General features: G+C 56.7%; 40 protein-coding genes and 8 pseudogenes. 13 read left to right on the top strand and 35 right to left on the bottom strand.

Annotated features, from left to right (window positions below; translation table 11 throughout):
* Together EN932_RS02195 and EN932_RS02190 are read left to right on the top strand one after the other, a co-directional pair.
* Positions 1–457: prolyl oligopeptidase family serine peptidase (locus EN932_RS02195; protein ID WP_164890419.1), on the top strand; the 457-nt coding region annotated here is incomplete at its 5' end.
* 38 nt (positions 458–495) lie between these two features.
* Positions 496–1,194, top strand: a complete 699-nt coding sequence (locus EN932_RS02190; protein ID WP_063169295.1) for an OmpW family protein — start codon at positions 496–498, stop codon at positions 1,192–1,194.
* A gap of 307 nt (positions 1,195–1,501) precedes the next feature.
* On the opposite strand, the gene EN932_RS02185 is transcribed toward EN932_RS02190, so the two are convergent.
* The 8 genes and pseudogenes from EN932_RS02185 to EN932_RS02150 form a co-directional block, all read right to left on the bottom strand.
* Positions 1,502–1,702, bottom strand: coding sequence for a hypothetical protein (locus EN932_RS02185; protein WP_244514237.1), 201 nt, complete (start codon positions 1,700–1,702; stop codon positions 1,502–1,504).
* 905 nt (positions 1,703–2,607) lie between these two features.
* A pseudogene (locus tag EN932_RS02175) lies at positions 2,608–3,263 on the bottom strand (IS630 family transposase); the annotation flags it as partial.
* A gap of 68 nt (positions 3,264–3,331) precedes the next feature.
* Positions 3,332–3,566 (bottom strand): annotated as a pseudogene (locus tag EN932_RS02170) (aldehyde dehydrogenase family protein); the annotation flags it as partial.
* A gap of 308 nt (positions 3,567–3,874) precedes the next feature.
* Positions 3,875–4,123, bottom strand: a complete 249-nt coding sequence (locus EN932_RS39455; RefSeq protein WP_063169297.1) for an aminotransferase class III-fold pyridoxal phosphate-dependent enzyme — start codon at positions 4,121–4,123, stop codon at positions 3,875–3,877.
* Complete coding sequence (locus EN932_RS39450) at positions 4,084–4,311, bottom strand: aminotransferase class III-fold pyridoxal phosphate-dependent enzyme (protein ID WP_263485461.1); 228 nt, start codon at positions 4,309–4,311, stop codon at positions 4,084–4,086. The genes EN932_RS39455 and EN932_RS39450 overlap by 40 nt, the downstream gene beginning before the upstream one ends.
* Positions 4,312–4,532: 221 nt before the next feature.
* On the bottom strand, positions 4,533–6,515 hold the full coding sequence (locus tag EN932_RS02160; protein WP_063169298.1) for an argininosuccinate synthase-related protein: 1,983 nt from the start codon (positions 6,513–6,515) through the stop codon (positions 4,533–4,535).
* A complete protein-coding gene (locus tag EN932_RS02155; protein ID WP_082826572.1) occupies positions 6,512–7,456 on the bottom strand; it encodes a DMT family transporter in 945 nt (314 codons plus the stop codon). Before EN932_RS02155 ends, EN932_RS02160 begins: the two co-directional genes overlap by 4 nt.
* A gap of 657 nt (positions 7,457–8,113) precedes the next feature.
* Complete coding sequence (locus EN932_RS02150; RefSeq protein ID WP_029354714.1) at positions 8,114–8,332, bottom strand: helix-turn-helix transcriptional regulator; 219 nt, start codon at positions 8,330–8,332, stop codon at positions 8,114–8,116.
* A 109-nt stretch (positions 8,333–8,441) separates the two neighbouring features.
* On the opposite strand from EN932_RS02150, the gene EN932_RS02145 reads away from it, so the two are divergent.
* The gene (locus EN932_RS02145) at positions 8,442–8,708 is read left to right on the top strand and encodes a DUF2285 domain-containing protein (RefSeq protein WP_063169299.1); all 267 of its coding nucleotides are present in this window, start codon (positions 8,442–8,444) and stop codon (positions 8,706–8,708) included.
* Between the two features lie 438 nt (positions 8,709–9,146).
* Here EN932_RS02145 and EN932_RS02140 read toward each other — a convergent pair whose 3' ends face one another.
* Positions 9,147–9,380: a helix-turn-helix transcriptional regulator gene (locus EN932_RS02140; protein ID WP_082826573.1), complete on the bottom strand. Its 234-nt coding sequence runs from the start codon at positions 9,378–9,380 to the stop codon at positions 9,147–9,149.
* Between the two features lie 115 nt (positions 9,381–9,495).
* Between EN932_RS02140 and EN932_RS02135 the strand changes: the two genes are divergently transcribed.
* Together EN932_RS02135 and EN932_RS02130 are read left to right on the top strand one after the other, a co-directional pair.
* The gene (locus EN932_RS02135) at positions 9,496–9,777 is read left to right on the top strand and encodes a DUF2285 domain-containing protein (RefSeq protein WP_063169301.1); all 282 of its coding nucleotides are present in this window, start codon (positions 9,496–9,498) and stop codon (positions 9,775–9,777) included.
* 438 nt (positions 9,778–10,215) lie between these two features.
* A complete protein-coding gene (locus tag EN932_RS02130; protein ID WP_063169302.1) occupies positions 10,216–11,172 on the top strand; it encodes an IS481 family transposase in 957 nt (318 codons plus the stop codon).
* Positions 11,173–11,347: 175 nt separating this feature from the next.
* On the opposite strand, the gene EN932_RS02125 is transcribed toward EN932_RS02130, so the two are convergent.
* The 10 genes and pseudogenes from EN932_RS02125 to EN932_RS02080 all read right to left on the bottom strand — a co-directional run bounded on the left by EN932_RS02125 (position 11,348) and on the right by EN932_RS02080 (position 23,900).
* The gene (locus EN932_RS02125; protein WP_082826574.1) at positions 11,348–12,085 is read right to left on the bottom strand and encodes a LuxR family transcriptional regulator; all 738 of its coding nucleotides are present in this window, start codon (positions 12,083–12,085) and stop codon (positions 11,348–11,350) included.
* Between the two features lie 870 nt (positions 12,086–12,955).
* A complete protein-coding gene (locus EN932_RS02120; RefSeq protein ID WP_063169303.1) occupies positions 12,956–14,362 on the bottom strand; it encodes an aminotransferase in 1,407 nt (468 codons plus the stop codon).
* Between the two features lie 190 nt (positions 14,363–14,552).
* A pseudogene (locus EN932_RS38685) lies at positions 14,553–14,973 on the bottom strand (transposase); the annotation flags it as partial.
* A 483-nt stretch (positions 14,974–15,456) separates the two neighbouring features.
* Complete coding sequence (locus EN932_RS02115) at positions 15,457–15,963, bottom strand: TIR domain-containing protein (protein WP_063169304.1); 507 nt, start codon at positions 15,961–15,963, stop codon at positions 15,457–15,459.
* A 9-nt stretch (positions 15,964–15,972) separates the two neighbouring features.
* Positions 15,973–16,833, bottom strand: a complete 861-nt coding sequence (locus EN932_RS02110; protein WP_063169305.1) for a DUF4231 domain-containing protein — start codon at positions 16,831–16,833, stop codon at positions 15,973–15,975.
* A gap of 1,402 nt (positions 16,834–18,235) precedes the next feature.
* Positions 18,236–18,733, bottom strand: a complete 498-nt coding sequence (locus tag EN932_RS02100) for an Lrp/AsnC family transcriptional regulator (RefSeq protein WP_063169306.1) — start codon at positions 18,731–18,733, stop codon at positions 18,236–18,238.
* 493 nt (positions 18,734–19,226) lie between these two features.
* Positions 19,227–20,750, bottom strand: a complete 1,524-nt coding sequence (locus EN932_RS02095; RefSeq protein ID WP_063169307.1) for a fumarate hydratase — start codon at positions 20,748–20,750, stop codon at positions 19,227–19,229.
* A 27-nt stretch (positions 20,751–20,777) separates the two neighbouring features.
* Entirely contained in the window at positions 20,778–22,211 is a 1,434-nt protein-coding gene (locus EN932_RS02090; RefSeq protein WP_063170369.1) for an NAD-dependent succinate-semialdehyde dehydrogenase, read from the bottom strand.
* Positions 22,212–22,404: 193 nt separating this feature from the next.
* Complete coding sequence (locus EN932_RS02085; RefSeq protein ID WP_063169308.1) at positions 22,405–23,331, bottom strand: LysR family transcriptional regulator; 927 nt, start codon at positions 23,329–23,331, stop codon at positions 22,405–22,407.
* A 167-nt stretch (positions 23,332–23,498) separates the two neighbouring features.
* The gene (locus EN932_RS02080) at positions 23,499–23,900 is read right to left on the bottom strand and encodes a hypothetical protein (RefSeq protein WP_063169309.1); all 402 of its coding nucleotides are present in this window, start codon (positions 23,898–23,900) and stop codon (positions 23,499–23,501) included.
* A 1,485-nt stretch (positions 23,901–25,385) separates the two neighbouring features.
* Between EN932_RS02080 and EN932_RS02075 the strand changes: the two genes are divergently transcribed.
* Positions 25,386–25,733, top strand: coding sequence for a transposase (locus tag EN932_RS02075; RefSeq protein WP_063169310.1), 348 nt, complete (start codon positions 25,386–25,388; stop codon positions 25,731–25,733).
* Positions 25,734–25,781: 48 nt separating this feature from the next.
* On the opposite strand, the pseudogene EN932_RS38680 reads toward EN932_RS02075, so the two are convergent.
* A pseudogene (locus EN932_RS38680) lies at positions 25,782–25,918 on the bottom strand (IS3 family transposase); the annotation flags it as partial.
* A 528-nt stretch (positions 25,919–26,446) separates the two neighbouring features.
* On the opposite strand from EN932_RS38680, the gene EN932_RS38675 reads away from it, so the two are divergent.
* The gene (locus EN932_RS38675; protein ID WP_063169311.1) at positions 26,447–26,821 is read left to right on the top strand and encodes a zinc ribbon domain-containing protein; all 375 of its coding nucleotides are present in this window, start codon (positions 26,447–26,449) and stop codon (positions 26,819–26,821) included.
* Positions 26,822–26,876: 55 nt separating this feature from the next.
* On the opposite strand, the pseudogene EN932_RS02065 reads toward EN932_RS38675, so the two are convergent.
* From EN932_RS02065 to EN932_RS02020, 10 genes and pseudogenes are all read right to left on the bottom strand, one after another.
* A pseudogene (locus EN932_RS02065) lies at positions 26,877–27,001 on the bottom strand (integrase core domain-containing protein); the annotation flags it as partial.
* A gap of 24 nt (positions 27,002–27,025) precedes the next feature.
* Positions 27,026–27,928, bottom strand: coding sequence for a CoA ester lyase (locus tag EN932_RS02060; protein WP_210326668.1), 903 nt, complete (start codon positions 27,926–27,928; stop codon positions 27,026–27,028).
* A 133-nt stretch (positions 27,929–28,061) separates the two neighbouring features.
* Positions 28,062–29,213, bottom strand: a complete 1,152-nt coding sequence (locus EN932_RS02055; protein ID WP_063169312.1) for a CaiB/BaiF CoA-transferase family protein — start codon at positions 29,211–29,213, stop codon at positions 28,062–28,064.
* A gap of 11 nt (positions 29,214–29,224) precedes the next feature.
* Positions 29,225–30,478 (bottom strand): methylaspartate ammonia-lyase, encoded by a 1,254-nt coding sequence (locus EN932_RS02050; RefSeq protein ID WP_063170371.1) that lies wholly within the window; start codon positions 30,476–30,478, stop codon positions 29,225–29,227.
* A 453-nt stretch (positions 30,479–30,931) separates the two neighbouring features.
* A complete protein-coding gene (locus EN932_RS02045; protein WP_063169313.1) occupies positions 30,932–31,927 on the bottom strand; it encodes a succinylglutamate desuccinylase/aspartoacylase family protein in 996 nt (331 codons plus the stop codon).
* Between the two features lie 319 nt (positions 31,928–32,246).
* The gene (locus tag EN932_RS02040) at positions 32,247–32,420 is read right to left on the bottom strand and encodes a hypothetical protein (protein WP_164548525.1); all 174 of its coding nucleotides are present in this window, start codon (positions 32,418–32,420) and stop codon (positions 32,247–32,249) included.
* A gap of 93 nt (positions 32,421–32,513) precedes the next feature.
* A complete protein-coding gene (locus EN932_RS02035; RefSeq protein WP_063169314.1) occupies positions 32,514–34,292 on the bottom strand; it encodes an ABC transporter permease subunit in 1,779 nt (592 codons plus the stop codon).
* Positions 34,293–34,312: 20 nt separating this feature from the next.
* Entirely contained in the window at positions 34,313–35,401 is a 1,089-nt protein-coding gene (locus tag EN932_RS02030; protein WP_224570037.1) for an ABC transporter ATP-binding protein, read from the bottom strand.
* Positions 35,402–35,591: 190 nt separating this feature from the next.
* Positions 35,592–36,698, bottom strand: a complete 1,107-nt coding sequence (locus EN932_RS02025) for an ABC transporter substrate-binding protein (protein ID WP_063169315.1) — start codon at positions 36,696–36,698, stop codon at positions 35,592–35,594.
* A gap of 62 nt (positions 36,699–36,760) precedes the next feature.
* The gene (locus EN932_RS02020; RefSeq protein WP_063169316.1) at positions 36,761–37,924 is read right to left on the bottom strand and encodes a M20 aminoacylase family protein; all 1,164 of its coding nucleotides are present in this window, start codon (positions 37,922–37,924) and stop codon (positions 36,761–36,763) included.
* A 443-nt stretch (positions 37,925–38,367) separates the two neighbouring features.
* Here EN932_RS02020 and EN932_RS37865 point away from each other — a divergent pair, with 443 nt between their 5' ends.
* Both EN932_RS37865 and EN932_RS02015 read left to right on the top strand, forming a co-directional pair.
* Entirely contained in the window at positions 38,368–38,538 is a 171-nt protein-coding gene (locus tag EN932_RS37865; RefSeq protein WP_164548526.1) for a hypothetical protein, read from the top strand.
* 85 nt (positions 38,539–38,623) lie between these two features.
* Positions 38,624–39,255: pseudogene (locus EN932_RS02015) on the top strand (IS5 family transposase).
* 2 nt (positions 39,256–39,257) lie between these two features.
* Here the strand turns inward: EN932_RS02015 and EN932_RS02010 are convergent.
* Complete coding sequence (locus EN932_RS02010) at positions 39,258–40,433, bottom strand: Xaa-Pro peptidase family protein (protein ID WP_063169317.1); 1,176 nt, start codon at positions 40,431–40,433, stop codon at positions 39,258–39,260.
* Positions 40,434–40,691: 258 nt separating this feature from the next.
* Between EN932_RS02010 and EN932_RS37860 the strand changes: the two genes are divergently transcribed.
* Positions 40,692–40,847 (top strand): hypothetical protein, encoded by a 156-nt coding sequence (locus tag EN932_RS37860; protein ID WP_164548527.1) that lies wholly within the window; start codon positions 40,692–40,694, stop codon positions 40,845–40,847.
* A 155-nt stretch (positions 40,848–41,002) separates the two neighbouring features.
* Positions 41,003–42,459 (top strand): annotated as a pseudogene (locus tag EN932_RS02000) (MFS transporter).
* Positions 42,460–43,289: 830 nt separating this feature from the next.
* On the opposite strand, the gene EN932_RS01995 reads toward EN932_RS02000, so the two are convergent.
* From EN932_RS01995 to EN932_RS01980, 4 genes are all read right to left on the bottom strand, one after another.
* Positions 43,290–45,629, bottom strand: a complete 2,340-nt coding sequence (locus EN932_RS01995) for a penicillin acylase family protein (protein ID WP_063170375.1) — start codon at positions 45,627–45,629, stop codon at positions 43,290–43,292.
* A 352-nt stretch (positions 45,630–45,981) separates the two neighbouring features.
* Complete coding sequence (locus EN932_RS01990; protein ID WP_135921822.1) at positions 45,982–46,725, bottom strand: amino acid ABC transporter ATP-binding protein; 744 nt, start codon at positions 46,723–46,725, stop codon at positions 45,982–45,984.
* A gap of 94 nt (positions 46,726–46,819) precedes the next feature.
* A complete protein-coding gene (locus EN932_RS01985; RefSeq protein ID WP_063170377.1) occupies positions 46,820–47,794 on the bottom strand; it encodes an amino acid ABC transporter permease in 975 nt (324 codons plus the stop codon).
* Between the two features lie 60 nt (positions 47,795–47,854).
* The gene (locus EN932_RS01980; RefSeq protein ID WP_063169318.1) at positions 47,855–48,697 is read right to left on the bottom strand and encodes a transporter substrate-binding domain-containing protein; all 843 of its coding nucleotides are present in this window, start codon (positions 48,695–48,697) and stop codon (positions 47,855–47,857) included.
* A gap of 458 nt (positions 48,698–49,155) precedes the next feature.
* Here EN932_RS01980 and EN932_RS01975 point away from each other — a divergent pair.
* Positions 49,156–49,533 (top strand): annotated as a pseudogene (locus EN932_RS01975) (alanine dehydrogenase); the annotation flags it as partial.
* A gap of 354 nt (positions 49,534–49,887) precedes the next feature.
* Positions 49,888–51,105 carry a serine hydrolase gene (locus tag EN932_RS01970; protein ID WP_063169320.1) on the top strand — a complete coding sequence of 406 codons (1,218 nt, stop codon included), beginning with the start codon at positions 49,888–49,890 and terminating at the stop codon, positions 51,103–51,105.
* The last annotated feature ends 595 nt before the right edge of the window (positions 51,106–51,700 follow it).

Raw genomic sequence — 51,700 nt, 5'->3', positions numbered from 1 at the left:
GTTCTGCACAGCACCGCTTATCGACATGCGTCGCTACACCAAGCTCTTGGCGGGCGCGAGCTGGATCGACGAATATGGCGATCCGGACAAGGTTCACGATTGGGCTTTCCTGAAGGAAATCTCCGCCTATCACGCCGCAGCGCCGGGACAGCCCTATCCGCCTATCCTGATCGCCACCACGAAACGCGACGACCGCGTCCATCCGGGCCATGCGCGCAAGATGGCCGCAAAACTGCAGGCTCTTGGCTATCCCGCTTACTTCTACGAGGCCAGCGCAGGCGGGCACGGCTGCGGCGAGGACAATCGGGAGCAAGCCGCATTCATCAGTCTAGGCACCAATTTTCTCCGCAGCGCAATCGGCTTCAACGATCACCCTCCGGAGACGGCGGAACGCGTTGCAACGCAAGAGGGGCATTTGAGGTCCATCAACAATTCATTCGAGCAGGAGACGAAATAGTGCAGTGCATCCTTTCTGAACATCAAGGAGTGAATCTCATGGCGAGAACGCGAATGGGCGTAGCGCGGGCAACAGCAGCGGCGGTGGCCCTGATCATGGTGGGACAGCAGGCCGTCGCCGCGGAGCCTGCGCAAGCAGAGACCGTCCTGGCGGAGACGGGAGCCTCGGTCACCGAAGCGCCAATCCCTTGGCAGGTCCGCCTGCGGGCGTTGGGCGTCGTTACGAAAGATCTGGGCTACGTTGATACGCTTCCCGGCTCCGGTCTTTCGTATTCGGACACGGTGACGCCGGAACTCGATATCTCGTATTTCTTCACCGACAACATCGCCGCCGAACTCATACTCGGTACCACTTATGCCAACATCGCGGGCCAAGGGACGATCGGAGGGTTGGGCAACATCGGCAAAGTTTGGCTGCTGCCGCCGACACTCACGTTGCAGTACCATTTTACCGATCTCGGCGCGTTCAAGCCTTATGTCGGCGCCGGCGTGAACTACACGATCTTCTACAACCAGGACACTGGCAGCGCTGATGCTCTCAAGGTGAAGAACACGTTCGGCACGGCGCTGCAGGTCGGATTCGACTACATGGTGGACCAGCACTGGGGCCTCAACTTCGACGTGAAGAAGCTTTTCCTGAAGCCGGACTTCGACGTCACGGTGACCGGCGCGAAGCTGACGGGGAAGGCGGAGCTCGATCCCTGGCTGATAGGCGCAGGTGTCACCTACCGCTTTTGAATATCAGAGTGAAGTCTGCTTCCCGACTGCCGGTTTAAATGAAGGGCGCCTCGCGCGCCCTTTTTTACGGTCGACACTGCAGCGCAAGACCTCATGAAGCTATTGTCGGGCGGGGTTCTCTTCCGGCGGACCAAGAAGATGCACTGGCCAACCGGCCTTGCGCCTGAGGTGGAGTGCTTAGAAGCGCTTTGGATCGGGACGGGCTTTGGTATTGTGGGTGGAATGCTTCAGCCAGACCATTTGCCAGCATCGTCTCCCGGACGTCATGTGTGAGCTTCTTTGTCAGCGCAAGGCGAACACGGATCTCCTAGCAGGCCGTTGAAGAAGTGTCCCGTTTGGCCTTGAGGATTGCCTCGTCGCCGTTGTGATAGAAGGTGATGTCGATGGAGCCGTCGTCGAGCAGTTCAGCATGGCCGTCGCCTGTGACCTCGTCCATTTCGTCGAATCCGACCCATGTGAAGAAGACCGTCGACGGGCCGTAGCCGAGTTCGAGGGTTAGATGAGCCAAACGCCAGTGGGGCGTCCTGGGGACGACGCGCGCGAGATTCTGGTCGTGGTGGCCAGCCCAATACGATGTGAGAAGTTGCTGCCGGTGCGGGTACCGGAGGTCGCCGATAGTGACAGCCGATGTTCGACAGCGGCAAGGACATGCTCAGCCGTCAACGCGCCGAGGGCTTGGCCGGGAATGGTGGTGATGGAACCAATCCAGAAAGCGGCGGCTGCCCAGGAGAACGCCTTCGCGGGACTTTGACTCCAGTCCGCACACCCTGCTCAGATAGTCCGAAAAAGAGGTCAGAAGCGGAGCATCCGGATTATTATCTACACTGGGAACAGAAGCATGGAAGCGTTCTGGAGCCACTCGCCGCGCGTTTACCAGTGCCGACACTGCTCCAAGCTGACTATCTGCCATGACCACCTGCCGAACGTAGTCCGTTGATGCCACCGGTACCCTTCGCGGTCTGCTCCAGCGGGAAGATCGGGTCTGATCGACCCTGCTGACCTGTGCGGCGGCCTCTCTCGCTAGGGCGTCCCCCTTCCTGTCGTCCTCCTCCGCCGCTTTCGGCTGCTTTCGGCCCGCCGCCCTCGCCAAGGCGTCGTAGTCGGTAAGCGCGTCCTCCGTCTCCTTTAGGGGCTTCATCGCGTGACTAGAGTTTAGCGCGTGTTTGTAGGCGGCGGACCGAATGGTCGTCGAAATGCCACTCAGCGCCACCGCAAGATGCCCTAGGGCTTCCGCCTCATGATCTGACAGCGGCACGTCACGATTAGAGCCGATTGCCCTGCCTTCTTCCAGTTTCACAATGTTTGTAGTCATTTCCTGCTCCATCGCGTTGACTGAGATACGATGGAGACGGAAGTGGAGAACAAATTTTTACAAGCAACTAAGATGATATTCTCGTCAACGGGACAATAGTGGACGTTGAGGGCGGCGAACAGGGTGGTGGTGCCGTTGCGCTTGTAGTCGTGCCTCATCGTACCGAGCCGCCCCTTCTTCATCGGCAGGCCGGGTGGGTGCGGTCGAGCGCCGGATCTGGCTCTTTTCATCGACCGACAGAACGATGGCATGGGCCGGCGCATCGAGATAGAGGCCGACGACGGCGCGCAACTTGTCGACGAACTTCGGATCATTGGAGAGCTTGAACCTGGCGCCAGCGGTGGGGTGCGAGACCATGCGCCTTCCAGATGCGCCTGACGGCGCTGGCGCTGATTGCGGCGGCTTGCGCCATCATGTCGGCGGTCCAGTGGGTCCTCTCGCCCGGCGGATCGGCAAGCGTCAGTGCCACGACGCGCTCGCCGACATCGGGACCGAGCGGCGGAATGCGCCACTGTCGCGTCTTGTCGCGCAGCAGCCCGTCACAGCCTTCCGCGGCAAAGCGCTCCTGCCAGCGCCAGACGTCGGTCTTCGACTTGCCGATGCGGCGCATGACCTCGCCGGTGCCGACGCCGTCGGCGGGCAAAAGCACTATCTCGGCGCGCCAGACATGCTTTTGCGGGGCGTTGCGATCCCTGATCAGCGCCGTCAGACGGACGCGATCGGCCGACGAAACGGTGAACGATCTTCCTGTGCGCATGCGCCAGACTCGCACGCGCAGGCCAGAAAGGGAATCTCTGATTGGACTCCTATGTCAGGCGGGAACCACTAGACGCCGAGACCGCCGATGCAGACATGTTTGGTGTCGAGATAATCCACGATGCCCTGGAGGCCGCCTTCCTTGCCGAGGCCCGATTCCTTGACGCCGCGGAACGGCACCTCCGGCGTGGTGATCAGGCCTTCATTGACGCCGGTACTTCAGTCCTTCCATCACGCGGAAGGCGCGACCGAGATCGCCGGTGTAGAAGTAGGCCGCGAGGCCGAACTCGGTGTCGTTGGCGAGCGGCGTGCCCGACCTGAGACATGGGTGACGTTTTGTACCGGACACGGATGAAGTGCACCCCTCGGGTGAGCGTTTGCTCGATAATATCCACTGAAGTGAAGCAGTCGGTCTTAATGCTGGAACTCATGCCACCCGACCGACCCGGGAATTCGCAGCAGCGGCGCCGTCGAGTGCAGAACGAATGCCGTCAACCAAGGGGTCGATCTCGCTTTCGGTGATTATATAGGGCGGACAGATTCCAAGCACTTCTCCCATATTGCGGATCATGACGCCGTGCTCGCGGCACCGCCGCTCGACATCGCCGATCCTCAGCTCGGGCGCGAAGACGCGACGGGCGCACGATCCTCGACGATCTGAACCCCCGCGATGAAGCCGCGGCCGCGGGCTTCACCGACAAGCGGATGGTCGCCGAGCGCGTCCGCGAGGGCTCCATGCAAGTGATCGCCGAGACGACGCGCCTGGGTCACGAAATCGATCTCGCTGTAGATCCTGATCGCCTCGGCGGCGACGGCCGCTATCACCGGATGACCGGAGTAGGTGAAACCGTGACCGAACACGCCGACCTTGTGGGCCTCGTCAGCGGCGCATTGATAAATCTTGTCGAGATAATGACGCCGCCAATGGGCAGGTGACCGGATGAAAGCCCCCCGGCGATCGAGAGCATGTCCGGTTCCATCCCAAATGTCTGGCTACCAAACCAGTTCCCGGTGCCTCCGAAGCCGCAGACCACCTCGTCGGACAGCATGAGGATAATTTCTCACTTTCTTGCGAAGATCGGGGGTGTCCACGGTCATTCGTATTACGCGAGATCCGCGAGGCCAAAAACCATCATACCAGAGAGGCGAAACTGCTATCTAGGTGTTTAGATGCAAGAAATTAATCCTGCATTGTTCCCGCACCAGGAACACCCGAGAGGATACCAAGCAGTATTGAACCTTGTTGAAAATGCTCTCGGCGCGCTGGGCGTTATAATTTCTCGAAGGCGATCACAAGGACGTCGCGATAAGCGTACGGCATTTTCAGGTTTTCGGCCACAATCGACGATACATCGTGAAAGGTTTCGCGGTCGTTGCAGATCACAAAATCATTCGGGGAGTTCATTTCGACCTCGCCGAGGAACTCCTTTGAGGCGTCGGTGATCATGCTCATGCCGCCGGTGACGTTGACCCGCCCAATCATATAGCAAGCAATGAAGTCCACCCCGTCCTGGTGAAGGCCCTCGGGTGCCGGTTTGCCATTTACACCATCGCGCGCGACAATCCGGTAGGGATGGATCTTGATATTCCAACGATCATGTCGGGCGGCTTCACATAGAATTCTGCAGAAACCTGTCAGAATCTTTTCTAAGACGGGATGGTCTATAAAGGAGTTTTCAAGGGGCTCGAAGTGGCGCTTGAAGCCGCCATTCAGATGATTGACACTTTTTGATTGTTCGTAGGGGGCGTGGGGTAGGAGCCTAAAGATTCCGTCAGTCGCGTCATATTCAAAAGCGCTATAGCGCCGGTAACGATATGTTCCGCCGTCACGCATGTATTCATCGAGAAGAAGTCGATTCCAATGGTCAGCAAAGTTCTTCCAGGCTGCATCAATTTCGATGCCAAAGCAGGCTTCGGCGCGCTCGCCTTTTGAAAACCACCATCCATTTGTCACCAGACCGTCAGTGCATTGTTGACTGAGGTTGGCCGGCGCCTGGGGTGCGTTGTTTTCCACGGGTGTCTCCCTTTTGGTGACTTGGCGAGGACGGAACGCTTTGGACAACGCTATGTGGGTTGCGGCTTGGTATTCCCAAAGGTCGCGGTCCCTAATGTATCTCGGCGTCCTGGCTCGGATCGACCGAGGTAAAAAGCGTGTGTGATCGACTATGTAGCTGACGCTCCCGCTAACGCCCTCGAGGGCGGATGCAATGGCCCGTTCGCACATCTGGTGAATAGTACTGCCCCATGCACCTGAAACCGCCTCTTGGGACCAGGCTTGCTCAAGCCCTTGCTTCAAAACGATTGATGCCACGTCAAGAGAAGCGGTTTCGAGGTGACGCAGCGCGTCGAAGATAATGGCCGCGGCAGGGGCCTCGCGGACTTCGAGAACCTTTTGGCCGGTTGTGATGTGTTCAAGCCCGACAAAGCGGCCGTGCCCGAATTTGCCGACCGTGTTATTCAGGAACGGGATTGCGTCGACCAATGCAACATCACGGTCATCAATTGACACGAGACTTCCGTCTGCAAACCCGAGTTTGATCTCTACCGGCTGCTCTGCGGGAATGTGGCGCGTCCAAGCAAATGCCTCCTCGGGGATGGAAAAGTTCTCGGGATCTTCCAAAGGCCCCGACTCGAATTCCCGACACCAGAGGTTTTCGTCCGCGCTCCACGTGCGGTCCGCCACAAAAGTCGCTCCACACTTGGACAGGTCGGAGGTCTTCTGTTGTCGGGATATCACAGAGCATTCATACGGACTGCCGAAGTTGCCGGAAAATCCTGAGCGCTTAATGCTATTGTTAAGGCGCGGAAGACTGTTTTGAGAAAGGTTTGCTGTATGAAGAACCAGCCGTGAGTTGATTGACCTAGCATGATTAACAACCAAAGATGCGATTATGGGACGGCTCAACGAACTGCTCAACGGATAGATGCCAAGGTACTTGGCGTGGGCTCGAATGGCTGATTTCACGCCTTGTTCGACAAAGGCATCCCGCCCTTCGAGGCAGACAAAGCGCGCGCCGAACATGGCTGCCGTCCGTTCCAACAAAGGCTGATCGATGCGCGTTCCGACATCCGCTGCGACAGCTTCAATGTTCGCAAAGCCAAGGCTTTGCAGCTTGTAGAGAAGATAGGTGCTGTCGAGACCGCCGCTGAACATGGTTGCAACTGGTGCGGTTCGGTCCGGAAAAGCCTCCAGATCTTCAAAACTCGAAATGCCGCCGATGGCGGGTTTGGTGGAAGCCAAGATGGGGTTCATTTGGATGTCCTGCTCTCAAACCAGATGCCAGCAAACGTCGCAGCGAGGACGAGGCCTGCGCCTATCAAGCTCGGTACTGTCAAAGGCTCATTCAGAAGAAGGTGCGCTAGAACGAAACCAAAAAAAGGTTCTGTTCCCATCAAGAAGCCAACCCGTGTCGGTGTGGATTTTCTCACTGCGGCATTTTGAATGTAGAATGCAGCGAGGGTGCAGAAGAGTGCAAGGAAGGCAACAGCGCCCCAAAACTGAAGGGTGGCCCTCACAACAAGGCCTGAAATTCCGAACTGAGCGACGGCCAAAACGAAAGTAAGTGTTGCCACCGTCGATCCTTGGATGGCCGTCAGGGCTGCAGATGAAATCTGCCGGCCGGCCAGAAGGCGTTTGGTGGAAACGACCATAACCGCTCGCAGAATCGCGGCCCCCAAGACAAGCGCGTCACCCGGGCTGAACCTGCTGATCCCGCCAGTGAGAATGCCGACACCGATGCACGCTATGGCAGCACTTGCCAAAATGCCCGTAGGTGGAAGTCGCCGTGATAGCCCATAGTCGATGCTCGGCGTGAAAATCACACAAAGCGATATGATCAAGGCCGTGTTCATTGCGCTTGTCGATGCAACGCCGTAAGTTTCAGCAATAAAGATGCAAAAAAGTATTGTTCCCAATGCGAAGCCGCGGATGAAATCGCCCCAGGAGACCAATGCGATCTCATGTCTTGCAGCCACTGCCGTAATGATCGTAGTAATCAGGAAGCGATAAAGAACAAGTATCGAAACCGGCGCGTAGAACAGTGCGCCTTTCCCGACCGGATAGCTCGCCCCCCAAACGAATGCGACTCCCAGCAAGGCTAGATCCACCGAGAAAGATGGCGTCCGTGTTTTCCTGACAGGTATTGGAGAACTTTCGAAAACGTCCACCTTCAAAGTTTCCTTTGTGTTAGCCATCCACCCCTGCTGCGAGGGTCAAACAGATCAGGTCGTTCAGCCTCTTGGGCGATCCGTGCCGCGGCGTACTTGTTTTTGGTAACGCAAGTGCCGTGCCGATTCGGAAAACCATTGCTAGACAACAACCTGGTCGCCTTGATAGTTCGGCGGTTCATGTCCATTGTTGTCAGAATGCCGACAATGACTTCAACTGCAGGGATCCTACCGGCAGGGCCTCAAGGCGAACACGCGGCTCCAAGATGCCGACACGATGGCTGGTTCAGCCATGCTTCGACAGTTGCCTGTTTTTTCAGTTCCTTTGCTGTTCGTGCGCTAACCGCAACGCTCCATACTAGTCTCGCGTGGCTGTCCCCGTGGGGTGGGCGGCAGAAAGCGATTAGGCCCGCTGAAAGAGGCGAACCGCATCCGAAGGATCGTAACCAAGAGAAGGACCTGAAGCGAGAGCGAAGGTTGCGGGAGGCCGCGGCGGGCCTAAAAGGCAATGCCGACCGCCCCAGGAAAGGCTGACAAAAACCGCAGCGGCCGACTGTCCAATAGGGTGCGCCGGGCCAGGGCGAGCCAAATGGCAGGGGCTGCCGGGGGACCCTAAGAAAAGCCTGGGTTCACGAGCACCCGGCGCGCGCCATCAGGCGGCCAGCTACTTGGAGGGCGGGTGTATCATGCCTGTTTGTCGGGCCGAACCAGATCCATGTGGCTGACGCCGAGGGCCAATGCCAGTTCATAGATCGTGATAATTGTCGGATTTCTTCGGCCTTTCTCCAAGCCGCTGATGTACTGCTGACTGAACCCGGAAATCTCCGCAAGCTGCTCCTGCGTCAGGCGCTTCCTTTGCCTGATCCTCTGCACATTCCGTCCGACCAACTTGCGCATATCCATGCACGCAAGCCAGCGGATCAGGCGGCTTGAGTTTATCAACTATAATATGTAATCCACATTTAGCAGGCACAGGGCTTCGCGGGTCCATTGGCCGGAGATAGAATTAGCGATGTTGCAGCCCAGATCGAACACGCCGTTCGCCGACGAGGTCCCCTGGTCGGACCGCATTACAGCCTACGACAAGGACCACTTTACAACCTATATGAGGCTCCTGGACGCCTCGGCCGACAACGCCACTGAAGAGGAAATGGCCAAAGTGATCCTCGGCATTGATCCGGCACGCGAACCTGAGCGCGCACGCAACGTTCTTCGCAGTCATCTCGACCGTGCAAACTGGGTGGTGACGAGCGGCTACAAGGATTTGTTCGCCAGTTGACGAAATGGGCGGTGCGGTCGCTTCGCTTCAAGCAACGAAGTCGCGCAACCGCCATGCATCGACGTATCACCACAGCGCGGATGGCCCAGCGCTTCGCTGTCTCATCATTTTGTCCTCCGCTCGCCAATGGCTGCTTCCCAGGAATGGGTGCGGCGGCGAATCATGACAGGAACGGGTCCGCCGTCTGAGCCGCACCGCATCCGAAGGGCCGGATGGACAACCTACTGAAAGCTCACAGCTGGCTAAGGGTTGCGGGACGCCGCGGCGGGCCTAGAAGGATGCGGCGCCACCTGCTGAGAAAGGCACAAAACAGAGCGAATTGCGAGAGTCTAACGACGCGCTAGGAGGCGCAGCGGAATGGTCGAGACGCCAGAGCCAAGAAAATCGGGGCTCGACCCACCGGCACACGGCACGCGCGGTGATGGGCGCGGGCGCCCACTACGTGCGCAGGCTCAACAGAATCTCACACGGATCAGCATCGAGGGCCGCAGTTACGTCGAGAAACTCAATGACATCGAGACGCCGTTCGCCACCCTCATATTTCGCCACGAAAGATTGCGGACGACCAAGCTTCTCAGCCACCTGCGCCTGCGTCAGCCCTTTGACATTGCGCAGTGAGATCAACTGGGCCAGAAACCGCTGGTGGCGGGGAGATCGAAGAGATTTGGGCATTTAGGTGAACCGGCAGGTAGAGACCGGCTCAGCGACTAATCCCCGTTTCGGATTATCCCATTTTGGGATATTCTGCCTTGGATCCAGCGATCAACATGCGAGGTTCGCGGCAGACATGAATCAATCAACGGGAACAGATAGGACTCAAAGCTCAACACTGCTCGACGAAGTCCCTTGGTCTGACCGTCTTACCGCCTACGACAGGGCGCACTTTACCATCTATATGAGGCTCCTGGACGCCTCAGCCGATGAGGCGCCCGAAGAGGAAATGGCCCAACTGATCCTCGGCATTGATCCGGCACTTGAACCGGAGCGCGCCAGGAAGGCGCTTCGTAGTCATCTCGACCGTGCGAACTGGATGGTGACGAGCGGCTACAAGGAATTGTTCGCCAGCTGACAAATTCGCAGTGCTCGGTCATAGAAGCGTTCCTGTGCCATTGGTCAGGCTGATCGGGGCCTGCACCACAGACGCGCCGGCAAAATGGACCCGGTGGCGAGCACAATTCAGTTCCCAGGAAATCGGGGTTTGGCAACTGTCCGAGCGTCTGACGTGATAGAAGGTTCCGCTCTGTCTGGATGGGTATTAGCCCGGAGCAGCACTCCATATCGTACCGGCGCTCGACGAAGGGTCCACCTCTTCGCTTTCAAGCCGCATAACCGATAGCCATCGCCCTAAGTCAAGGGTTAGAGATTACCGGCAGGCAGGTATGCAAGCGGGCCATCCTCGGAAACTATATAACCGCACGACTAGCTGTGAGCTTTCGGGAGGTTGTCCATTCGGACCGGACCGGGGAGACTGGAGTTACCAAGCTTCAGCACTCACCGGAGGGTCCGAATGAACATCCATAAGAATGCCCGTCTCACACCGCTGCGTCGAGAGGAGATGGCGCTGTCGGTGATAGAAGGCGCTTTCTCCAAAGCCCATGCGGCGCGTGTCTACGGCGTGTCGGCCAAGATCGTGGCGCGCTGGGTCGAGCGCTACAAGTCCGAAGGGCGGGCCGGCATGATCGACCGTTCCTCGCGGCCCGCCAATATGCCGCAGGCCACCGCTGCGTTGATCGCCGAGCGCATCATGGCGCTGCGGCGGCAACGTTGGACCGGCAAGCACATCGCCCATGAGGTCGGCGTCTCGCCCGCCACCGTTAGCCGGGTTCTCAAGCGTGCCGGACTGTCGCGGTTGCGGGATATCGAACCGGCCGAGCCGATCCGACGCTACGAGCGCGAGCATCCTGGCGAGATGATCCATATCGATATCAAGAAGCTCGGTCGTTTCGAGCGCATCGGTCATCGCATTACCGGCAAGCGCACCGGCAATGCCAGCTCGCGCGGCAGCAGTTGGGAGTTCGTCCATGTCTGCATCGACGACGCCTCCCGCATCGCCTTCTCGCAGATCCTGCCCGACGAGAAAAAAGAAAGCGCCATCGCCTTCCTCAAGGCGGCGGTGGCCTACTACGCCAGCCTCGGCGTCACGATAGCCCGCGTCATGACCGACAACGGCTCCTGCTACAGATCAAAGGCCTTCGCCAAGGCCTGCCGCGATCTCGGCCTCAAGCACGTCAGGACAAGACCCTATACACCCAAGACCAATGGCAAGGCCGAGCGCTTCATCCAGACAGCACTGCGCGAATGGGCTTATGCCATCGCTTATCCGACTTCAGATCACCGCGCCGCAGAGTTGCCGGTCTGGCTGCACAGATACAATTGGCACCGTCCCCACGGGAGCCTAAAGTCCAAAACACCTATCAGTCGCCTCGCTCTAACCGAGGACAACCTGTTGAGGCTCCACAACTAGCTCGTCAGCGACGACACACCCGCTCGAGCACCCATAGACTATGATCACCGGCGCGGACTGGAAGAATACGGCTGCATCGCCCGAGCCGGCGGAACAGAAGATCTCGGCATCCAGTCAACGCTCGATACAAAGCGCGCGATCGAATGGCCCGAGCACAAGGGGATCAAAAAGCTTCTCAGACAATTGAGGACCCTTCGGACCCCAAAAGGGCTATAGCCTGATTTTGGGTTCGCACGCCTAGCTTCTTCTTGGCATTGTCCAAATGAAAAGCGATCGTGCGTGGCTTGATACCCAAGATGCGGCCGGTCACCCAGGCTGAATTACCCCGCGCTGCCCACCTCAGGCACTCATATTCGCGGGATGTCAGCGAAACCCCATCCACTGTTCGATCGCTCGGCAATTTGCGGCGAACGCAACGATGAAAGCAGGCCGCCATCAGTTGAAGAGCTTGTTCGTACCGCTCAGCGACCCGAAGAAATACTGGACGAGGCTCATCGGCGGCAAAAGTAACCGCAGCGATGCGGCCGCGGAGATCGACAATTGGGATCGTCAAACCGCAGCAGATGCTGAATTGAGCCGCCTCATCGAATAGCTGCTGTTGAGCCGGCGACATTTTATCGCCTCCCAAATTCGATCCCCAGTGAAACGGGCAGCCGCCATTTCGAGCACGCAAGACCACAGGATCGAGTTTCTCATACTGATTTTCCAGATACTGTCTGGTCCAGCGGGGTGGATAGTTTGAAATTAACCTCGGTTTGCCGGAAGGCCGTGCTGGCAAGGAGAGGTAGGCAAAGAAGATTAGGTCAAGTCGTCCGGCCGCCTCAGCCATGGCATCCCGGAAATCTGCCTCATCGATACTCTGTGACAGTCTTTCAAGGAATGTCTCGAAAACAAGTGGCATGTGCCTCGTCATCGTCGCGCTCGATTCTTCCTCTTTCTGCACGCCTTCCGGCTGCGTCGTGTATGTCCCGACAAACGTGATTGAATTCGCGGGCGTCGCTGGGCTGACCGGGCTCCAGAATGCTGCCACACTTTCGATCTTCGTCGGTCATCCCAATCATGCTGGGCTCACCCGATGGGCGTCTGGCAGACGCCTCATGATCTCAACAGCTCAATCAGAGAATCTCCATGCATTAAATCATGACCGCCCCTGCACCGACCAAATCAGGAGAAATCATCCTGCGCTGACCAAAAGCCATCATTGACCCCAGCTTTTGCAGGAATTTGGGTCGGCATTAGCATAACAATTCGGATAGCCGCTCATCCCCCACCCGGGGCGCCGTGATCCGCAAAGAAGTGTTGCGATGCTTTCTTTTCTTTGATAGGCAAATCGTCTCAACAATATTAAAATGCCTTTCCTTGTGAACGGGGTGGCGTGTGAGTATCGTCCTTCTATATACCTGACGTGATAAAATTCACCGCAATGATTATGGCCCGCTGCAATGATGTAAAGGGCACGTCTAAGCTCAATCTGCATCGGAACGTGCAGATGACCTTTACCAGACCCTCGATCCCGCACGGGCCATAATGATACTGATTACGTGGGTCAAAAAGGGCGCCCTGCCGGCGGGGAGGTACACCCGCAGGGCGCGCCGCACAGAGGTCCTGGTCGTTGGGCAACAGGACAGCGGCGGCAGAACTGATTCGGTTACAAATCGTGACTGAAATAGCCCGGAGCATGCTCAAGATCAGATATCTGGAATTCAACAGTTTTGGGTCTGCTCGGCGCAGTAGCGCGCAGGGACATGCCTGCCTCCGGACTCGCTCCTTCGCGATCGCAAAATCATACGGCACCCTCGGCCTTCAGCGCGCGATAGGTGGTATCGACCGACTTTACCGTCGCGTCGACAATGATGTCGATCTCTTTTCGGGTAATGATCAGGGGGGGGGCATAACCGAGGATGTCGCCATGCGGCATGGCCCGTCCGATGACACCATTCTCAAACAGAGCAGCTGCAGTGCGCACCCCGACCTGAAGGTCGGGTTCGAATGGTATCCTTTGTTTTGGGTCCCGCATCATCTCTACGGCCGACAGGATACCCACTCCGCGAACTTCACCAACGATGGGATGTCCCGCCAGCTCGGCCTTCATCCGGTCTTGCCAATACGGTCCAACATCGCGGACATGCTCCAGAATATTTTTTTCTTTAAGCAGTCGAATATTGGCGAGCGCGGCTGCGGCACAAAGCGTGTGCCCCGAATATGTCCAGCCGTGGCCGAGTGCGCCGTGCTTCTCAGTTCCTTGTTCCAAAACCGACCAGACACGGTCGCCAATGATTGACCCGGAGATGGGGAGGTAGGCGGAACTCAAACCCTTTGCGATGGTCACGAAATCCGGACGCATGTTATACAGGTGGGAACCGAACTTCTCGCCGGTTCGCGCGAAGCCACAGACCACTTCATCCGCGATTAGAAGGATATCGTATTTGTCGAGCACCGCTTGAATGGACGTCCAGTACCCTTTGGGGGGCGGCACAATACCTCCTGTCCCAAGTACCGGCTCTCCGATAAAAGCTGCAACCGTTTCCGGTCCTTCGGCCAGGATCAAGGCTTCAAGCTCATCGGCACAGCGCCGGGAGAACGCTTCCTCGCTCTCCTCGACACGCGCCTGGCGGTAATAGTGCGGCGTGGTTGTATGGCGCACCAAATCCAGAGGCAGGTCGAAGAAATTGTGAAAGAAGGGAAGGCCAGTTAGGCTACCCGTGACCAATCCAGACCCGTGATAGCCGCGATTTCGCGAGATGATCTTTTTCTTTTCGGGCCGGCCAAGAATGTTATTATAGTACCAGACCAGCTTGATGTTGGTTTCGTTGGCATCGGAACCGGAGAGGCCGAAATAGACCCTTCGCATGTTCTGACCGAAATACTCGACCACGGCCTCTGCCAACAGGGCGACCGGCTCCGTACCTTGGCTGGCATAGACGTGCGCGAACGGCAATTCGTGTGCTTGCCTGGCAATGGCCTCGGCGATCTCCGTGCATCCATATCCCATGTTGACGCAGTAGAGTCCTCCGAAACCGTCGAGGCTCCTTCGGCCTTCGGTGTCCCAGATATAGACGCCTTCCGCACCGGCCATAATCCTATTTGGCGTTTCGCCTCGGCTGTGCTTGGCCAGATGCGTAGAAGGATGGAAGACGAAGCTTCTATCCTTCTCCCGGAGTTGCTCGGTTCCCAGATTGCTCAAGCGCATGTCCCTCTCCTCGCGATAAATTGGCGGAGGGCACTCGGCCAGCCACCTGTTTAGCAAATAGCATACCGGAAACGTCCCTTGAGTTTCTCGGGAATGCAGGTTATTCGCCGTGAAATTCGCGGGATCGGCCCGAATTGCCGTGAAAACTAAGGCGTCACCTTCGCCTTAGCCGAGGGTCGGGGGCGCGTCCTGCAAACACGAACAGCTTACGACGCGCATGCGCCCAGCATAGTGCCCGATTAGCGGGCGATATTGACGGATGAATAGCGCTCGGGACGCTGTTCCCGCCGGCCGCGCGAGGCACGATAGAGCGCCGGCGGCCATGTTCCGCCGAACTGCCGGTCATCCCTTACATTCTGACGGTCCGGATCGGTCTTGCCCTTCCCAAGGGTGGTAATGAGGTGATCAGGGGCAAAGCACATTCGCCTCGATCAGCAGGCAGCGGGTTCCGTGCCGCGGCACAGGCTCCAACCTGGTTGGCCAGCGCTGAGAGGCTGAGGTCGTGCCCTCGCGCATATTGATAGCTTTGGCGGTGCGGCGGCTGGTGCTCGGCAGACTTCTCGAAGGAGCATAGCCAGAAGGTTCGGCCCGGCAAAGACGCGCGGCGAGAGCTCCTTGCCATTGACATCTTGATTCGCAGCCGACCAGCGCCGCCAAGTTCTATCGTCAGCGTGTTGCCTTTCTTGCGATCGCAAATTCGTGGTTGCTGCGCAGGGCGAGCCGAGCTGCGGCTCGCAGGAGGGGGCGAGCCGACAGAATTGCGCGGCCTGAAAAGCTGCCTCCATCAATGCTGGCCGCTCGTGCAGTCTCGAAACGCTGGATCAAGCCTCAAACATCGAACAGCCGCTCCTTTTCCTCGCGAAACCAGCGCCCTCGCGCGACATGATCTTGTCTGACGATCCGACGCTTCGAGCGGGGCTCCTCTAATAGGTTGCACATGACCTGCAGCTTTCAGCCAAACTCAGCAAATCGGACGTCGTGCTCTTCTTATCATCGCTCGGCAAGCTCGGAACACGCTGGCGGACGTTGCTAAGGCTAGTCGCCGCCAGCGGATGGCGAGGATGTTTGGGCGGCTAAGTGCTTTTAGGTGGCGATTATAAGCCGAGATCGCGATAGGTGCTTTCGCCATAGCTCCTGGCGCCATCGCCACGCTGAGCGTTTGAAAGCCGATGAAATTCGCTCGGCCAATTGGCTAGCGCGTGCTTGATGGCCTTCATCTTGAACGGCACGTGCACAACACATTTGTCCCTGATGATAGGCGGACAGCTCACATCTTGTTGCCGCGAGCCGTTAAGGTTTGCTGCGATTATCGGCAGACCTAGATCAAGAGCCAATTCCATTTCCCAGCGCACGAAGCGAAAAAGGTTTTTCGTCTTCTCACCGATCAGGACAAGTACCTGGCTCGATCCATTCATTCTGTTGCGAAGATTGCGTTTAACATAATCTTCGTCCTGTGCTCGGCTCGTCATATTGTCCAGATCGTGAGCGTTCGCGAATTCAAAACTCACATTCTCGCTGGCGTTCCACCCTTTCATAAAGCGGTATGCCCAAGCGTCTTCATCGCCGTCAAATATTACATAGGTCGGATCGCTGTATGCCATTGTTGTCTCTTAGTTGTTTTGACGAGCAACCCACTGGGTGTGCTCCCGTGAGAAAGCCAGTTCGGCTTCGTTCACCGCGGCGGAGAATGCCTCATCCGAGTTGGCGTCCGTAATAAGGTCGGCAGTCAAGCCGATCTCGTGAGCTGTCAACGTGTAAGCCGATGCCAATTCGTTAAATTTCTTGATCTGGGTCCACCCAATAAGGGAGGCGGCGATGACAATTAGCGGCTCGGTCGGCCAGCCTGGCATCGCGGGGTCAGCGATGCGTACTACGATGAACGAGAATCCCAGAGCGTATGCAAAAATACCAAGGCCCATCCAGACTTTCGCGGACCTCTTGTTCGAGCGCGCCTTCTTCTCGTACCACTTCCGTTGGTCGCAGATTCGTCTCTGCAGATATAGGTCTTTTCTTTCTTTTAGCGGGGAGTCCCTTATCGACATCATCTGGTCGGTTGTTTGGGGGGATGCTGAATCGGTGCCGCTCAACGCGCTACCAAGGTGACGATTGCTATCAAGGATACCTTCCATGAGCTTTCGAAAATCAGCTCTGGCGTCAGCGGCGCGCGCGTCATCGAACGGCTGTGCTCGCATCGCGAAGCGCCAAGTCAATGTCTTCACCGACTCTGCCAGAGCTCGAGCCTGATACCAGACCTGCTCGGGCTTTGTGACCGACCGGAAAATGAGGACTCCCATTGAGCAAAGAAATACCGCAGCATAGACACCGAAATAGGCTTTTGATGGCGACAAGTCCAAAGAGAGCACCGACGCTAAAAAAAGAAGAACGTACTCTGCCCGGATCAGGCGCAGAAACGTCGCCTGCTGCTCGTTGGATGCCACGTCGGCGCTATTATAGAGTCCAGGATATTTCATTTTTGAAGCACACCAGTCTATTTTGTGGCGGTAAATTCTTTAAGCCAGGATTTGGCAAACGTGAGGTTAGCAGTCGAGCTTACAGAGCCTATTCTTGAGCGAGGCGCGGTCCCTCTGTTCATAAACAGGAATGCAGGTCCTGTCCCATCAATGTAAGGGTATAGGCCCAAAAATTCTTGCCCGGAGAATGTTTCCGAAGAATTTTTTGCCACGGGCAGAACCGCTACCGCGGTCCGAAACCCATCGAAAAAGCCAAGCTCCCAAGGCATCCATCTGGATCCTGGAGAATTGTTTGAATGCACATAGATTAGCGTCTTTGACTGCCTCATACGGGTCCGCAGCAACTCGGCGGTGGCCGAGGAGACTTTTGTGCGGTCCAGTTGTGAATCTTCGACCCAATCTACGTAAGCAGTGAACCCAAGCTCCTCGAAAATTCGCTTCACACCGAGAACGATCTCTGCGTCCTTGAAAGAATGTGACAGAAAAACGTCGAATGACGATCTGGCTGTAGCTGCGGCCGTCTCTTCCTTTAGAACGATCGATGCGGCTCTATGTCCTCGACTGGCATTCGCAACTCTTTTCAGCTCTGCCTCGGTCAGTAGCACTATTCAAATCCCCCCATGATCTGTTCGCAATCTATGAACTTGACGCCCATTCGATTAAGCGACCCTTGTCTTGTGAAAACTGGCACCATGCTCTCCAGCCGGTAGCGCAACCTCCACCTTCTCAAAGACCACGTCGGGTGGCAGGAGTGACCGGCCTTGTCACCCACCTACGCGATCCCGGCACAGCCATGCTCCTCGCTTAGAAGGCTGCGGAGACCAGCAATGTCAAACAGGACAGACGATCTCCTAATCTCGAACAGCAACGAACTTAGGACGTAAAAACGCGATCTCCGAATGTCCGCAGGCGTCGAGGGCCGGGTTGGTCGCCAAGGCCGAGCGGGCCAGCTTGCACTCCCGCTACCCGTCGGCTTGCCAAACCCTCGCTGTAGATTTCGCCCCCTACACGGATGCGCTGACCGCGACTAAGCTCAATCGCCACTGATCGCCAATCCAGGGCGAAAGTTCCCCCCTTGAAGTAGCGGTAGAGGCATTTTTCGGCACTTCGCATCTTAGATATGGACGCCTCCTCAACCAGGCACGATCCGGTTTGGCTTCTCGCCGTAACCGTGCTGGGCAAGTGCGTCCGATGGCTGCTTCGATCCTCTCCTGGAATAGATCGGTTCCAGATTGCTCAAGCGCATCGTCCTTGCTCGCGATCAACTGGCGGATAGCGCTCGGCCACCTTTTTCCAGCAATTAGTATACCGCAAATGTCCCTTGAGTTTCGTCGGAATGGGTGCCTTTTGCCGACGAATCTACGGGATCCGTGCCAAACGCCGTTGAAACTTAGCTTTTGGGTTACCGTTGCCTCAGGGCGGACAAAGGTATCGGTGAATTGGACTTCACTGGTTTCGTGACGACAAGGCTATAGTATTGATCAATCCCCAAGCCTGCCTGCAGCAGTCCCTCCATGAAATCCTGATAGGCGGCCATAGAACGAGATGCGACCCGCATCAGATAATCCACGCGCCCCCCAATTGCCCAGCAGTCCAGGATTTCCGGAATGTCTTGGATAGCAGTTTCGAAGTGTCGTTGGTCCTCAAGACGATGACGATCCAGCACGACCTCCACCATCACAAAGATCATGCCGCCGATGAGGGCAGGACTCAGCCGCGCATAAAATCCCTCAATAATCCCCGCGGCCTTGAGTGCTCGGAGCCGCTCCGAACAGGCGGACGCCGAAAGATGAACTCGTTTTGCAAGCTCACTTTTTGAAATCCGACCGTCTGCCTGAATTTCGGAGAGGATCCGCAGGTCCCAACTGTCGAGTTGCACGGGATCGGGTTTCGACTTCATAACCTATGCTCTCAGCGATGACATCGCGTTGTGTGCCGATCAATTCTATCATCAATTGAAACGAGCGAATGTAGCAGTGGAAGGCATCCGTTCCAGGCCCGAGATGTGCCAGAATGGGGTACGAAAATCAGCTGAGGGTGAGCGATCCGCTGAGAAAAGCTGCAGAAGTAATTTGGCTATCGCCCCAACGCCCAACGGGGCAATGGTGCAGCTGGAGAGAATAGTCGGCGGCGGCGGAGACCATGATAAATAGATAACCGATTTTCTTGAATCTCGCTGCCGTACTTGATAGACGCGCGACTGCATTCGACCCTCGATCGCATGGACGGCATACTCAATGCAGTATTCACTCGCACATTCAACTATTAGGGTGAATTGAAGGCCTTGCTTGGCCGGCTCGCCGAGGCGCAGGGCACCGCAAATGCCGCTCGTCTTATGGCTTGCCCGATAATTTGGCGCTCGGGTCTGGCCGAAATCGCCCAACCGGAAAGACTCAAACACCGATGTTGCGTGCGATGCTGTCGGCTGCCATACGCTTACGCCACTCAAGAGGCCCGGAATTGTGAATGGAGTTTCCCTCAACATCGACAGCCATGACGACGGGCATGTCCTGCACATCGAATTCATAGATGGCTTCCATGCCCAGGTCTTCAAAGGCGACAATCCGCGCCGCCTTAATCGACTTTGAAATCAGGTACGCAGCGCCACCCACTGCAGCAAGGTATGGCGTTCTGTGTCTTACAATCGACGCGATGGCCGCCGGTCCCCTCTCCGCTTTGCCCACCATCGCGAAAAGGCCGGTTTCGGCGAGCACCTTGTCCGTAAAATCGTCCAAGCGGCTGGAGGTTGTTGGACCGGCGGGTCCAACGACTTCATTCCTCACTGCCCGGACGGGACCGACGTAGTAGATCACGCGGCCCCTCAGATCGACTGGGAGCGGCTTGCCGGCATCAATCAGTTCGACCATTCGTTTGTGGGCAGCGTCACGGCCCGTCAGCATCTTTCCAGAAAGCAGGAGCGTTTCACCGCAGCGCCACGATGCCGTCTCTTCCTTCGTAAGCGTATCTAAATTGACCCGCCGGACGCCGGCTGGGTTCAATTCGTCGGCTCCGATGTCGGGCCATTCGCGCAAATCGGGCGGCTGGAGGCTGATGGGTCCAGAGCCGTCCAAAGTAAACTTCAGGTGCCGGTTGGCGGCGCATTGCGGGATGAGCGCCACAGGCTTGGACGCTGCATGAGTAGGATAGGTCGCAACCTTGACGTCAACGACTGTCGTCAGACCACCAAGGCCTTGGGCGCCGATACCAAGCGCGTTGATCCGCTCATAAAGCTCAATCCGCAGCCCCTCTTCTGCGCTTGACGCCCCCCTTGCGATCAGTTCCGCCATATCTATGGGCTCGTTCATGGCCTCCTTGGCCAGCAGCATCGCCTTTTCAGCGCTACCACCGATGCCGACAGAGATCAGTCCAGGTGGACACCACCCGCTGCCAAGGGTCGAAACGGTATTGACCACCCAGTCGGAAACGGAGGCGGTGGGATTGAGGGTGGTAAAACGTGCCTTGTTCTCCGACCCGCCGCCTTTCGCGGCGATGGTGATCTCAATCTGGTTACCTTGCACCAGGTCGACATGGACAACTGCCGGTGTGTTGTCGCGGGTGTTGACCCGTCTAGCGAGGGGATCCGCAACGATCGATGCCCGAAGGGGATTGTCCGGATCGAGATAGGCTTGACGTACGCCCTCATTCACAAGATCCGCGAAACTGGCTGTTGACTTAATGCGGGCATCCATGCCGACCTTTGCGAAGACAACCACAAGTCCGGTGTCCTGACAAATCGGGCGCCGCCCAAAGGCCGCCATGCGGGAGTTCAGCAGAATCTGACCTATGGCATTCTTCGCCGACGGGCTCTGTTCTCGCGTGTATGCGTGAGAAAGAGACCGGATATAATCTGGAGGATGATAGTACGAGATGTACTGAAGGGCGTCGGCGACGCTCCTTGTGATGTCGCTACCGGCCATGGTCCGTGTTCTGTTTCCCACCGGATTTTATCCAAATGAACCGAGGCCATTGACCATTTTCAGAATCTGGAAGCTTCGCACCCCCTGCTCGCCGCCTTCATATCCATAGCCGCTTTGTTTGACTCCTCCATAAGGGGCATCAGCGGAAACCCCTTTCAGGTAATTCACACTAACAGCGCCCGCAGAAAGACCGCCCACAAGCCTCTGTTGCGTATCGGCCGCGCCAGTAAACAAGTAGGCGGCCAGACCGTACTCCGTGGCGTTGGCTTCATCGATCGCCTCTTCGATCGTATCGAAAGGAGCCACGGTGAGAATTGGTCCGAACGGCTCTTCATGAAGCACTCTCGCTTCCTTCGGTACGCCAGTCAGGATGGTTGGCGGCCAGTAAAACCCCGGTCGGTCAAGGGGGATGCCACCGGTCTCGATTTGGGCGCCGCCCTCTACCGCATCTTTGGTCAGGCGTTGCATGGCCTCGATTCGCCGCGCGTTTGCCATGGGACCCATCTGCGTTGCAGGGTCATCCGGTGGACCGATCCTGATTTTTCGGACCGCCTCCGTCATCCGGAACAGGAATTCCTCATAGCGGGATCGGGCGACAAGAATCCTGCTGGGCGCATTACAACTCTGGCCCGCGCACTCGAATTTGTATTCCGAAATAGCCGGTATCGCCGTTGCCAGGTCGGCATCTTCGCACACAATAACCGGGGAATGTCCACCGAGCTCAAGGATGCAGCGCTGCAGATTATTCGCGGCCAGTGTGGCCAGCTGTTTCCCAACAGCGGTCGACCCCGTGAACGTCAAGACTTTGACAATTGGCGAACTGAGCAGATGCCGTGATATATGCACAGGAACACCGAACACCAGGTTGACCACGCCTTCCGGTATCCCTGCTTGACGCAAAGATTCCACGACATGGACAGCCACGCTTGGCGTCTCTTCGGCCCCTTTGAGGATCACCGGGCAGCCTGCCGCCAGCGCGGGGGCGAGCTTGCGGGCGATGAGAACGGCTGGATAGTTCCACGGCGTAAAGGCAGCGACGACACCGAGGGCCTCCGGGACGATCATCCTGTTCGGACCCAACGGAATCGGGGTCGACAACTCATCGGCATGCCGGCCATTCCATTCCAGCGTTTCGACTGCGCGCGCGTACTCTCCTGTTGCTTCGGCAATCGTCTTTCCCTGTTCGGACGACAGGTCCCTGGCTGCGGCGCCAGCTTTCTCAGCCAGATTGCTGGCGGCAGAGACGAGGATCTCGCCACGCTCTTTGGCGGGGCGTGAGGACCACGCCTTGCGGCTGCGTTCTGCCGAAGCAAGAGCTTCATCCAAGTCTGGAACCGTAGCCGAGGCCACTGAGGCAAATACCTTCTCCGTCGCCGGGTTGATCACCGGCAAAGTGGCTCGGCTACCACCGGCTCGCCATTTGCCATTAATGAAGAGCTCGTAGCTCCTGGCGTGGGACATCGCGGGCTCCACTTGTGATTCTGGCCATGCGAGCGCCGTTTCAATTTTCGAAGCCGCTGAGCTCGCTTGAGCCAGTTTCATCGCGATGGTCGCAGCGGGTCAAATATCGATTAGTGCCTAAATCCATCTGGAATCCAGATCGATCTGTTCCGACAGGAAGGAAGTCATGCCGTTGTTTACAGATCGATGGTTCTCAGGTCGCGTCAGGAGCCGATGCTACCCAGCCCCGGCTCTCAATCAATTCTCTGGCGACCTTCGGAATGAGCTTGCGGACCGCAGAAACGGCCGCAGAACGCTCATCTTTGGGATTTACAGCAAGCACCACGGAGCGGGTAATTACCGGATCGACTATCTTGACCGTCCGGACCAGCCCTTGAGAGGCTTCTTTCTGAACGGCAGACGGGGCGAGAATAGAATGCGCTTTTCCCTCTACGACCATGTTGATGATCGTTGAGAGCGAGTCCACTTCAAACTTGACGTCCATCGCGCAACCGTGTTGTGCGACGACATCAGCCACCGAACGCCTGACATTGTTGTTGCGCATGGGAACCGCCAGGGGGAATGCATGCAGGTCGGCCAGAGATATCGCATCTTCAAACGGTGGCTCGCCGGACGGAACCACCAGACAAAGGTCTTCGCGCGCTAGCACAGTCATTCGCCCCACACTGTCCGCAGTGCGGTACAGAACCGCCAGATTGAAGCGTCCAGCCGCCATCCATTCCTCTAGCGGTCCCGTCATACCCTCGACCATCTTGAGGGACACCTTGGGCAGTTCGTGTCTTACCGTCTCAAGCAGCGGACCGCTCAGGACGCGAGCAGCTCCAGACGGAATGCCAATAGTCACCTCCCCGGCGGGGGAAGCGGCTGTGTTGGTCAATTCCACCTCGGTAATTCGAATTTCTTTGAGAATCGCCCGCGCCCGCTCCAGGAGTTTGGCTCCTGACGCCGTCACGCTCACGCCGGTCCTGTCGCGTATCAGCAGCTGAGTGCCGAAGCCTTCCTCCAATTGGCGCACATGCAGACTCAGCGCACTCTGGGCGACATTCAGAAAGCCAGCGGCCTTCGTGAAACTGCCTGCTTCGACCACGCCAACAAAGTATCTTAACTGCCTGATTTCCACGGGTACTCTTCCGAGGGCGGACTGCAATGATGTAATCTATCTCGAAATGTGATGGCGCGACAGCAATAATTGCAGAGCGACATGACGCCTAACTGTCGTGTCATCTCAGTGTGGTTTGACCAAAACCGTAACCTATGTGTCCAGAATGGACCCAACCCGCCGAGGCTTCAACCGGCCAACTCGGCGCCCTGATCCATGGAGATGATTTCTCGGACCCTTCGAATAACCGGTAGATCGACCATCTTCCCGTCCAATGTGAACGCGCCTTTGCCTTGCGCCGTCGCATCTTTTTCGCCGCGAGGACACGACGGGTCCCTCGAGTTCTTGTGCGCTTGGTGAAAAGCCCCATCGATGTTTAAATGGATCGCCTGCGGCCCCACGAAGTTATCATTGTCTAAGAATCGCCGATGCTTCCTATCGAGCCGAGACTGCCGCATGGGGAACAGAACGGAAAGGTTCGGCGTCAAAAGCAGGTCGAGTTCTGGGGCACCGCCAACAGCTGCACTGAAGTCTTCAGTACCAAGCGCCATTGCAACCAGCGGCGCTAACAAGATGGGAAAGGAGGTCATTGCTATTGCCGCTGGCGGACTTCGGCCGGCCACCCCATTTCCTCTTCCGAGAGGTGAATTGTCCAACCAACCCTGCTGACTAATGACGAGCATGATCGTATCGTCAACGTGTCACAGAATTGCTTGCAAGCTCACGGCCTCAGCTGGGCCAACGAACATTGAACTCCGTGGACGAAGCCTGGACCCGTCGTCATCCAAGTCAATCCGCGCCTCGATGAGGGGACAGATCCTCAATTGGTTCAGCTGGCTTGCAGTATTGCACCTAGCAGTCACGGCGAGGACTGGGATTTGCGAAGAAGGCATTCTCGCAGTGCGGCCGTACGGTACCTCATTCCTGGCACACTGGATTAGATCGCTGGCGACATTAAGATCAGGTGTGACCGAGGTGAAATTTTATGTCGAAAACCTGAAGGCAGGGCGTCAGGCAGGGCGATTACAGAGATCCTATCGGACATGTCATCGCAGTTTCATCCACCATTGCTCGACCGAGGCGACACTCATCGTCCCATCAACCTAATCCATTGGTCGATCACGCCGTTCACGACCCTTGGCGAAGAAGGAATCAGCAGCCCCTAGGCTCAATTGGAAAGCGGGGCGGGGTCCATACGTATCTTCGTTTCCGGGCACCTCATGCTAATGAAGCCGCGACAACAGGTTGGTTATGCACCCAGGTGCTGGCCAATCCGGCTTGACTGGAAAGTTTCATACCCAGGCCTGGCACAGGCGAGCGTGATGCCGCTCTCGCTATGTTGGACCGCAGACGCCGCGACGGCGCATCGACTGGCGCTGGCGAAGCCTAGGACGCGCCAGTCAAGGACCTGCAAAGAGCAAGATCACGCCGCGCGTTGCCTTCAACGCCCATTTGAGCAGAAAGCAACAAGCCTCGCGTATAGCGATCGATGACCGCACGAAGCGCCATCCGGGCTATGATCTCAGTCAGCACTGCCCTAAGGGGTCAGAGGAGGGTTCGGTCAGTCAAGACCTCAGACGGCATGGCCAAGGTCAAGCTGCGAGGATGTGCCACCGCGGGCGCGGCATAACTTGGCGGGCTACAATTTGGTTCGCTTGCCCAGGCTGCTGGCAGCGCCGGTAGTCGGCCGCGCCGGACTGGCACCTACGTCTGGTCCATGAACGGTTGCTTTAGCAAAACCGAAGTCCTCGCCAAAACTCTTCGCCGACGTGCGACGACCGCGCCGGTGCTCGTTCCGGGGTCGGCAAGACGAAGACAGGCCTACTCTGGATTTATGCCCGCGATGACTGATTAGGGAGGGAGCGGACCGCCGGGCGTCTTATGTCTATGCGCCGGACCGAAAAGGCCCAGCGTGCGATCGCTCATCTCGCAGGCTCTCTACCGGAACTTGCAGGTCGACGGCTATAGCGGGCCATCGCTTGCTGGCCGACGAAAAGCGGCTTCACGCTCGCCTTCTGCCATGCCGCGCCCGATCGAGGCGCTAAGAAGGATCCGCGAACTCTAAAAGATCGAGGATGACATCCGTAGCCGAGGCCAACGAGGCCTTGCTGCACGCAGGCAAAAAGTGCTCAACCATCACGGCACTGGACCCAGGGCGGCTAGAGAAGCTCGGCCAAATCAGTCAGAAGACCAAGCTCACAGCGGCGATCCCCTACACGCTCTCGCGCTGGGAAGCGCCTCTCGCGCATCCTGGACGAGGCCATATCAAGATCGACAGCAACGTGGTCGAACGCTCAATCATACGCAACTCTTTTTGCAGCTCCGGCGGTGGCGCTGAGCACTGGTCAGTCATCGTGTCGCTGGGTGATCGCCGGGATTGGCCGGATAGCCTGAAGCTAAGGCCGTCGAGCCAGACCCTCTGACCTGCCACTGAACTTTCAACCAGTGGCGATTAGCCTCGGCCGTTTCTGTTATGGCGCGGTTTGAGCAACGGGCGGAGGCGCGAAGCCTTCATTGAGTGCAGCGTCGGAGCCGGTTGCGGCGAGGGTTCCGGCGAAGACCGCCGGGGTCAAATAGCGAGCGAGGAATGCGGCCTCACGGTGTTGAACAACACCAGGAAAGAACACCCACAGGACCGAGGAACGCAAGTTTCTTTATCCGTGGCATCCTTGGGCCGGGCGTTGTGTTCACGTTCATGAGGTGATCGAGAACGCCGACCGGGAGGTTTTCCGCTGCAGTCTCTCCCGCCACGCCTCCGATCGGTGGCTGGAAGTTCCGGCCTGGATGTTTGATCGCGGTCTGCACCGCGTGGCGCATTGCCCTGCCCCACATATCGATCCCAGAACGCTTGGCGTCTTGGTGACACTGCTGCAGGACCCGACGGCCAATTCCCACACCCCATCGCAATTGGAGGATTCGGGCGCAGCATCGGGTCCTCACGAAGCGAACCGGGGAGAGGTCCATACCGCGCCAGCCTACGACATATCAGTTCGATCTTCTCCAACCCGCACGACGCGCAGACCGCGCAGATGCCGCCATTCGCTCGCGCAGCCGCCGTAAGGCGCGAGATGCTGGCGCTGATTCCGGGTGCACACGAAGGCTACGTCGGCTGGGAAAGGCGGAAGCGATCCGCAAGATGGTGAGCGACCACGTGCCCACGAGCCGGCATCACGGGGCGCCCAAGCATGGCGACGCTCTGCTCGCCGACCTTGTCCGCTGCCGGCGCTGCGGCCGCGAGCTGACGGTCCGCTACACGGGAACCAAGCACAACATTCCGCGCTATTCCTGCTGGCGTGGTCTGCTTGACAATGGCGAGCCGCGTTGCATCGCCTTCGGTGGACTCGCGTCGATCGAAGGCGTTCATCCTCTGCCGGACGGTCCATGGGTCTTCAGCCGATCAACGCTTGACGAACCGGCGGCTCAGCGCATCGTTCATCGCGCGCGGCAAAACCCAAAATACCCCATGGGATCGCATCCAGATCAGCAAAACCTATTCACTCAAATGACATAGACAGATGAGTGTTATGAACAGGATTTAGGTCCTGCCTCCATTCGGCAGTGGCACTGCGGGCGTGGTCGAGGCCGAAGAACAGGCCATCGTTCAACAGCTCGTCTCGCATTCGGCCGTTGAGGGAATCGCGTAGCCATTTTGCATCGGCTTGCCCGGCGCGGTGTAGTGCCATTCGCTCCTGTTCAGCCGCTGATAACAGGCCAGTCAGTTGTTGCCCACAAGAATCAGGATCTCGTGGGCGCGCCGCACCACTGGCGGATCTATCATTTTGCCATTCAACGAGAATGCGGACAGTCCACGCGTGGCGGCATCATTTGCCGCCGCGACAACTTTATGGGCCCACTCGAGCTCCTGGGCGCTTGGCGAGAAAGCCTCATTGAATATGGCCACCTGTGTCGGATGGATCGCCAAAGCTCCGGCAAAGCCAAGCCGCCGCGCCCGCACCGCGGCCTCACGAAGTTTATGCGTGTCCGAGAACTCGCCGATGCTTCCTATGAAGCCCAGCGGGAGCAAGCCGGCCGCGCGGGCGGCAAACAGAACAGAAAGGTTCGGCGTCAAAAGAAGGTCGAATCCTGGGGCGCCGCCAACAGCGGCGCTGAAGTCTTCAGGGCCAAGCGCCATTGCGACCATCCTTGGATGCGCCGACGCAATGGCCGCAAGCCTTTGCAAGGCGCCCGGGGTCTCAATCTGGGCAAGGAACCGGATGCCTCCCTGCGGAAGATTTCTTTCACGTTCTAGTTCCGAAACCGCATTCGCGATCTCTATAACCCACTCTGCCGAATCCGTCTTCGGAAGAACCAGTGCGTCAACACCCGCCATCACGGCTGCATCGAGATCGGCCGCCAAGGCGCGCAGACCATGATTCACGCGGACCAAAACAGATGCGCCTTTCCGGCCCACCTCTGCCACGCATTCAGGAAGCTGCTGCCGTGACTCTCCTTTCCGATCCTGGGGCACGGAATCCTCCAGGTCGAGAATGACGCCATCTGCGCCCCGCTCATGGGCCGTCTCTACAAAGCGCGGAACGTGAACAGGAACGAAGAGCAGGGATCTCCAGCGCGGTACAGACATCGCGCCTTCAACGGCCGCAAAGGTGTCCTTGATCATGGAGACGCCTTTGCGGCCGATTTTAGCGCGGGCGCTGCCAGTGAGCTTTCTAGGCGGCCGGTGCGCTGAAATGATCCGAGGTACACAGGCATTTTGTAAACCGCGAGCAGTCTCACCTTACTGAAACGCGCGCTCACGCTGACGCGGCTCTTTCGCGCAAAAGCGCCCGCACCTCCTCGCGGACAGCCTCGGTATGAGAGCCAAGAGCCGGGACTGGGCGAAGCGAGGGGAGCTCCGAGTTGAAAATCGCCGCCGGCGCTATCGTCTCGACGGCTCCATCGGGTGTTCCAACCTGCACCCTGCGAATGTGTGGATGCTTTGAAACATCCACCACTTCGTTCAGTCGGCCATATGCCAGGCCGGCCGCCTCGAGCTCCTGCATCGCATCGTGGCAGGATAGTTCAAAAAACCGCTGTTCAATGATCTCATCAAGTTGCGCACGATGAGCGAGGCGCTCCATATTGTCAGCAAAACCAGGTGCGCGTGTGAGCCCGGACTGCTTCAGGAATTTCTCGCAGAAATTCACCCATTCGCGGTCATTCTGAACCGAAAAGATGACCTCTTTGCCGTCGGCACAGCGATAGGCACCATACGGCGCGAGCGACGGGTGTTTCACGCCTGCGCGTACCGTCTGGTAGCCGCTGTAATCATTTTGCAAAACCGGCACGTTCATCCAGTCGGCGACGGCATCAAACAGTGACACCTGGATGCTGGTCCCTTCGCCGGTGACCTCGCGGTGGTACAGTGCCTGAAGAATGGCGCTGTGCGCTGTCATGCCCGCCGAGATATCGCAAACCGAGACCCCTACACGCGCAGGCCCCTGTTGGTTGCCGGTGATAGCGCATAGACCTGTTTCGGCCTGGACGATCAGATCGTAGGCCTTCAAATGGGAATACGGCCCTGACTCCCCGAAACCAGAAATGTCGCAGGTGATCAGCCGCGGATATCGTCGACGCAGATCAGCGGACGCGAACCCCAGTTTTTCTATGCTGCCCGGCTTTAGATTCTGGATGAAGACATCAGCACTGGCAATGAGCGTGTCGAGGACGGCGCGATCCGCCTCCAACCTCAGGTCTAGACAGACCGACTCCTTACCCCGGTTGAGCCAGACGAAGTACGCGCTCTGCCCCCGCACCAGCTTGTCGTAGTTTCGGGCAAAGTCCCCTTCGGGCCTTTCGACCTTGATCACCCGGGCGCCTGCGTCAGCAAGGCGAGACGATGCGTAGGGAGCTGCAACGGCCTGTTCGACCGCCACAACCGTGATGTCCTTGAGACTGTTTAGCATCAGGGCGCTTCCTACGCGGCTTTCAGGTTTTGTGCCCGACGCCGATCAAGCATGGCGAGCAACCGATTTTGTTCGTTGCCTACAATGGAAAGACCTTCGTCGATGCCCATGCCAGGCTTCGCGAGCATCATGTCCGCCTGTGTTGCCACCGAAATGTGAACCGTCGCTCGCGCGGAGAGATCCGTCTCGCTGCAGCTGCCTCCCACATAGGCGTCCACGTTGTTCTCTTTGCACAGAAGCACCGCACGGGCGCTGTCGGCGATCGAGCCCACGTCCGGCGTCTTGATCTGCACGAGATGGGTCGCCTTAGCCTCCGCAAACAGACGCACATCCTCTAAGGTGTTGCAGCGTTCATCGACAACGATGCGCGCACGTGACGCGCGCGCATTCAGAATGCCGACGATCTGCCCGTAATTTTCGACCTGCGCCGGCGTAGACCCGAAGTCGGCTGGCGATTCGATATTCACCGTGAACTCCGGAACCGCGTCAGCAACCTTACTGATGAAGTCGGCGATGCGCTGGACGTCGAGCCCGATCTCCATACCGATCCAGCCGTACACATCGAAATGCAGCACCGGAGAATAGTCTGGTTGGCCGATTTGCTTGACGCGGTGCGCCACCCATTTGACGAAATCCAGAAAGGTTTCTCCCCCAACGCCGAATTTGCTACGCGAGTTGATGAGGCCATGCGGGATCACATCCACCCCCTTCAGGATCATTTTATCGACATTGATTTCGCGCGCATCACCGCTCTGGCAATAAATTGGGACACGACGATGCGGCATGGATAGGCAAAATTCCGAACAAACCACCTCCGCCATGGTACGACGCGCAGCATGGGCAGCAGCGCTTAAAAGGGCTTGGCTGACCCCATATTCGATGCATAGTGGGAGTCGTTTCCCAGTATGGAGATCGAAGACACTGGAGCAGGCTGTCAAAAAGCTGGACGCATCAATGTTTAAGAGCCGCGGGACAACAACACGTGACGTGAGATCCATGATGGCTCCGACGTCAAACAGGGGGTCACGCCCGCCAGCCCCTGAGTATTGCACTCCCATCATATCGCCCCAGGCGACCATATCGTCTTCCAGGACAAGCCCGACGCTTAAGCAAGCTGCCGGAACACGGATATCACGGAAGCCGGGCGTCAATGGCTCGCCGACGTAAACAAAACCGTCCTGGCCAACCCCTGCCCTAATGGCAGCTTGATCGTCATAAAAGAAGGCGCCGTTGCCGGGCGTGAGAATGACGTCTTTGATCTGCACTGAATTATACTCGAGTTTGGCCAAGCTATGAGCTGCGGCCGGATTTGCGCGCTCTGTCCTAAGTTATGCCCCGTTCGGAATCGGTTTTGCCAATATAAAGCCCCGAACGTGCCCATCTCGTTTTAAGATACGATAAAGTTGTTTTACGGGCGTCAGCGGGGACGGCACCGTCCGCCTCCCCTCTTGGTCGCGGTGCGCCGGATCGTCGCCCCTGCTTCCATAACAGAAGCTAGGCGATCAATCCGTCCGGCCAGCTCCCATCTCGGACCGCCACTTTCAACCATGGTTAGTATAAACCAAGCGATCAAGGATCAAGCAATCTTTTTGGCATGATTTTGGAAGACAGGATCAGCCGCTGATCGATCCGAGGAGCTGGCCTATAAGCTCCAGTCGAGGCCAGTGCCTTCATACCGGAGTTACTACAGCTGGCCAAGGCGCGGCTAATCTGTACCTCTAGTTATGCAGCGGCCGCGCAAGGATGGCTACCCCTTCATTGCGGTCGACATGCGCGCCCGATCCTATGGCTAGGACGATTGATGGCCCAGGCGCTCGGATGTCAATGGACGGAGCGGAAACAGAATCCATAGAGTGTAGGATACCTATAAGATCTCCCGACCTCACTTCATCCAACACAGAGCAGCGAGGTTCGAAGATACCCTGCGCGGGCGATTTCAACTCGTCTGATATCAGCGTCTCAAGGGTCTGACTGGACCTTTTGTTACGGAAAGACACGTCCTCGACTTTTCCTTCGACGAGTCCAAGCATAACGAGCGCGTTGCGAACTCCAGCTTCATAAATCGCTAGAGCTTCTGCGCTAACCGTACCACCGCCGAATTCCGCGCAAACGAATACCTTCCCTAGGCTATGTGCCCAACTGTCGAACATCCCAGCCGTGTCGTCATGTTGCCAGAGCAATGTTACGGGCAGCTTAAATGCCGCTGCCATTGCGAGCGTCTTAGCCATGAGATCCGCATCAGCAATTGGATGCGTGATGACCGCCGGGGGAAAATCCCACGTTGGGCCGAAGCTGTGCAGATCGAAAACGATGTCGGCATTTGGCAACAATACGCGTGAAACCGCATCCGCGATTCGTTCCGTAACAGACCCGTCGGCACGGCCCGGAAACACGCGGTTCAGATTCAAACCATCAAGCGGAGTATTGCGGCTCCATGCTTGAACTGCCAATGGATTAAGCACTGGCAGCACGATGATCCTACCACTGGTTTGCGCTTGTGGCAGCCACTCGATAAGCCGCCGCGCGACTAATGGCCCCTCCATTTCATTGCCATGATTCCCACCGGTGATAAGAAGGCGCGGTCCATCGCCCTTATTAAGACTAAAAACCGGAAGCGAGAACTCTTCATGGTCGGCGCCTCCCGGCACAACGAGGTGTCCTCTGCTCACGCCATGCGCATCGAGATCAAACGTAAGATGTGGTGCTTCGTTCATTGCTTAACCTATTGCGGGTGATCTGGCGACTTTGACCGGGCATATGGTCTTGTACACGGCTATTTTTTTCGCCTGGAACTATGCACACGCGGTCACCACTTCGCCAATATAATGTCCGAGACGGCACCATCGCGTTTTCAGATGACCAGGGCTCGCTCTGCTGACCTGTCCCTTGGTTCGTCACCTTGATCCCGGTGCACTAAGGGAGGAGGAAGGTCAAAGTCGCGGTGGGTAGCCGATTTCAGAAATCGCGCGATCAGCCGGTTGACGTTGGCTAGCTGTTCGTTGTTCAGACGGGCGAAGGATCTGTGCGATCCGGTCAGCGCCGTTGACCTCGAATTCCATCCTGGCGCGCAGCAAGAGGATCGGCAGGTCTGAGCTTGCTGGCGAGCAAGGCCGGCCGATCCCAGACATAGTCCGAATCCTTGATCCGCATGTGCCAGATGATAATTGCAAGAGCTTTACTGGTTTCCGTTTTGGACCAGGTGGCCATTTTATCCGCCCGTTGAAGCCCCGAACAGATGCTTGTCGCCAGTCCGTAGGAATAGGTCGGACGCATCATCAGGAAGTGGATCTGCCACGCCAGTTAGGCAGCGGCTTCCTGTAATGTTCGCTGCATGCTCGGTCGAGAACGCCACCAGACGGCATAGAGGACAAGCATCCAGATTAAAGGCAGAAGCATCAAAAGAGAAGCGACTGCAGCAATCGTCGGGTCGATTTGGTGGCGGATATTCTCCAGCATCTTCAAGGGCAACGTCCGCACCGACAGACCGCCGACCAAAGACGTTATGACCGCTTCATCGAATGACTGGAGGAATGCGAACATGGCGCCGCCGATCACTCCCGGCCTGATTAACGGCAGTGTTACGCGAAAAAACGTTTGCAGTGGTCCGGCACGCATACTCTTGGCCGCCTGCTCTAACGTCCGATCGAAGTTGGCCAACGTCGCAGAAACGATCACCACCACAATTCCAACAGCGCCGATACTGTGAGCGAGGGCGATACCACCCTTTGTGCCGATTAGACCAATCTGGATGAGACCCAGATAAGTCGCGATACCGACCACGATAACTGGAAAGGTGATAGGCGTGATTATGATCATTGTCAGCACGCCGCGAAGTCTTGCGCTTATTCGGCTCAATCCGAAAGCAGCAAGTGTTCCCAATAGAGTAGAAATAACAGCTACCTCGACACCAATCTCGACGCTGGTCCAAGCTGCTCCGCTCCAAGATGCATCGCCGAAAAACGAGCGATACCATTGAAGCGACAGGCCCGAAGGCGGAAATTGCAAAAATGCCCCGGAACTGAACGACATGATGACAACGATTATCCCTGGGAATAAAAGAAAGGCCATCACCAAAACGATAAAAACGATCGCGACGACTTTAGGCCATCGCCTTTCCGCCCCAGGCACGTAGCGCCGTCCCGTCCACCGTTTGACACGATAGGGACGCAGAATTTCGCTGAAGTTTCGTTTGATAACAAGAACAATGGGTAGTCGGGACATCGAGCCCTTCGGAGCTCGAGTTTGGCTTTGCTCTTGTTTGCCGGAGAGGTCAAGCCCGACCATGGAAAGCACCACAATGGCAAACCCGAGAAGGATGAAGGACGCAGCGGCAATGCGCGGAATATCGAACGAGCTATTCACCTCGGCCGCAATGAAGGTTGAAAGCATGGCATCGCGCAATCCCCCAAGTGCCGCCGGCGTGATATAGAATCCTAGGCAGAACACAAAAACTAGGAGCGAGCCACTCCGTGCGCCTGGAATGCTAAGGGGGAGAAATACACGCCTGAAAGCGGTGAAAGGTCCCGCTCCCATACTGCGTGCAGCAGCCATCAAGGACCGATCGATCCCCATCATCGCACTAACCAAGGGAAGTATCATCATCGGCAGCATGATGTGGACCATGCCAATATAGACCGCGGTTCGGTTATAGATGAGTTGCAGAGGTCGATCGATCAATCCGACGTCCAGCAAGATGTTGTTGATGACCCCGCGATCCCCAAGAATAACAATCCATGCGTAGGTACGCGCCAGCCCACTGGTCAAATAGGGGATGATCACGAGAGCGATGAGCGTCATGCGCAGAGTCTTGGATGCCGTGACGATCAGATACGCGGTTGGATAGCCTACGATTAAGCAGATGGCAGTTGCGACCAGACTTATTTCTATCGTTTGAAAGAGCACCCGCACATTAGCTGGCTGGGCGAAAAACGCTCCGTAGTATTGGAACGAGAAATCGGGGGCATTGACACTGCTTAGGAAAAGCAAGGTTATAGGGGCACCGAAAACCACAAGCAAAAGCGCGAACGCGGGCGCGGTTAACCCAAGTGGCACCTTGGCCATTCTGCGCAAAAGCTTCATGGATATCCCTTATCAATCGCTTATGGCGAAACGAAGCGAATGTCTGACCGCAGCCACGTGAGGCAAACCTCCTCGCCTGGCTGGAAAACAGGTTGGTCTGCCGCGACATGTTCCCGGACGATGAGAACATTGTTGCCAACGCGAACATGGTATTTTCGCAGAGGGCCGGCAAAAATCATATCGTCGACCGCACCGGCAACATATTGCCGCTGGTCCGTTTGAGCCCACTCCGCAGTCTTCGGAAGTACACTGATGCGCTCTGGCCTTATCATCGCAACGGTGCCGATTTGCGGCGCGTTGCCCCCTCTGGCCAGCAACAAGGCATCCTCGAGAATGTTCGCCTCACCCAGAAATTTAGCGACAAAGCACGATGATGGCCGATCATAGAGGGCCTCTGGTGTATCGATTTGCTCGACACGTCCTGCGCGCATTACAACAATCCGGTCTGACAGAGTAAGCGCCTCCTCCTGGTCATGCGTAACGCACACCGTCGTGATACCGAACTCCTTGTGCAAGCTCTTCATCTCGATCTGCATCTGCTCACGCAGGTTACGGTCGAGTGCGCCAAGCGGTTCATCAAGTAATAGGAAGGGTGGATCGGCAATCAGCGCGCGGGCTAGCGCCACGCGCTGCTGCTGACCGCCACTCAATTGGGATGGCATGCGACCGCCGAATTCCCCTAGATGCACGCGCTCAAGCATACGGGCTACCCGAACCTTCCTCTGATCGGGAGCCATGCCCCGCATTTCGAGAGGGAATTCCAGGTTTCGAGCCACTGTGAGATGCGGGAACAGCGCATAGCTCTGGAACACAATTCCTTGATCGCGCCGGTAGGACGGGACCGAAGCCACTGAATGGCCGGCGATCATAATATCACCCGAACTCGGGGCCTCAAAGCCGGCCAAGAGCATCAGGGTAGTGGTCTTACCCGAGCCGCTCGGGCCGAGAATCGTCAAGAACTCGCCGCGACGCACGGTCAGCGACAGATCCCTGACCGCCGGAACACTCCCGTACATCTTGGTAACACTGCTGAACTGAATTTGTGGCACCGATTGGTTCACATCTGCAGCGTCAACTTCCGAACGGGGGGCGGTATTCATTGCGTGCATGTTCACTGTGGCTCCTCCACCATCGCTGGCGTGCATTAGCAGGCATTTGCCGTACCTTCTGCCGTCGTACCCGATGCCGTGAGCGGAGAGGCTAGTGGGCTACCCCGCTCCCCGTCACATTTTCAGCATCAGTTTCGACTTTAGCCCGGTATGGAGTTACCCCGACCGGACTTTCGCACTTCAACCAACCCTACTGCAGGATCCACTCATTCCACCGCTGGATAAGCATCTCAGTGTTGGAAACACCGCTGGGGCCTACCTCATTGTACCATTTGCCGTTGATGGAAACGCTGCTCTTGATGTAATCTGGGTGGGTAGGGAGCTTGCGCGCAACTTTCTCGGGAAGAAGTTTGAACGCATTGCCGTTGCTTGGTCCCTCAGGAAACAATTGGCAAAATGCTGCCTGACGTTCCGCGCGAGTGGCGAATTCGATAAACTTCTGCGCAGCCTTCGCGTTGGGTGAACCCTTTGGAATGACCCAATAATCCCACTGCAGCTTCGCCTGGTTTCGATTGATCTCCGTCGCGGCGCCCTGATCGATCAACAGTAGAGCTCTTCCGTCATACGATTGAGCGATGTCAACGACCTTATCATGCAACATCTGTTGAATCTCTGATCCGCTGCTCCACCACTTACGGATGTGCGGCTTTATTTTGTCCAAACTGGCAAACACCCGGTCGATATCCATCGGGTAGAGCTTATCGGGAGATACACCGTCCGCTAACAGGGCCTCTTCCCAGGGTCCTTCTGAACCAAACTGGCCGGACACCAAGGTGCGAACGCCGGGAAACTTATCAGCATCCCAGAATTCAGCCCAGTTTGTCGGCCGGGGTTTATCAGCTGGGAATACGTCTGTGCTATATACCATATTATATGAGTAAATCAAATTTGCCACGCCAAACGGTTGCTTGGCAAATTCATAAATTCCGTCTAGCTCTTCTTTCCTGAACAAGGAGTAATCAATTTCTTCAAGAATTCCTTTCTTAGCTGCGACCAAGCCGGACCCTTGCGTAAGCGCCCCGACATCTACCGTGACATTGCCCGATTTTACCATCAACTCGACCTGTCCCATACCCATGTCGTCGGTGATTGGGTTGACCTTGATACCGGTCTCAGCTTCAAATGGCTTAGCGTAAGCCTCAATGTTAGCCTTTCCCCAATCGCCGCCGCCTAGCACTACGTTGATCTGGTTGGGTGTTTGGGCCGCAACGCGGCCCGCAATTGAAGACAGAGCGCCAGCCGCCATGGCGGTCGATGTCGCCTGCAGCAATCGTCGGCGATTTATTTCGTATTTCATGTCGTTACCCTCTTCTTGTGATCTCAGCCTTGATTAGCCAAGGTTGTTTTGCTTGGACAATGTCATGGTGCTAGAGCAGCCTCGGCCAAGTTGACCCAGTATCCAATGCCGTATGGCAGTGCTTCATCGTTAAAGTCGTAGGTTGGATTATGGAGAGCAGCAGTCGATCCATTTCCAAGCAGTATACATGCCCCCGGCCGCGCCTCTAGCATGTACGCGAAGTCCTCTGACCCCAAACTAGGTTTGACTTTGGGGTTCACCGATGAATGGCCGACCAGAGCACGCGCCACCTCTGTTGCCCGACGCGTTTGATCGGGATGATTGACAGTGAGGGGCTCCAGGCGGCGATGCTGAAACTCGACCTTCGCCCCGGAAGCGCGTGCAATATTTTCCGCGCACGCCTCAATCTGTTTTTCAGCGAAGTCGCGCAAAATCGGTGACAGTGTCCTGACTGTTCCGGCAATCTCCGCGCGTTCGGGAATGATGTTGTAAGCTTGTCCGGCGTTCAGCTTTGTGACGGAGATCACCAGGGACTCGGTGGGGTCCGTGTTGCGTGAGACTAGTGTCTGCAAGCCTAAAATGATCTGAGCTGCAACAACGACGGGGTCAATTGTCAGATGGGGAGCGGCCGCGTGACCCCCTCTGCCTTTGACCACAATATCGAACTCGTCGAGCGCGGCAAAAATCGAACCTTCGCAAATGCCGAACGCACCAACCTCCATGCCTGGCCAATTGTGCATGCCAAAGACCTGAGATATCCCGAAACGGTCCATGATCCCCTCCTGGACCATTCTTTGGCCGCCGCGGCCATCTTCCTCGGCAGGTTGGAAGATCAGGGCAACGGACCCTTTGAAGTTCCGGGTCGCGGCGAGGTATTTCGCGGCGCCAAGGAGCATTGCAGTATGCCCGTCGTGACCACACGCGTGCATCTGTCCGGACCTTTTCGACGTCCAAGGTTTGCCTGAAGCTTCGAGTATAGGCAGAGCGTCCATGTCGGCCCGCAACCCGATAGTGGGCCCATCTCCGAGTTGACCTTGGATCAACGCAACCACGCCGGTTTCAGCTATCCTGCACTCGATGTGGTTAATCCCGAAGGAAGCCAGCTTTTCCGCCACAAATGCCGCTGTGTCATTCACCCGATAGTCAAGCTCCGGATTCTCGTGCAGGTACCGGCGCCAAGTCATCGCTTCGATCTCGATCTCCTTGAACCTGTCAACGCCAACCATAGGCACGTTCCCGCATTTGAGTAATTTGGATCAGGCGCCGGTGCGTAATTAATGATCGATGCCACCGGTGTTTTCGTCAAATGCAGTTTGGATATCGTAACCATCTAGAACCGAGATAGCCCCGCGTTCAGGCCTCGGTGTTGGCGCCGGCGACTGCGACCCGATAACAAGCCGTTTGCCCTCAAATGGATAAGCTTCGGCCTTAGAGGACCAGCTGCGAAGTGCTGGCAATCATAAACTCTGGCTCTGCTGGCAACGGCCAATGGCAAAGGTCTGAGTAGGAAGAGCTGTCACCATCGCGACACTCCTCCCCCTCCCACGACCTACTTTCCAGGACTGCATGCGCTTTGCCACTCAATCCGCAAACCGCAGACCCTAGGCGGCGTGGACAAATTCGATGTTAGCAGGGTCGCTTTCCTGCGATCGGGTTGTTAGCATTGGGAATGACACTGGAAGAAGAGAGCGAACGAGCTACGTCGATGCTGATTGGCAAGGTTGTTCGCCGTGTCATGCGCCACCGCGATGGAGAGGTGGTGATCGAGTTTGAGGATGGCAGCCGATTTTTCGCGGATAGCGACAGCCCTCTCGAACTGTCCATCACCTTGGCGGAATAGTATATCCGCCTTACGGAATTTCGGACGTCGATGCGATTGACGTAGCCCAAGAGGATTGATTCAAGGCTGCTTTTTGGAGGCAGGTTTGAGCAGGGGCGATCTCACCGAAGCAGAATGGCGTGTTCTCAAGGGCTTGCTGCCCATCGACCCTGACAAACGCGGCCGAGGTAGACCTCCCAAGCAGAATCGTTCGATCATCAACGGCATTCTCTGGCGGCTCCGCTGCGGCGCTCCATGGCGGGATGTCCCGCCCAAATACGGCAGTTGGAACACCATCTATCGTCGGTTCCGACGCTGGAGCGAGGCCGGGGTCTGGGAGACCGTGGCGGTAATGCTCGCCGAGGTCATGGCGGACAGCGGCCACTACAGCATCGACAGCACCACAGTTCGCGCCCATGTCTCGGCAGCGGGCGGAAAAGGGGGACTCGTGCACCGGACGCCTTCCTTGCGGACAAGGGCTACGATGCCGATACCATTCGCGCCGATCTCGCCGAGCGGAAGATTAAACCCGTCATACCCGGCCGATCAAACCGCCGCGTGAAGATCGAGTATGACCGGGCGCTCTACAAGCAGCGGAACCGAATCGAGCGCATGTTCGGCCACCTCAAAATCAACCGGGCCATTGCCACCCGCTACGATCAATTGGCCAATAGCTTCCTCGGAATGGTCTACCTAGCCACCGCCAGATACTGGCTCAAATTTGTCCACGCCGCCTAGCATCACGCCCGATAAAGTGTTGGCGGGATTTCGCTCAGGAGTTCCGCGCCGCGCTCTGTCACGAGCACGTGTGCGCCGGCACCAAATAGGTAGCCACTTTCGCTGCACAAAATGTTTGGCATGTGCAGGGTCATGCCAGCTCGGAGTGGTTCATTTACATCGGGCTCCAGGCTTAGGTCGCCGCGCTCAGTCCAATTGATGCCAGTTTGGTATCCTGTTCGTTGGCGGAAGACGCCCTTGCGTCCAGATCGCTTCAACACCTCGCCCCCAGCAGCGTGAACGTCCGCCGGCGTAGCACCTGGTCGAATCGAGGAGACAAGGGCCGCAATGACCTCTTCAGCCAAGCCGTGCAAAGATTCGGTTTCGGGATGTTTGCCAAGGACTGCGCATCGAACCATTCCCACTGTATACCCGTGTTTCGAAGCCCCTATCTCCAGAAAGGCAGGTTCGTTGTTGCTGAGAGGATGATGGGTCGCTGGCGCATGGGGCAACTTCACTCGCTCTCCAAACAAAATGGTACCCGGCGCAAGCCCGATATCCCCAGCGGCGTTGCTGGGGTCGTTTGTTACCGCCGCAGCTAGGGCCGCTGCCATTTCGATCTCCGTAATGCCGGGACGAAGCGATTGCTGAAAGGTTCGAATTGCCACGTCAGTGAGTCGAACAGCATCGCGCATACACGCCAACTCAAGTTCTCCTTTCACTGCTGACACTGACGAGACCAGTCGGGTGACGTCAGTAATCTTCAGATCCGGGAGCTGGTCTTGGACTGCGCGCACGTCGGCGGGCGCGAGATTCCAGCAGCCAAGCTCGAAACCGACTCGCTTATTGTCCAGTCCGAGTCGACGCAATACATCGGCGCAGACCCTGCCAAAATCAGGCTGATGTGTATAGGTTTCAATTTCCTCGATGCAGCTATATGAACGTACTGCCTGCTCGTCATATTCTCGGACAACAAATATCGGGACCCGACCCGGCATCAGAATAAGAGGGAAAGGCGCGAAATATCCACCGCTCCCATCGTAGCCGCTGAGATACTTCAAGTGGCCGTGCGCCGTTACTACGATTGCGTCCAAGCCTGCCGTAGCAACCGCATCCAGCACATTGTTTTGCCGGCGCTCATACTCTGATATCGGAAACGGTACACCAGTCAGAGGAATTGCGGAGCGTGTCGTCGCCATATCTCACCTCAATCAGTGTGTCGTGGTTTGGTTGCGCAAAACGCGCGATCGCGTCCATGTTCGAAATTGAACAAAAGCTTCGCCGGCTCATGCGGGGTGACAATCCCCTTTCCTGGCGGCTAGCGTCAAATGCTGTTTTTATATCGGCTGCATCTCGCAGCGAGATGCGCATAGTGCCTTCATCGGCCGCTCAATGCAGGCAACGCTGGTCTCCGACAGCTTTGTTCTCGCCAGAGGATCGCCGACAAAGGCGCCGAGTTGCTCGGCAAGCTCGTCAGCCTCGGCCAGAAGAACCATGCTGACGACCTTGAGCTTGGCAGCGAGTCGGCGCGCCTTCGCATTCTTGCCGGCGAAGCCGCCGACGCCGGGGGAACTGTGCCGGCGCCACGCAACAGCATGTTTGCACTGATGTAAGGCCGCTGCGACACCAGCGACGGCTCTCCGCCGCCACCTCCGCATCTCGCTACCAGATGACACTAATACAAAGACTGCATTTGGCGCATCCGACGTGTAAGAGGATCGTGTCGCGCGAAGTGGTTAAGCTTGGCGGAACCGAATCGGTCGGAGCAATGAGCAAAGCGGCGGGCGCAGATGCGGATGTAGTTTCGCCGAAGACGTTTGCGCCGCTCAGGAATACGACATTTCGCTCAATCTGGTTTAGCCTCTCAAGTCTCTTCCCTTGGCTGGCTGATGCAGACCGTTGCTATCAGCTGGCTAATGGCAACGGTTCCGACCTCCGATCTGATGGTTGCGCTCGAGCAGGCTTCGTCTAACCTGCCCGCTTTCATTTTGTCCATTTTCGCTAGGGGTTCTCGCCGACAACTTCAGCCGTCGAAGAGTCATGTTCGCCGGCCGATGCCTAATGGTAATAGCATCCGCGATGCTACGGCTTCAGTGGTGCTGGGCTTTATCGCCCCGTGGATGATCTTCGGCTTCAGCTTCTTGATCGCAAGTGGTGCCGCGCTCAACGATACCGCCTGGCAGGCTTCTGTTGGCGATATTGTGGACCGACGCGAAGTTCCCGCTGCCGTCACCCTCCTCTCCATTGGCTTCAACACTGCACGGACCGTGGGACCGGCGCTCGCGGCATCATGATTGCGTCGTTCGGACTTATGACGGCTTTCGCTATGTTTACACTCACCTATATGATCCCTTTGGTCACCATATGGCGATGCAAATGGAAGGTTCGCTCCTCACTTCTCCCACGTGAGTCAATGAGGACGGCCATCTATGACAGGCTGCGCTTCACAGCGATGTCATCGGAAATCAAGACGGCGATCGCCCGCGGAACCTTCTTTGGCCTGTCGGGCATCGCCATACTCGCACTGCTGCCATTGGTTGTCCGCGATCAGCTGGGCGAAGGACCGCTCGCCTATGGCACCATCATCGCCGGCTTCGGCACAGGCGCCGTCATGGCTGGCGTCGCCAACAGCCTATTAAGACGGAGCTTGTCAGAAGAGCAACTAATGACGCTGGCATGCGTCGCCTGTGCGGCGTGCTCCCTTTTTCTGGCACTGCCTCTTCCATTGCGAGCGGCGTCCTGTTTCCCCTTCGCGAGGGTCGCGAGGCCGAGCCCGACCCTTTGGAGGAATTCGACGCGCCGGCAGTCGCCCTCAGTCTCAAGCCGAGAAGCGGCCCCATCGTGGTCAAAGTCGAGTACCTCATACTCGTGGAAAATCTAGAAGAATTCCTCGCCATGCGCGGGTGCCGGCATGTACAGAGTCGCGTTGGTGCTCGGCACTGGACTCTCCAGCGCAACCTTCAGGAGCCTGTGCTATGGACGGAGACATTCCGTACGCCGACCTGGACCGACTACCTTCGCCTGAATCATCGCCTTACCGAGGCCGACAAGGAACTGGACGAGAGAATCATCCTCCTCCACAAAGGAAAGCATTCTCCACGAATAACATTGTCAATCGAGCGCCCCACGAGTGCTCCACGCAAGCCTGAGTCATCAACGCCTTTTTTCCCCCGCCATTCAACGAAACGGCCAGCGTGCCACCGCAGGCTGAATGAAGATACATAAGAAGGCACGTCAACTGCTAACCACATCGGGCGGGCAACAAGCATCGCCGCCTTCGGGTATATGACAGACAGAATGTAGCGGACTTGAAAAATGAAAGGCGCTCACCCACCGCCAACATTTCTCGGCTGGTTCCCGGCATTCAAGGTCCTGCGGCTATACGCGAAGGCGGCAAGCCGCGTTGAAGTCGTCGATATTCAGTCGCATCGAAGGACAATGACGTGTTGCCCTGATGCCACTCTCTGCGAGGTTAGCTTGTTTCTCGGATGAGGAGACAGACAATGGTCTGCCCCCTGAAAGGTCCTCCCTGAGGTATGTGTCCATTCTTGAACTCGGCTCGACAATGATAGCGAACCCTGTTGACCGTCGCACTGTCAGTCTCGAATCAAGTGCTCTCCTACAGCAGATGCGATTATCGCCAATGCGTACTGGTAGCGCCCGAAGCGCGCGTTATCGGCAGCCGCCGAGGGCCGTGATGCGGCCGCGATCGAGCCTTGTAGTAACAGACGCGCTCTCCGGTGGTCGGGCCAGCACCTTACCCCTCTTCCCTATGGCCCCAAGGCAGAGCAATTGCCAATGCGGGACATCCCGCTTCTAAGTCTCCTGCAACATTATTGGAGGCCGCGACGGCCCTGCTCGTGACGATCAGGGGTGGTCGCCGCACACCAGCGGGATCATTGCCCCACAAGCGCATCCAGATTCCGGCCGGGCGTTCCGCTGTCAATATCAAAGTCGGCCGGCGGGCGCTAAAGTGTCGATCCTCACCTTGCCGCCAGGTGAGTTCGACCGATATGTTCCTGCTACAATGGTAAGCGGCCTATACTGTCGCATCCTCAACAGTCAGCGGGAGACAGGACGACCCTATGTTCGAGCTCCCTCCGTATGGACTCCTCTGAATATAACAAGGGCTTGTATTCGCCCCGTTGCCAATCGTGATTGAGGTCACGATAATGACTTGAGATCGGAACACCCGACTGACCTGGATTGTTAATAAAGAGACTGTCATCCCATGACCCAACGTCCATGATTATCCGCACTGACGGTCCTTCTGAAACAGAGAATTGGCCGCTTCGGTAACTCGAAAAATTGAGCGTTGAGCTACTTCCGCCGAGGGCTATGGCGCCCAACGACCATTGTTCAGACGTCAGTGCCTGCAGAGGGTGGCGCAAATCAAGCTTATGTATACTGCCCCATGCCCATGAGGCAGAATCGTCGCCAAATCGACATATGCATTCACTCCAGGCAGAAGTTAGGGATTCCATTATGGAATGCTTCAACTTTTCACTAGGCTCTGCCTGTTCGAGCCAAGAGGCTATGGCCGAAGGCTGTAAAGGCACGAGCAGTGCCAACACTTCATCGTCAGCGCTTTCTAAGCGAGCTACTGTCGGGCCAAGGTGTTTGCTAAGCCAAATCTCAAAGAACGCGGCGGCTGGCGAACTCGCATCCAAATGCCGGTCCCAGTTAGAAAATAAGTGCAACGCAGGCATGTTTGCAACCGAACCGAGAAGAGTGTCTAGTTTCGCAAGAATACGAACTGCTATCGGCGAATACACCGAACATTGCAGCGACATGCAGTCCCGCAACGAGATCTTCTCTGATCGTGAGAGAGTTGTATGAAGGGTATCATGTCTGCTGCTGTCAGACCACTCGTAGCCAAAAGCAGGATGCGATCTACTCCATTCCTCCGGAACATTCATTGCGTTGGCAGTGGCGACAAAACCTTTGGCGGGGTTCATCTCGAACGGCCCATCGTCCGGTGACAAATACCCTTCCCATTCGAACCGACCGTCTCCTGGAACCGGAAGCAGGCCGTCCCAATTTCTTCGGACCGGAGCCGCACCTGACGGTTTCCACGCAATTACATTCGACGTGTCCGCATAGATGTGATTAACTGAAGGACAACCCCAGTTTGCTAGACTGGAGGTGTATTCTGAAAATGTCTTAGAGCGCATTACGGCCAAGCTGGCCATGTAAGGTGCCATGCCGGGATCCATCCATACGGTTCTCAGTGCGAAGGCGCGGTCTTTTTCAGCATTTTGGTTTAAAATGGGTCCATGGCGTGTGAACTGAAGCTTTACCTCCTGGTCGGTGTGGGCGCGAACTGGAATTTTCTCGTGTATAGTCTTCACCTGCTCCCAGGCCCCTTTATATAAGTATTTATTTCCCTCACTCTTGGTTTCGTAAACATAAATATCTTCTTGGTCAGCGCCGAAAATAGTCAGACCAAAGGCGGCTGTCCCGTTGTGACCCATGGAGATTCCTGGGATCATAGGCTCTCCAGCGCCAATTACATCGAGCCCGGGCATACTCAGGTGTACAAGATACCTGATGGACGGAAGGACGTGCTTGCGATGCGGGTCTAGAGCAAGGATTGGTCGCTCCGTTGTGGTTTTTGTTGCGGATATGGCCCAGTTGTTTGAGCCCTCTTGGAACACCGTCTGCATGATCTCATCACTCGGTGTTACGCGGGTCCAACGGTCAGCTTCCTGAAGACTTGCTGCAAGTCTTTCCCTCGAGAATGAGACGGGACAGATTGCCAAGCGAAAATCCTGCAGTACTCGATCTGTCATAAAGGCGAGGTCAAGGCCCTCCGCTGGTCGTGGCGCTATCGGAGGTGACAATTCTTGTCTCAACCTGTCGAGGCGGGTACCTCGTTCCACACCTGCCAATGCCATCACCCTGCAGCGCAGAAGCTCCGAAATCGCATTTCGGGTTAGTGAGTGCGTTCGCACGCGAACGACGTCTTCGGGTTTCCAATAGTCGGGAGTGTGACCGAGGAGGCCAAACTCGGGTGGCAAGGCAATCAAACCGTCATGGCAACTGTCTACGTAGGAATTGATCCCCTCGGCAAACGCTGAGCATATCTCTTCGGAATCCGGGCCGTACGCCTGCCATTCTGCACTCATGGCTCCGCGAAATAAAAAGAGACGCGCCGCCCGATCCTGCTCCAAATATCCGGGGCCAAAGTCTCGTGACAGGAGACCGAGACCTCGTTTGCGCGCAATATCAATTTGCCAGAGGCGGTCTCGAGCTGCATTCCAACCCTGCGCGAAAAATAGGTCGTGCAAGTTCTGAGCCTTGATATGAGGAACCCCCCATTTATCAATGTCGATCGTGACCTCACTCTTAAGCTTGTCGGAGCTGTGGCGGTCGAAGGTTATGTTCTTTAACATGTGTTGATCCGTTTGGTTCACCCAAAGATGGTCGGGAATCTGCCAGAGGACGACGTCTGCAGATTGTGGTCGGTTGCGGGCAGAGGGTTGAGGCCGCACTCTTGCAACCTGATCATGTGTGGCGAGCCAATCCTCAGCGCGCCTGGACGCGAACTGGCACGGTGGGCTGCGCACAAGCTCAGCGGGATCCTACTCTCGCGCTTCCGGGAACGAGGCGCTTGCCGAGAACGCTCTGATGTATGTCAGCCAATACGTACGAATACAATATCCGCACATGTTGTCTCGCTGGCCTGAGGCAACGCATTCGATACACAGTAACTCGGTCGAACGGCCTCGTTGAAGGATGGCTCCCTCAATGCGACAAGATCTGGCTGAGAAACAATTTCGTTCTTTCGTGCTGCGGGTTTCTGAAGAAGTCGTGCGGTGTACCCTCTTCGACGATCTCACCTCGATCCATGAAGATTACTCGATCGGCCACGGCGCGCGCAAAGCCCATCTCGTGGGTGACGCATACCATGGTCATGCCGTCGCGTGCGAGTCCGGTCACAGTCTCGAGCACTTCAGCGACCATCTCTGGATCGAGCGAGGAGGTCGGCTCATCGAAGAGCATGACTGCAGGCTCCATACAGAGGGACCGGGCAATTGCGACGCGCTGCTGCTGTCCCCCGGAGAGCTGAGCCGGATATTTGTTCGCCTGTTCGGGAATGCGCACGCGCTCTAGGAATTTAAGCGCGATCTTTCTAGCCTCACCCTCTGGAACGCCCTTTATCCACATCGGCGCCGCCATACAGTTCATCAGCACGGTCATGTGCGGGAAAAGATTAAAGTGCTGAAAAACCATGCCGACGCTTTTGCGAACTTCAGCTACGTTGCGCATTTTGTTATGTAACCTAATCCCAGTGACGGTAATCTCGCCATCCTGGTGCGCTTCGAGCCGATTGACGCAACGGATCAGCGTCGACTTTCCCGAGCCTGAGGGCCCACAGATGACGATACGTTCGCCCTTGCGGACGGTTAGGTTGATGTCAGTTAGTGCTCTGAAGGCACCATACCATTTGGATACATTCTTAGCTTCGATGACTTCGTCGCTCAATATTGCATCTCTCTTGTTCATTGGCGCATCTGTAAGTGCCTTGAAAATGGCCGAACCAACTTAGACGTCTTTTTTAGCTTGACCAATGAATTCACGATCATCGCTTCTTACTTCTGGCAAAATGGTCCTCGATCCGGGATTGGACCAGTTCCAGGCAGGCGGATAAAATCCAATAAATCATTGCCGCTGTTACTAGCATCTCCATAGTATGGAAGGTTGGCTGGCCGAGTGAGTGAGCTAGATACGTCAGCTCCCAAACGCCAAGAACCGAAACGAGAGAGCTGTCTTTGAGCATTGAGATGAACGTGTTTCCCATCGGGGGAATGATAACCGGAAGCGCTTGCGGCAGAATGATTCTGCGCATTGTGAGCGCAAAGCCGAAACCTAATGACCGGGATGCCTCCCACTGGCCGCGATCGATGCTGGCTATGCCCGAACGGAAGATCTCCGTCATGTAGGCACCACTGCATAGCGAAAGCGCCAACACGCCTGCAGGCACGGCATTAATAACGTAACCTACCTGGGGCAAGCCCATGTAGATCAGATAAACCTGCATGAGAAGCGGCAGACCCCGGAAGCATGAAGTGTAGAAGCTGACTATCGCGTAAGCCATGCCGTTGCTTGACAGTTTCGCAATCGCGCCGATTATTGCGATAGCCGACGCAAATAGCAGTGACATCGCTGATACGTAAACTGTAGTAACTACCCCCTGCGTAATTAGAAATGGCAGGTTTGCCCAAATAAATGGCATGCTTAAGTCAAATGCCGCGAAGAGCGAAAGGAACAGTAGCACCAACTCAAACCATACGATCCCGATTTGGATTTTGAGCGGGACAAAACCAATCAGCACGAGGTTGAGGCAGAACATTGCGGCAATTACAAAAGCGATCGCAATGCGACTGTAAAACTTCACTTGTGCGTGATCGCCAATCACGGGCCGTAGGAGTTCGCCCATCGTGGTGCCCGCTACGTTGAAGATAAGAAAAACCGCGAGCACAATTGCAAATATGCAGCCGATAAACCATGGCTTGTGGACGAGCACCTCAGATTCAACTGTATCGTGGTAAAGCATAAGCATTTTCTTCCTAAGAAGAGGCGCCCCCGGGAAGGGGACGCCCACGATTGTGTCATGTTATTTATCGACGCTGAAATCCCCCCCGAACCACTTGACCGAGAGTTTAGCAAGAGTGCCGTCATCCTTCATCTTCTTGACCGCGGCAGCGACCTTGTCGATAAACTCCTTATCGCCACGCTCGATTGTGACAGCGCCCGGGGCGTAGAATAAGGGATCGCCAATAACCTTCAATGGATAGCCAGATTTGATTGCCGCAGCCGCCGTCGTTCCTTCAGTAATGACGCCATCGAGACGAACACCATCGCCGAGGCGCAGGTCGTCAAGCGTAAGAGAGTTAGCACTTGGATAAGCCTTCACTTGGCCCGCTGTAAATTGATATTGTATTGGCTTAGCGCCGATCCATGCCGGTGTGAGCTTGTGATTGGCATACAAATCGCCAAGAGTTCCCGCTCGGACGCCGACGATCTTGCCCTCCAGGTCGGAAGGCTTCGTCGCTTTGCTATCCTTGTGAACGACAGCGACTTCGCCTTCGTAGAAGTACATGGCCGGGAAGGCGAATTTTTTGGCGCGATCGTTGGTCGGCGTCATTTGACCCATGGCCATGTCCCAACGCCCCCCCCACTGGCCTGCCTGAATGATATCCCAGCCCGGGGTCACGAATTTGATCTTCACGCCCAAGTAGTCCGCAATGCCCTTCGCGACCTCTACATCATCACCGTCGAGTTCATGTTGGTCGTTCAAGTGAGACAAGGCTCCCCAGTCGGACCCGACCGCTACCGTCAATGTCTGTGCCGCGAGCACACGATCAAGGACTTCGCCGGCGCAAGCCTTGGCTGACAAAGACATCGACGCAACCGCCATGGAGACTGCAACTACGACCGTCGTTACATGATTGTTCATCTATAGTTCCCTTTTTTCTCGTTCTTATTTTCTTGAAAGCTACCTTCGTCGCCACCGAGAGGAGTGTCTTAGCGGTGCGCCATTGCTCCCTGCTGATTGGACCCATCCCGGTCCGTCATTTAACGAACGACACCTTATCGCTCTGCATTGTTGGCATTCAGCGAAATCGAGTTCGATGATGCAGGTTTCCTGCGAACTACCCTTGGCTTTCGCCGGATCGCTCTGGCGATTTCACAAAGCACGGATACCCTGGCCTCAGAGAGGTCGGCGAACTCGCCAACTCGCTGGACTCCGAAGGCTGCAGATTGCATCGCCACAAGACGTCTTGTTTGGAAGGATCTAAACTGGACTGGCGCGTTGAATTACACCTTGCAGGGCTGACTCTGGTCACGTGGGAACTGCGGTCCAAGCCCCTCTCTCTCCCTAATCTCGACCTCCCTAATCTCGACCTCCCTAATCTCGACGACCTCTTCGCCGGCCGTGTGCGCACCCGCTACTCAACCGTCGGGGCGCTCGAGGAAGAATGCTTCTCTGCCGACATCGTGGTCGGGGCCGTGCTGATCGCCGGTGCTGCCGCGCCAAAGCTCGTCACCCGCGAAATGATGTCCGGCATGAAGAAGGGCTCGGAGCTGGTCGACGTCGCTATTGACCAGGGCGGTTGCTTCGAGACGTCGCATGCGACGACTCAAGCCGAGCCCACCTACGAAGGCGACGGCGTTATCCACTATCGCGTCGCCAACATGCAGAGTCGCCCATGCCATTTCGCGATTTCTTGCCTTGCGAGTTCGCACGTATCCCTCTGGGTCAACATCGTTGATAGACCAGAGAATTTTTGACTCATCGTAGCTCGGACAGCGGAGACGCGTTACAATTGTCAACCCGTTCGGACCCGGTTTAATCGAGATGTACTCGGCATACTGCGCATGATGGCTCATGCCTCTTGTAGCTGGAAGCGTTCGGCAAGTTAGGTCCTACTTGCCACGCGAGAGCGGGGCCGCAAGTATGCGCCGGCCGCAATACAACGCTGATTTGCTGCGTTGTCGAGGACATTTCGCATAGAATGCGCGCCTGCCGCTGCTATGATCATAACATGTTGTGATTTAGTCCAGTCCGAACTCCCGAGGTTGGGTCGCAACTCTCGATAGCCAGCTGGCGCCGGGGGCGCCTAGGCATGAAATTGGATCCCATGTATGACAGAATTCAAACAACGGCAAACCGTCGGTAACGCGTCGGAGAGCGTACTCGAATTCGACGGACAGCAATACCTGGACGGCCGTGCATCGGATCCTCGCGAATTTGGCTGGATGCGCGGTGCGCCGCCGCCGCCAGACAAGCGTGTAACATTCGAGAATGAAACTGTTTGGACCTTTCCTCAGCTTCGCTGGTCGCTATCGCATATGCGTGAGCTGCGGCCCACAGTCCAAGTGTGGCGAGGGCGGGGCGGACCGTCGCAGCTTGAGTGCAGCAACAGGTCTACCGAAATCGATGGGCTCACGTTCGTCGACATGGACGACCGCACCAACCGGTTCGAGGAGGCGCTATTCGACACCTACACCGACGGCATTTTGGTCCTGCATCGGGGGCGGATCATATACGAACGATACTTCGGCGCACTCGCGCCGCACGTACAACATTCGTGTCAGTCAATCACCAAATCGTATGCGGGCACCCTAGCCGCGGCGTTGGTGCATGAGGGCATTCTCGACGACAGGAAGACAATATCGCAGTTTGTGCCGGAATTACGAGGTACAGGGTGGGAAGATGCAACGCTCCGCCAAGTCATGGACATGCAAACTAACGTTGCTTTTACTGAAGATTACACAAGTGTAGACAAGTCATATAGATGCGAATACCTGCGTACCATACGAAAGGAAGGGGCGCACGGCAAATTTGTCTACAAAGGCGTCGATACCAATGTTATGGCTTGGGTTATGTCGCGCGCAACGGGCCGGTCGTTCGCACAACTGTTGGAGGAGCGCTTATGGTTGCCACTGGGCTGCGAAGAAGACGCCTATGTCGAGATCGACCCGACAAACGGTATGCCGAGGGCGCATAGCGGACTCAATGTGACGTTGCGCGACTTGGCGCGTTTCGGCGAGCTGATGCGATGTGAAGGCTCGTGTAATGGCAAGCAACTGGTTCCCGCGAGTGTTGTCTACGACCTTCAAGATCTCGACCACCCCGCCAAGCCGGACCTCCCATTCGGCTATACATACCGAAGCCAATGGTGGGTATCACACGACGAGCTTGATGCTATTGAAGGTCGGGGCCTTTACGGCCAGAACCTGTACATAGCGCCAAAGGCGGAGATGGTGATTGCGCGCTTCGGGTCGCACCCCGCTTGCGACCACATTGATCGGATTAGAAGGCCGCAGATGCAGGCATTGGGGAGGATGCTCCGCGCGTAACTTGATGCACTAGACGGTCACCGCGCTTGTTTAGGAATTTCCTGCAAATTCGCGGTTGAAGAACTGGGGCGCCTACGCCGAATTCCTGCGTTCGGCTAGGGGGCAATTGGCGCAAAAGGCCTGTAGACGCTGCTACGCTTATGAAGTAAATACCAGAAGCCTCGCTTCCCATATGCATAATGCAGACCGATCTGGCTCGCTTTTGCTGAGGAAACAATGATCACCGAACATTGCATATTGATTGGGGCCGTCGCGACTTTGTATTGCGAGAATGGAACCGGTGGACCTATTGTATTCTTGCATGGTGCCGCTTTCGGGCTTATCCGTCAGCTTGACCTGAAACAAAACCCAACCCAAACATCAACGAGACCCAGGATCAGACCGAAAAATGGCCGCCTTCAAATCGGAATGCTGGCCGGAATGAAATCGGAATGACTGGCCGGCTTCAAATCGGAATCGGTGGCCGGCTTCATCGGAATACGCAGGCAATGGTATCGGCATCAGTGGCAGCGCTCTTGCGCTGCTTCTGGACGGTGAGATCGGCGGTTACCTTGGAAAACCGGGCGACCAGCGCCTTTAGCCGCTGCTGGGCCGC

This window comes from Mesorhizobium sp. M7A.F.Ca.US.002.01.1.1, assembly GCF_004022955.1.
GTDB classification, from domain to species: domain Bacteria; phylum Pseudomonadota; class Alphaproteobacteria; order Rhizobiales; family Rhizobiaceae; genus Mesorhizobium; species Mesorhizobium ciceri.
Note: the sequence above shows the minus strand (reverse complement) of the source record. Positions and strands in the feature narration are given on the sequence as shown.

Bases quoted from the DNA above. Each gene is read 5' to 3' on its own strand.
- EN932_RS02040 (WP_164548525.1), bottom strand. From the start codon at position 32,420: ATGGCCACCTGGTCCAAAACGGAAACCAGTAAAGCTCTTGCAATTATC.
- EN932_RS02075 (WP_063169310.1), top strand. From the start codon at position 25,386: ATGACATCCGTAGCCGAGGCCAACGAGGCCTTGCTGCACGCAGGCAAA.
- EN932_RS37865 (WP_164548526.1), top strand. From the start codon at position 38,368: ATGACACTGGAAGAAGAGAGCGAACGAGCTACGTCGATGCTGATTGGC.
- EN932_RS02190 (WP_063169295.1), top strand. From the start codon at position 496: ATGGCGAGAACGCGAATGGGCGTAGCGCGGGCAACAGCAGCGGCGGTG.
- EN932_RS01985 (WP_063170377.1), bottom strand. From the start codon at position 47,794: ATGCTTTACCACGATACAGTTGAATCTGAGGTGCTCGTCCACAAGCCA.
- EN932_RS01995 (WP_063170375.1), bottom strand. From the start codon at position 45,629: ATGTTAAAGAACATAACCTTCGACCGCCACAGCTCCGACAAGCTTAAG.
- EN932_RS02025 (WP_063169315.1), bottom strand. From the start codon at position 36,698: ATGAAATACGAAATAAATCGCCGACGATTGCTGCAGGCGACATCGACC.
- EN932_RS02090 (WP_063170369.1), bottom strand. From the start codon at position 22,211: ATGTCCCACGCCAGGAGCTACGAGCTCTTCATTAATGGCAAATGGCGA.
- EN932_RS02045 (WP_063169313.1), bottom strand. From the start codon at position 31,927: ATGAACGAAGCACCACATCTTACGTTTGATCTCGATGCGCATGGCGTG.
- EN932_RS02060 (WP_210326668.1), bottom strand. From the start codon at position 27,928: ATGATCAAGGACACCTTTGCGGCCGTTGAAGGCGCGATGTCTGTACCG.
- EN932_RS02095 (WP_063169307.1), bottom strand. From the start codon at position 20,750: ATGGCCGGTAGCGACATCACAAGGAGCGTCGCCGACGCCCTTCAGTAC.
- EN932_RS38675 (WP_063169311.1), top strand. From the start codon at position 26,447: ATGGTGAGCGACCACGTGCCCACGAGCCGGCATCACGGGGCGCCCAAG.
- EN932_RS02150 (WP_029354714.1), bottom strand. From the start codon at position 8,332: ATGGATATGCGCAAGTTGGTCGGACGGAATGTGCAGAGGATCAGGCAA.
- EN932_RS01980 (WP_063169318.1), bottom strand. From the start codon at position 48,697: ATGAACAATCATGTAACGACGGTCGTAGTTGCAGTCTCCATGGCGGTT.
- EN932_RS02055 (WP_063169312.1), bottom strand. From the start codon at position 29,213: ATGCTAAACAGTCTCAAGGACATCACGGTTGTGGCGGTCGAACAGGCC.
- EN932_RS02100 (WP_063169306.1), bottom strand. From the start codon at position 18,733: ATGAAGTCGAAACCCGATCCCGTGCAACTCGACAGTTGGGACCTGCGG.
- EN932_RS02145 (WP_063169299.1), top strand. From the start codon at position 8,442: ATGTTGCAGCCCAGATCGAACACGCCGTTCGCCGACGAGGTCCCCTGG.
- EN932_RS02135 (WP_063169301.1), top strand. From the start codon at position 9,496: ATGAATCAATCAACGGGAACAGATAGGACTCAAAGCTCAACACTGCTC.
- EN932_RS02030 (WP_224570037.1), bottom strand. From the start codon at position 35,401: ATGCACGCAATGAATACCGCCCCCCGTTCGGAAGTTGACGCTGCAGAT.
- EN932_RS02035 (WP_063169314.1), bottom strand. From the start codon at position 34,292: ATGAAGCTTTTGCGCAGAATGGCCAAGGTGCCACTTGGGTTAACCGCG.
- EN932_RS02115 (WP_063169304.1), bottom strand. From the start codon at position 15,963: ATGGCATACAGCGATCCGACCTATGTAATATTTGACGGCGATGAAGAC.
- EN932_RS02020 (WP_063169316.1), bottom strand. From the start codon at position 37,924: ATGGTTGGCGTTGACAGGTTCAAGGAGATCGAGATCGAAGCGATGACT.
- EN932_RS02125 (WP_082826574.1), bottom strand. From the start codon at position 12,085: ATGACGAGGCACATGCCACTTGTTTTCGAGACATTCCTTGAAAGACTG.
- EN932_RS02120 (WP_063169303.1), bottom strand. From the start codon at position 14,362: ATGCGCTTGAGCAATCTGGGAACCGAGCAACTCCGGGAGAAGGATAGA.
- EN932_RS02080 (WP_063169309.1), bottom strand. From the start codon at position 23,900: ATGACCTCCTTTCCCATCTTGTTAGCGCCGCTGGTTGCAATGGCGCTT.
- EN932_RS01970 (WP_063169320.1), top strand. From the start codon at position 49,888: ATGACAGAATTCAAACAACGGCAAACCGTCGGTAACGCGTCGGAGAGC.
- EN932_RS02110 (WP_063169305.1), bottom strand. From the start codon at position 16,833: ATGAAATATCCTGGACTCTATAATAGCGCCGACGTGGCATCCAACGAG.
- EN932_RS02010 (WP_063169317.1), bottom strand. From the start codon at position 40,433: ATGGCGACGACACGCTCCGCAATTCCTCTGACTGGTGTACCGTTTCCG.
- EN932_RS02130 (WP_063169302.1), top strand. From the start codon at position 10,216: ATGAACATCCATAAGAATGCCCGTCTCACACCGCTGCGTCGAGAGGAG.
- EN932_RS02160 (WP_063169298.1), bottom strand. From the start codon at position 6,515: ATGAACCCCATCTTGGCTTCCACCAAACCCGCCATCGGCGGCATTTCG.
- EN932_RS39450 (WP_263485461.1), bottom strand. From the start codon at position 4,311: ATGCTGTCCGACGAGGTGGTCTGCGGCTTCGGAGGCACCGGGAACTGG.
- EN932_RS02155 (WP_082826572.1), bottom strand. From the start codon at position 7,456: ATGGCTAACACAAAGGAAACTTTGAAGGTGGACGTTTTCGAAAGTTCT.
- EN932_RS02140 (WP_082826573.1), bottom strand. From the start codon at position 9,380: ATGCCCAAATCTCTTCGATCTCCCCGCCACCAGCGGTTTCTGGCCCAG.